This window comes from Nonomuraea sp. NPDC050394 (assembly GCF_044459065.1).
GTDB lineage: Bacteria > Actinomycetota > Actinomycetes > Streptosporangiales > Streptosporangiaceae > Nonomuraea.
The window spans coordinates 55238-111614 of record NZ_JBITIO010000009.1; the positions used below are offsets into that span (position 1 = coordinate 55238).

The window sequence follows — 56377 nt, forward strand, 5'->3', positions numbered from 1 at the left end:
GGTTCGGGCCGGACGACGCCTGGGGGTCCGGCTGGCCGTACTGGCTCTGGCCCTGCGTGGGCTGGCCGAACTGCAGGGTGGGGTTGGCCGGGTGGGCCGACCAGTCCGTGCCGCCCTCGACAAGGGTCGGGGGAGCCTGCTCCTGCGCGTGTGTGGCATCGGTCCACTGGTTGCCGTCCCACCAGCGGAGTTGGGGCGATCCGTAGGGGTCGGGGTACCAGCCCGCCGGGGTCTGCGAGGTCATGTCGCCAGAGTAGTAAGAACTGCTATGAGATGCATTGTCAGCACTTGTAGGTGAAGCTCGCCTTGTCCTGCAGGCGCTGCGGCGAGACCACCGTCAGCGTCGCCGTGAGCTTGGCCGTGCTCTTGCCCGACACCTTCCACTTCAGCGGCACCGTGTAGGACGACTTGTCGGAGGTGATGCGCTGCGTCTGGCGGATCTTCTCCTTCCTGTCGCTCTGCGTCCACTCGTAGACGATCTCCCCCGAGGAGCCGTTCGTGACGATCTTGCCGCTGATCAGCACGTCCGCGTCGCAGCCCTGGGCCTTCTTCGGAGCCGTCACGTCGACCGAGGTCACCGCCAGCGGCGTCGAGGGCCCGCTCAGCCGGAACCACGCCAGCAACGCCCCCGCCACGATCACCGCGAACACCGCGGCCGCCAGGATCGTCCGCCGCCGCCGGGCCCGCGCGACCCGCCCGCGCCGCTTGCCCGGTGTCCCGGCGGCGCCGGCTCTGCCCTCCCGCCAGATCCGCTCCGCCGTGGTGCCGATGGACGACGACACTCCCGGCCCGAAGTGCTGCTGCTCCACAGCGGGAACGTGCAGCAGCGTGACGATCTCGCCCTCGTCGCGGTCCGGGATCGGGTTGACGCCGATCTCCAAGGTCGTCCGGTTACGCACCTCCTGGGCCAGCCGGTCGCGGGTGATCTGCCCGCCGGGCAGTACCTCGCGCTGGCCGAGCAGCACGTCCCTGGCCGCCGCCAGCCCGTGGAGCGTGGCCGTGGCCGCCGCCCGGTCGAGCAGCTGCGCGGACGGCGCCGGGCAGTCCGCGCCCAGCGCCCTCGCCAGCGACGCCCACGCCGCCACGTCGCGGTCCGGCTCGGCGCGCAGCCCTCTGATCGCGTCGGCCAGGCCGCGCTCGATCAGCACCGCGGAGCCGTCGTCCCCGATCACGACCGTGCCCGGGTGCAGGGCGCCGTGCGCCAGTCCCGACGCGTGCAGGGCCTGCAGCGTCTGCGCCGTCTCCACGAGTACGGCCGCCGCCCCCGGCGGGTCCACGGCCCGCGCCGCCATGAGATCGCCCAGCGACGGGCTGGCCGGTCCGGCCGTGAGCAGCCACACCTCCTCGCCCGCCGCCACCACGTCGGCCACCTGCACCAGGCCGGTCAGCCCGTTCTGCGTCAGCGGCCGATCGGCCACCACCGTGGCCACGACGCGCTCGCGCATGCCGGGCAGGCCGACCACGCCGCTGTCGAACCGCAGCGCGCCCGCCCTGCGGCCGGACGGCGTGATCGCGTCGAACCAGGTGCCGAGCTCGGTGATGCGGGTGTGGTCCGTGAGCCGGTAACCGGCGATGGACTCGCTCGCGTTGCTCATCGCCGTCGTAACCCCCGGGGTCTCCTAGCGCCTCCTACGGTGCCTGCCAGACATGCGGCGCTTCACCGCAAGTGTGACGGGAACCGCGCCGGACGTCACCAGCCCGAAGGCCAGCACCGCCGCCACGCCCCCTCCGTCGAACCCATCGGAGGCGACCCCTTCGAGTGCCGCGCCACCCTCCCGCGACGTGCCGTCGTCCTGGGCGGCGGCCCGGGGCGCCTGCTGTGCCTGGGAGCCGGCCTGCCGGGAGCCTGTGTCCTGCTGGGCCCCGCCCCCTTCGCCCCCTTCGCCGCGGGTCGGTTCGCCCTCCGGCGGCTGGGTCGTGGCCGGTGGGGTGGTGGACGGGCGGCCGGTGGGTGGCCGGGTCGTGGGAGGCAGGATGGTCGGCGGGGCCGAGGTGGGCGGGGGCGAAGAGCTGGGCGGCGGCGAGGTCTCGTCGGCGCTGGAGCGTCCCGTGATGCCCTCGTCCGGCGTCTCGCTCGGCGACGGCTTCTTGGTCGGCTTCTTCGTCTTGGTCGGCGTCGGCTTGGGAGTGGGCGTGGGCTTCGGGGTGGGTGTCCTGGTGGGCGGCTTCGTCGTCACCGCCACGGGCGGTGGCGCCGCTGTCACCGTGTCGGACGGCTCCGGTGTCGGCTCGGGCGTGGTCACCTCGGGTGCCGGCTCCTCGGTGGTCTCCTCGGGGAGCGGCACTTCGAGCGATGACGCGCTGGCGGTGGGCGTACTGCGTGCCGCCTGGAGCGTGGGCTCGTCGTCGGAGGAGTTGACCACCACGATCGCGACGGCCACGAGGACACCGGTGCAGACCGCGCCGATCGCGACCTTCGCCCCCAGCTTGCTCATCAGCCTGGCCGCCGGTGTCGCGAGGTCGGTGCGCGCCATCGACGTCGCGACCTCCGCCACCTCCTCGGGCGGGGTCGGGAACATGAGCAGCAGCAGCCCGGCCAGCCTGGCCAGGCGCCGGTGCCCGCGCTCCTCCCAGCCCGGCCCGTACGCCTCGACCGCCACCGCCTCCAGCTCGGCCAGCAGCGCGTCGGCCGTCTCGGGACGCTCGGCGGGATGCTTGGCCAGCCCCCGCTCGACCAGCCCCCGGAGCGGCTCGGGAACCTCCTCGACCGGCGGCGGCGTGCTGTGGTGCTGGCGGGCCAGCGCGGCCAGGTTGGTCGCCCGGTAGGGCCGGGCGCCGGTCAGGCATTCGAAGAAGACGATCGTGGCCGCGTACACGTCGGTCGTGGGCGAAGCGGGCCCGCCCGACCACTGTTCCGGCGCCATGTACGGCGGCGTGCCCGACGTGTTCGCCCCTTGCCCGGCCCGTACGGCGATGCCGAAGTCGACCAGTTTGCTGGTGCCGTCGCCCTGGACGATCACGTTCTCGGGCTTGAAGTCCCGGTGGACCACGCCGACCGCGTGGGCCTCGGACAGGCCGAGCAGCGAGCCCTTCAGCACCGTCAGCGCGGCCTCCGGCCCCGTGGGACCCTCCGAGCTGAGGACCTCGCGCAGGGAGACGCCGTTGACCAGGTCCATGATGATGGCGGCGCCCTCGCCGGTCTCGACGTAGTCGATCAACCGGGCGTTGTACGGGCTGCGCATGGTGCCCAGCAGCCGGGCCTCATGACGGAACCGCGCGACGAACGTGACGTCGGCGCGCAGCTCGTCGGACAGGTACTTGATGGCGACCTGCTCGCCGTCGTGGTCCCGTGTGGCCAGGACTACGCGTCCCGACGCACCGGCCCCGAGTTCGCGTACCTCGGTGTAGCCGGGAACCCCCCAATGCCCATACATAACGCCTCTTCTCTGGAGTCGTCAGGGCCCCCACCCACAGCAGACGCTCGGCAGTGTAACCCGTCTTACTCCAGAGAAGTCGTATATTTCACCGTTCCGGTTTGGGGGTTTCCGACGTCTTCTCGGAGGGTTTCTGTTCTGTTGGCGTCTCCGACGGGCTTTCGGAGGGTTCGGAGGGGCAGGCGGGGGTTTGTCCGCTCGCGCTGTCCGCCTTGCCTCCGGCCGACGCCGTCACCGACCACCGGGACCCGCAGGGCGTCTTCCCGGCCGCGAACGAGACGGTTCTGGTGTAGGCGGTCTCCCCGGCCAGGTCCATGGCGTCGCCGCCGATGGTCCGTCCGGCCACGGTGAACGTGACGCTGAGCCGTACCGCCTGCTCGTTGAGGGTGGTGACGGCCACCGTCGCGCTCGCCAGGCCACGCGCGCCGAGCGCGGCGCGCAGCACGCTGATGCGCTGCACGCCCGCGGGACAGCCGACCGTCGCCCGTGACGAGGCCTGCCGGTCGCCCGCAGTCACGGTGACGGTCAGCGTGCCGCCGCAGGGGCGCTTGGCGAAGCTGTGGCTGTAGGCCCGGGTGTAGGACGTATCGCCGGACAGGGTGGACTCCCGGGTCAGGACCGGCTCGCCGTTCAGGGAGAGGCTGGCGCGCATCGGGATCGCGGCCGTTCCGCTGGCCGCGGCCGAGATCCGCATGCTCACCGACCGGCCGGGGGACTCGGCCACCGACAGCGCCACGCGCAGGCGGGTGACGTCCGTGGGGCAGTCGGGGACGTTCGCGCTCGCGCTCTTCGCGCCGCCCGTCGCGGCGGGCGAGGTGGAGACGGTCAGCGTGACCGTCTCGCCGCACGCGCTGTCGTCCAGGGTGTGGCTGAAGGAGCGGGTGTAGCTGAGCGCGCCGCTGAGGCGGGCCGTCGTGGTCTTGACGACCGTGCCGCCCACGGTGAAGCGGGCCGTCAGCGTGACCGGGCCCTTGCTCGTGGCCCGTACGGTGGCCGTTCCCGCGGCCGCGCTCCCGTTCGAGGAGGAGAGCGTCAGCTTGCCCAGGCCGATGCCCGAGACCGTCGCCGGGGGAGTGGGCGTCTTCGTGGGCTTCGGAGTCGGCGTCTTGGTGGTCGGCTTGGTCGTTGGCTTGGTGGTGGTGGGGGTGTTCGTGGTGGGTTCGGTGGTCTCGGCGGGTTCGGTGGCTTCCGGGCTGGACGGGCCGGACGCCGACGGGATCACGGCTATCGGGACGGAGGCCACCGCGCTCGGATCGACCACCTCGGGTGTTTCCGGGAGAGTGGTCGTCGGCGGCGTGCCCAGCTGCGCCGGGCTGAGCGGCGCCGGAGTCTGCGAGGCCGCGACCACGTCCACCGGAGTGGTCGACGGGCCGCGCGAGCTCAGGATCACCACCGCGGCGACCGCCACCGCGACCGCCAGGCCCGTGCCGACGCCCATCCTGACCGCGTTGTGCCGCATCGCCTTGAAGACCGTCCGCGTCACGGACGTGCCCACCTGGGGTGCCGCCACCGGTTGCGGGACCGGCCAGAGCGCCGCCAGCAGGACCACCAGTGCGCCCAGGCGGCGCTTGCCGCGTTCCTCCCAGTCCTCGCCGTAGCCTGCCCTGGCGGCCTCCTCCAGTTCGGCCACGAAGTCCGCCGCGCTGGCCGGGCGCTGGTCGGGGTGCTTGGCCATGCCTCGGGTCACGAGGTCGCGTACGGGCTCCGGCGCGTCGTGGACCGGGATCGGCGCGTGCAGATGCTGATAGCCCAGGACGCTCGGCTCGGTCGAGCGGTAGGGCCGGTGCCCGGTCAGGCACTCGAAGAAGACCGCCGTCGCCGCGTAGACGTCGGTGGCCGGGGAGGCGGGCCCGCCGGCCCACATCTCCGGCGCCATGTAGGGCGGCGTGCCCTCGGGATGGGCGGCCGTCCCCTCCCGTACGGCGATGCCGAAGTCGACCAGCTTGCTGATCCCGTCGTCGCGGACGATCACGTTCTCCGGCTTGTAGTCCCGGTGCACCAGCCCGATCGTGTGCGCGCGGGCCAGCCCCAGCAGTGAACCCTTCAGCACGACCAGGGCCGCCTCGGGGCTCGTGGTGCCGTTCTCGCGGAGCAGGGCGCGCAGTGACACGCCGTTGACCAGCTCCATCACGATGGCGGCGCCGCTGGGCTCCTGGATGTACTCCCACATGGTCGCGATGTGCTGATCGCGCAACGTGGTGAGCAGCCGCGCCTCCGACTGGAACCTGGCCAGCGCGGCCGGATCCCGTCTGAGCCGTTCGGCCAAATACTTGATCGCGACTTTGACACCGGTGTCGTCATGCTCGGCCAAGACGACCCGGCCACTTCCGCCCGTACCGAGCTGTCGGATCTCGGTGTACCCGGGGGCACTCCACTCCATCGCCAACTCCCATCAGGAGGCGGCCCACCAGATTGGACGTGCGATCCAGCGGTCAGGTTTTCATGAAACTACTGCCATCTCCGGATGTGAACGGCTTTACCGATACCTTCTCTAACCGGTCCGCCCACCCACCCCCCTGACCAGCCCCAATTTCACCCCGTCACGTTCACCCTCCCCGGCCCACGGGCACCCAAGGCCCACGGGCACCCAAGGCCCAGGGCACCCAAGGCCCAGGGCACCCAAGGCCCAGGGCACCCAAGGCCCAGGGCACCCAAGGCCCAGGGCACCCAAGGTCCCGGGCGCCCGAGCTTCCGGGCAGTCCGGGCTTCTGTGACGCCCCCGCTCGGCCACCCTGTTCCTCGTGCCCGGCCCCCGAGGCGTGGGCGCCCCACGGCTCCGGGTTGGGGTTCCTGGCACCACGGCCTTCCCGGGCGCCACGGCTTCCGGGCAGCGGGCACCTCCGCCTCCGGGGTTCTCCATAGTTCCCGGGTCCGTCAGCCGCGAAGCGAGGGCCTCAGGGGGTGGTGAGCGGGGTGGGTGGGCGTTCGCCGCCCGCCGGGCCCGGGACGCCGGAGAACCGGTAAGGGACAGGGGCGCGTCCCGGCTGGACGACCAGGATGGTGCCGGGCTCCTCGGAGTAGAAGGCCGTCTCCACCGCCGCCGCCACGTCCTCCGCGTCCAGCAGCGGGAACCCGGCCCCCAGGAACACGTCCCGCATCCCGGCCACCAACGGCGTGTCGGTGAAGCCGGGGCACACCGCCCCGATCCGCACCCCGGAGGCGGCAAGAGGCTTGGCCAGCCCTCTGACCAGCCCCACCACCGCGTGCTTGGTCATCGTGTACACCGGGTCCCCGTCGTAGGCGACGAGCCCGGCCAGCGACGAGGTGACCACGATCGCGCCGCCGCCCCCGCGGGCGAGGGCGGGCAGGGACTCGGCCACGCCGTACACGACGCCGTCGACGTTGACGCCGACGGCCTTGCGGTACTGGTCAGGGTCGAACGCGGTCAGGTCCACGCCGCTGGAGATGCCGGCGTTGAGGTGGACGAGGTCGAGCCGGCCATACGCGCGCTCGGCCGTGGCGACGGCCCGCGCGGAGGTCTCGCGGTCGGCGACGTCGCCCGCCACCGCGGTGCCGCCCAGCTCTTTGGCCAGCCGCTCCGCCCCGTCCGCGTCGACGTCGACGAGCACGCAGCGGGCGCCGCCGCGGGCCAGCCGCCTGGCGACGGCCGCGCCGATCCCGCCGGCGGCTCCGGTGATCAACGCGACCGTACTCATGGGGCCTCCTGGTCGAGCATGCGGTGGGCGCGGGCGATCAGCGTGGGTACGGCGGCGCCGATGCCGTCGAAGCCCTCTCCCACGGTCTTACCCTGCCGGAACCGGGCATGGATACCCTCGACGATGACGGCCAGCTTGAAGTTGCCGAAAGCCACGTAGTAATTGATGTCGGAGATATCGCGCCCAGACACCTTGGCGTAGCACGCGGCGAACTCGGCCGCGTTCAGAAACCCCGGCGCCAGCGTGACATCCCCCGCCACCGGCACGCTCGCGCGTTCCGCGTCGCCCGGATCCTGCCAGTACGTGAGCGTCAGCCCCAGATCGGCCAGCGGATCGCCGAGCGTGGACATCTCCCAGTCGACCACCGCCAGGATCTCCGGCGGATCCCGCCTGACCAGCGTGTTGTCCAGCCGGTAGTCGCCGTGCACGAGCGTGCTCTCCGAGCGCGACGGCATCCGCTCGCGCAGCCGCCCCACCAGCCGGTCGTACTCGGGCAGGTCGGCCGCCTTCGACCGCTCCCACTGCTGTTCCCACCGGTTCAGCTGCCTGGCCAGGTAGCCCTCCGGCCGCCCGAAGTCGCCCAGACCCACCTGCCGGTAGTCGACGTCGTGGATGGCGGCGAGGATCTCCGCGAGCCGTTCCGACAGCCGCCGCGCCTGCCCGGGCGGCGGGTCGCCGAGCTCCGCCCGCGTGCGTACGGCGGCGCCGTCCACCTGCCCCATCACGTAGAAGGGCGCCCCGATGACCGCCTCGTCGGCGCAGAAGGCGAGCGCCTCCGGCACCGGAACCGGCGTGCCGTTAAGCGCGGAGATCACCCGCCACTCGCGGCGCATGTCGTGGGCGGTCGGAAGTACGTGCCCGAGCGGCGGGCGGCGCAGCACGACCGGCCGCTCGCGGCATTCGACGAGATAGGTGAGGTTCGACTTGCCGCCGGAGATCAGCGACGCCGACAGCGCCTCACCCGCGCCGGGCACGTGGGTGGCGATCCAGTCGGCCAGTCGGGGCCAGTCCAAGCCGGGAACGGTCATGGGACCACATTAGAACCTTGCTCTGGTCGGCGGCGCAATGAGGTCCGCGACAATCGCGCAGCCCTTGCGGACGTCGGCCAGCGACGCGGAGCCGTACCCGATGACCAGTCCGTGCACCCGTGGCGCGCCGTGATGGTGGCGTTCCACCGAGTCCAGGCGCACGCCGCGCGCGGCGGCCTCGCGCACGATCTCCGGCACCACGTCCTCGGGCAGTTCGGCCAGGACGTGCAGGCCCGCGGTGTCGCCGTGCAGGCGGCACACCGGGCCCAGGATCTCGACCACGGCGGCCCGGCGGCGCGCGTACTCCAGGCGCATCCGCCGCAGGTGCCGGTCGAGGTCGCCGTGCTCCAGCAGCGTCCCGACCGCCTGCTGCACCGGCCCGCTGGTACGGTCGCCCAGATCCTTCCTGATGCCCGCGATCCTGGCCAGAAGGTCCCGCGGCCCGACCAGCCAGCCGACGCCGACGTCCGGGGCGAGCGACTTCGACAACGTCCCCAGCAGCACGACCCGCGACGGATCGAGCCCGTAGAGCGCGGGCAGCGGCGCCACGTCGTAGCGGAACTCGGCGTCGTAGTCGTCCTCCACGATCATCGCGCCGGTCCGCCTGGCCCATGCCAGCAGCCGCTCCCTGCGCGGGATCGGCAGCCGCCCGCCCATCGGGTACTGGTGCGCCGGGGTCGTGTACAGCACGCTCAGATCCTCGGGCAGCCCCTCCACGATCACGCCGTCGCTGTCCACCGGGCACGGCACCACCTCGACGCCACGCCCGGCGAAGACGTTCCGCGTGACCCGATAGCCCGGATCCTCCACCCCCGCCCGTCCGCCCGGCTTGAGCAGCGCGAGCGTGACGAGGTCCAGGCCGTTGGCGGTGCCGCGGGTGACAAGGACGTTCTCGGGCCCGACCGCCACGGCCCTGGTCCGTCTGAGGTGCGCGGCGAGCAGTTCTCGCAGGTACGGCAGGCCGTACGGGTCGGGGGCGTCGCCCGGCGGCAGGTCGGCCGCCTTGCGCCAGGCCCGCTTCCACGCGGCACGGTCGAAGTCCCGCACCCAGGGCTCGCCCGGCGCCAGGTCGATCACCGGTTTCGCGGCGGCGGCGGGCGGCGGGGGCACGGTGGTCATGGGGGCGTCGACGGCCGGCGGAGGCGCGTACAACTGCGCCACGAACGTCCCCGACCCGTGCCGCCCGTCGAGCCACCCCTCCGCGTAAAGCTGCTGGTAGGCCTCCGTCACCACGGTACGGCTCACGCCCAGCTGCGCCGCCAGCCCCCGGCTGGACGGCAGCCGCTCACCCGGAGCCAGCGTCCCGCCCCGCATGGCCTCCCGCAGCCAGGCGGTCAGCTGGGCGGCGAGAGGCTCCGCCGAATCCCGGGAAAGAGCGACGGGCAGGTCAACTAGGCTGCGCACAGGAAGTGGTCTCCATGAATCGGCATTTAGTGGCCCTAATCTACAAGTCCACTTCTGAGCAGGATGGACCGCATGCTCTCCACCACACCCCGCACCACGCTCGGCCGCGAGAAGCACCGCGCCAGCACCGACCGCGCCGACCTGTACGAGGTGCTCGACACCGGGCTGATCTGCCACCTGGGGGTGGTGCACAACGGGCACCCGATGGTCGTCCCGACCGGCTACGGCCGCGTCGACGACACCCTGTACCTCCACGGCTCCACGGGCGCCAAGTCGCTGCGCTCCGGCCAGGACACGGAGATCTGCGTGACCGTGACGCACGTGGACGGCATAGTCCTGGCGCGCTCGGTCTTCAACCACTCGTTCAACTACCGCAGCGCCATGATCTACGGCACCGCCCGCCTGGTCACCGACCCCGACGAACGCATGACCGGCCTCCGCGCCCTCACCGACCACCTGGCCCCCGGCCAGTGGGACTACGCCCGCCAGCCCAGCCGCAAGGAACTGGCCGCCACGTCAGTCCTGGCACTGAGCCTGACCGAAGCCTCGGTAAAGCTCCGCACCGGCCCCCCGAGCGATGAGGACTACGACTACGCCCTCCCGATCTGGGCCGGCGTCCTCCCCTTGGTCACGACCTACGGCACCCCCATCCCCGACCCGGTCCTGGACCCCGCCACCCAGCCCCCCACCCACATCCACTCCCGCCGCTGACCACGGGCAGCCCGGAGCACCGGGTCCGAGGGAGCGCGGGTTCAGAGGGTTCCCGAAGGCCCGAACGCCCGGGGGATCTCCCGGAACCCGAAAGCCCGGGGGACCGATGGCTTTGGGAGCAGCGCTCAGCAGGAGCAGGGCGCCCAAAGGGCGAAGCCACAGGTGGGGTGAGGGCGGGGGACGTCGGGACCGAGCGGTTGAGGGCGGGACATCGGGACCGAGCGGTTGAGGGGCTTTCCCTGGCTTGTCCCCGCGCCGAGACGGCGGGAGGGGGGACGGTCGTGACCGGCGCGTTGTCGCGGCGGGCGGCATGGGCCACGGGCAGTGGTCAAACATGCGGCGTTACGGCGAGAACCCCGTCCGACTGCCGGCCGGCCTCGCACGGATGCGAGCCCACGACGGCGGGAGGCGCCCACCTGGCTTGCCGTAACGGATAGGAGCGGCAGAACCCGGCTTGCCGTAACGGATATGAGCGGCAGAACCCGGCTTGCCGTAACGGATAAAAGAGCAGCAGTAGAAACGCAGGACGGTCACAACCGACGGCGGATGGTGCCCTCGTGGGGGGCGCGGGTGCGGGAGGTGGTGACGAGGGCGGCGAGGGCGGCGGCGGAGGTGATGGCGGCGAGGGTGATCAGGGCGCGGTCCATGGTGAACGTCGAGGTGAGGAAGTACGCCTCGCTGACCAGCATCCCCAGCCCCACACTGATCGCGAACGCCAGCGCCCCACTCTCCATCGCGTCACCGGTGTGGTCCCGCCGGCCCAGCAGCGGCCGCACCAGCCCCAGCACCGCCGCCCCCGGGCACAGCACCAGGAACATGATCGTCACCACCACCCGCACGGCCGACCCCGCCGCCAGATGTCCGACCAGGACGGCGAGCCACCCCGACAGTCCGAGCAGCAACAACGACACCCGCGAGAACGTCATGATTTCTCCGGCAGCAGTTCGTAGACGTCCCCACCGGGGTTGCTCAGCACCTTCTTGAACCGCTTCGACGCCTCCACCTCCCGTTTGAGCCGGTCGATGGTGCCCTTGGGCAGGATGCCGGGCGTCTCGGTGGCCGGGCGCTGGGTGCGGTTGAGCACCAGGTAGCCCTTGGCGCCGGGCGGGAGCTTGGACATGAGGTTGATCAGCGACGGCGCCGGCTTCTCGACGAACTCGGCGAGCGTCGGCACGTACGCGGGCAGGTTGGGCAGGGCCTCGCGCGAGGGCGGAAGTTCGTCGAGCCAGCTCTGGTCGAAGCGTTCGTACTGGTCGTAGGCCCCGGGCAGGAAGAAGGTGGGCGCGACGATGAGCGAGTTGACGGGCGCGATCCGGTGGAGCTCCTTGACCAGTTCGACCTCGTCGAGGGTGAAGTAGTTGCCTTGTTCCTTGCCGTAGTTGCCGAAGAAGAAGCCGGAGACCATCAGCAGCAGGACGACGGGCAGGACGGCCAGCCGTACGAAGGCGCGCTTGCTGGGCAGGAAGACGGCGGCGGCCAGGAACGCGGTCATCGGCAGCGTGAACAGGTAGACGCGGAAGAGGATCTCGCCGCCGTAGCTTCCCGCGGCGAAGAAGACCAGCGGCGCCAGCCCGATCATCAGCAGCGGCAGGCCGGGACGGCGCAGCCACTGGCGGCGCAGGATGGCGCCGCCGATGGCCAGCAGCCACAGGCCGACGGACAGGGCGCGGTCGGCGTAGGCGACGATCACCTGGCCGGGGGCGACGTCGCCGAGGGCCACGAGTCCGGCGTCGAGGTTGCCGCCGGCGTCGCCGAGCGAGCCGACGATGAAGTTGATCTTGCTTTCGAGCACCTGCCAGGCGATGCCCACCGCCCAGCCGGCGGCCAGCGCCGCGCTCACCATGAGGATGCCGAAGTTGCGGTAACGGCGCAGGATGAACAGCAAGCCGAGCGTGGCCACCAGCATGAGCGGCGTGAGCTGGTGGGAGGAGGCGATCGCGGCGATCGGGATGACCAGCAGCAGCGTCCAGGTGAGCCGCGCGTACGTCGTGGTCATCGGCGGCGGCTCCGCGGCCAGCCCATGCGGGTCGTCACCGGCTCTGATGGGCCCGCGTCTGAACCTCCGCACGACCACGGCCAGCACGATGAGGTAGAGCACCAGCGTGGTGGCCTGGGGCGAGAAGTAGTCCTGCCCGACCCACGAGCAGGAAAAGTACACCCAGATGCCGCCCCAGATGAGCTGCCTGTTGCGGGTCACGGTCCTGAACAGCAGCAGCAGCGGCAGCAGCGTGGCCACGTTGAAGACCAGGGGGCCCCACTTGGCGATGTCGAGCGCGTTCTCCAGCCCCGCCGCCTCGGTCATGAGCGCGAAGAAGGAGAAGAACCCGGGCCACTGGTGGTAGGCCGACAGCGAACCCGCGGCGGGGTCGGTGGCGCCGTGCCTGATCAGGTAGTCGATGACCGAGACGTGCTTCCACGCCCATGGGTAGCGCAGCGTGGGATAGAGCAGGCTGGGCGTGGCGTGCAGGACCGCGATGAGGATGAGCGCGTACCCGGCGTGCCACAGCTCCAGCGCGTGCCGGTCGTTGAGCAGCGCCACGAACCCGATGATCATGACCACGATCGCGATCCAGAACGTCGCGGGCAGGACCGTGAGCAACCCGAGGTCGGTCATCTGGTCAAGGTTGACCCGCCGCAGCGACAGCCCCCACAGGATGGTGGAGACCGGCAGCGCGGTGCGGGCCACGAACCAGGTCAGATTCCCCGCGGCGGGGATCAGGTCGGCGCGCGTGGAGTCCATGCGGCCGCTCATGTAGCCGATGACGGTGGCGAGCATCGCCAGCAGCCGGGTGATCAGCGCCTGTCCCGGCCGGACGTTGCCCGGCCCGGTGACGGTGATCGCCTGGAAGGTCGTGCGCGGCAGCGAGGACTTCACCTGCGCCAGGTGCACGCTGAGCGCCCGCCGCCCCCGCCCGCGGTGGGGGACCGCCGCCAGCGACTTGCCCTCGGCGACACAGCGGGAGATCACGTACGCGCGCGTGGCCCGCCGTGCGGAGATGCCGGCGCGCAGGTGCGCGGAGGGTTCGAAGAGGACCCTGCCGTTGGGGTTGAGCTCCTTGAGCAGGTGGAACAGCTCGGCCTTCACGCCCCCCGGCGGCTCGGCGAGCGTGTCGCCCGCCTGGTGGTCGAGGTCGGCGGGGAAGCCGCCCGCCTCGGCCAGCGCGGTGCGGCGGAAGGCCACCCCGGCGCCGTAGAGGTCGTCGATCGGCCCGGCCTCCTCGGGCGAGCCTGTGCACGAGGCGCCCATGATCCAGGCGAGCTCCTCGGGGAACCATCTCGGCCGCCCCGCCACCCACCGCAGCGTCACGTTGCTCCGCACGGCCAGCACCTGGCGCTCGTCGAAGGCGCGCAGCAGGCAGGTGGACCAGTCGGGCTCGGCGGCGGTCTCGTCGTCGTGGAAGGCCACGACGTCGCCGGTCGCGACCGTCAGGCCGAGGTTGCGGGCGGCGGCCACGCCGCGCTGCCCCTCGTTGTGCAGGACGACGACGTCGTCCAGCCCGCCGCGGGCCAGGTCGGCCAGCTCCGGGCAGTGGTCGACGACCACGATGATCTGCTCGGGCGGCTCAAGCTGGGCGCGCAGGGAGGCGATCGTGACGCGTAGCTGGTGCCAGGCGCCGACCTCGCCGGTGACGACGACCACCGAGAGCGTGGGCACCGCCTTCTCGTCGACCGGGGGCGGTGGCTCGGCCGTGATCTTCGGGATCGGACGGGTGCTGGTGGCGTCGTCCTCATCCTCGTCCTGCTCCGGTCCGAGCAGTTTGCGCGCGTCCCAGACCAGCACGCCGGTGGGCGCGTCGTCCTCGTCGTCCGTACGCGGCCTGGGCAGCCGGGCGACCTTCGTCGCGTCGTCGTCAGGTAAGGCCGCCGTGTCGGCGGCAGGCCGTTTCAGCTGACGTGTCGTCTCGTCATCGAGCGCCTCGTCGGCTTGCCTGCCCTCCACCGTGTGTACCTTTCCCGACCCAGAGCTGAACGACGGCTACCCGTGACTTTACTCGGTCCGAATCGCCTGATCGTCGTCTCGATCAGAGTGTTCCGAACAGTTCGGAACGTTGTTCGATCTTGGCAGCGGGTGGCCGGGTGGGCGAGCTTCTGGATGGTCCTTGAAACCTTCCCGACGGAGGTCGCCCGATGCGCATCCCACGTCCGTGTCCGCTCCGGGGCGGTCAGGAAGCACGAAGCCGGAAACAGGGGCATCGGCTTCGGCTCCGGCCGAAGCGGGAGCCGCGCGGCAAGGCTCTACGTGGAGCCGACATCTGCTGCTGACGGGCCCGATCGGGCATCCCCCTGCCTCCACTTCCCTCGCCAGGGCAGGGGGATGACCCGCGTAAAGATCCTTTGTTAACATGACCGCCCGAGCCGGAGTGGGCTCCGAGCGGAAGAAGCAGCGTTGGACGAGGACGGTCCCCCCGACCCGGCGCAAGCCACCACTGCCGCCGAGTACGTCGCCGCGCTGGCCCGATTACGCCGCTGGAGCGGCCTCACCTACCGGCGGCTGGCGAGCGCGTCGGGCGGCGCGCTCCCCGTGAGCACGGTGGCGGGCGTCCTGGGCAGGACGACTCTGCCCAGGGAGGACTTCGTGGCGGCCTTCACCGCCGCCTGCGGCCTGGACGAGGCGGAGACCGACCGCTGGATCCGCGCCCGGAGAAACCTGGCAGCCGGCACGGGCGAGCAGCACCCCACAGGCGAACAGACCATCACGGGCCAGGCGGGCACGGGCCAGGCGGACACAGGCCAGGCGGGCACGGGCCAGGCGGGCACGGGCCAGGCCGACACGGTCCAGACCGACACGGGCCAGGCGGGCCTGGCTGACACGGGCCGGGCCGGTTCGGGGCAGGCCGGCGTGGGTGGGCAGGCGGGTTCGGGCGAGATCGGGCCTGACCCGGAGACACCCGTGAGCCCGTCACCGGACCCGGCGGAGCCCGCCGCGCCGCGCCGGTCCCTTGCACACCGGTCCCTGGCGCGCAGGTGGTGGCCGGTGATCGCCGTGGCCGCAGGACTCGCGGTCGCGCTCCTGTTCGCCCCGACGCTCATCAGAGGCGTGGGCGACATGCTGGAAGGCCGCGCCGCTGCCAGCCAGAGCGCCACCGCGCAGTCCCCGCGGGACGGCTGGTACCAGATCGTCCCCTCACACGTCGCCGACCGCGGCCTGTGCGTGGGCGAGGGCCGCGAACGCTCGGGCAGGACCGACCGCCCGCTGGCCGTCCAGACCTCCTGCGCGGCCGAGGGCCCGGCCACCCTTCTCAAGACCCTCGGCCCCGGCGTCTACGAGATCCAGTGGCACCATCCCAAGCAGGGCGTCGGCTGCCTGGGCGTGGACGGCGCCTACCTGGGAGACGAGGCCCTGCTCGCCCCCAGCGGCTGCATCGCCGCCGCCCACCAGCGCTTCCTGCTGGAGCGCGATCGCAACGGGTTCAGGCTGCGTCCCGTCCACAGCGGCAAATGCCTCGGTGCCCTGTACGGCGAAGCCGACATCCACCCCGGCGCCGAGATCGCCCAGCTCGCCTGCTCCGGCAAACGCGACCAGATCTTCCGCTTCGAGCCCGTGGAACGCCCGACCTGGGCGGAGTCCGGCTAGACGACCCCGGGGCCCGGTTAGGACCCGGGCCGGGTGACGGCGGTGGGCAGGCTCTGCCGTACGTAGGCCGCCTTCCCCGCCTGCCCGAACTCGGTCAGCGTGCCGGGCCCGGTGAGCGTGAAGTCGCAGCCGTCGGCGTCCACGGCGTTCCACTGGACGACCGCCTTGATGTTGGGCAGGTCTTCCAGCACACCGGGCACGTCGGCGTACCAGCGCCCGCGGGCCCGGTCGTCGCGCACGTTGTGCTCGCTGCCGTACTCGCTCAGGATGAACGGCTTCTTGCCGAACCCGTTGCTCACGAACCAGTCGTAGGTCGGCTTGATCGTCGTCCTGAAGTCCTGCCAATCGGCGTTACGGCAGCGGGCGAAGTTGTAGGGGTCGTAGCTGACCCAGTCGACGTAGTCGTCGCCCGGGTAGAAGGCCTTCCAGCGGTGACGGAACGGGTAGTAGCCGGTGACGCCCCACACCCAGGCCACGTTGGTGACGCCGAGGGTGCGGAAGCGGTCGACGATGTGCCGGTACGCGGCCACGTAGTCGGCGGGAGCTCCCGCGTTCTTGCGCATCTCCATCTCGCCGTCGAAGCCCAGCAGGACGGGCTTGCCGTACTCCTTGATGCGCCGCGCCTGGGGGTCGATGACGCTGTGGTCGGCCTCGCCGCGGGCGATGTTGGCCCAGGGGATGTTGTCGGAGGTGTTCCAGCGTTCGGACTCCCAGCCGAGCAGCAGGAGCCGGTCGCGGCCGAGCTGGGGCTCGTCGTCGCGCAGCATCTGGCCGTTGGGCGTCTCGGACATGTCGTGGTAGGCGAACACGACGTCGAACTTCCTGCCCACCTGGCGCTCCAGCGTGGTGACCGAGTTGAGCAGGCCACCGCTGGCCGGCGGGGTGTAGATGCCCCACCAGGCGCCGCACGCGGGGCCCTGCTTGAGCGTGGCGGGGGAGCTACACGGGCGGCCGCCGTCGGCGCCCGCCTCCGGATCGGAGTAGGACGTGACGTACACGATGGTCCCGGTGGCGAGGACGGCGAGGCCGACGACCAGACTCCACAGGACCCGGCGGCTCTTGCGGGGCACGGCGTGCTTTCCCGCCGATTCCTGAGGCATGGGTGCTCCGTACGGATGATGCGTGAATCGGCCTCCAGTGTAGGGAGGGCCGCCTTCAATCGGCTGTACTGACGGCCGGCCGTACCGGCGCGGCGAGGGTGCGCAGCACGGGCAGCGCGCGGGCCGCCTGGAGCGGGTCGACGGGCAGCACGTGGCGGGTCCACCAGGAGGCCACCTCGGGGGTGGGGCCGGGCTCGGTCAGTGGCGCGCCGAAGTCCTCGTCCAGCGGCGGCGTGTACAGCGCGGTGGTGATCACGCCGCGCCGTTCCAGCGCGCGTATCGCCTCGTCACGCTCCTCCACCAGCAGCGGTACGCGGAAGAGCGGCTGGTCGGCCAGTTCCCGCACCGGCGGGGCGGTCACGGGCAGCCCTGCCAGCATCCGCACGCCCGCCACGCGCCCGGCCCGCTCGCGCTCGGCGGTGCGCTGGCGGGCGGCGGCGAACCGGCGCTGCACGGCTCCGTGGGCGTTGCGGTAGCCGCCGGAGCCGACGGACATCCACCGGTCGAAGGCGGGCAGGTCCTCGGCGCCCACGGCGGCCAGGTCGCGGGCGCGCGAGTCGTCGCTGACGTAGGTGGCCTCGATGCCGAGCGCGCGGGCCAGCCGCCAGGCCGGGGTGCTCAGGCGCAACGCGTAGACGGCGTCGCGCAGGAGAGGGGCGGCGATGGTCCGCAGCTCACCCGCGGTGGAGGGAGCGAGCAGCAGCCGGTCGCGCAGGTCCGCGGCCCGCCGGGCGGCCTCGGCCTCGCGCAGCAGCAGAACGCCGCCGGAGCCCGCCCGCGCGTGCTTGGACAGGCTGAAGGCCGCCGCCGCGCCGAACGTGCCCACGTGCCGTTCGCCGAGCCGGGTCTGGAAGGCGTGGGCGCAGTCCTCGACCAGGACCACGCCCCTGGCCGCGCACTCGGCGGCCAGGCGGTCGATCTGGCCTGGCAGGCCGTACATGTGCGTGGCGACGACCGCGCCGATCCCGGTCCAGTCGACGCGCTCGGCGTCGATGGTCGCGTCGTCCGGCGAGACGGGCGCCATGACCGGGCGCAGCCCGGCGGCGACCGCCGCGAAGAGCACGGTCTCGCAGTTGACCGGGGACATCAGCACCCGCTGCCCGCGCTCCACGAGAGCACGAAACGCGAGGTAGAGCCCGAGCCTGGCGGAGGGCAGGTATACGCCGTGCAGACCGGTCCGCTGAACCAGCGGCGCGATCAGGACATCGTCCCGTTTTCCCTGGTTCTTCGGCACTCATGGAACGATACGCTGTAACTTCAGCGATCGCAGGTCTTGTCTCTCAAGGCGGTCTATCCATGGAGTCTGGCACGTGGCCCGAAGTGGGCGTCGTGGTGTGTACGCGCGGTGACCGGCCGGAGATGATCAGAGACACACTCAAGGGCATCACCTCCCAGGACTATCCGGGCCAGGTCACCACCGTCGTCGTGTTCGACGGCGGCGATCCCGATCCCGAGCTCGCCTCCGACGACCCCGCCCGCCCGGTCCGGCTGGTCAGGAACGAGCGCTCGCGCGGCCTGCCCGCCGCCCGCAACAGCGGCATCCTCGCCCACGCCGGGAGCGTCGAGTGGGTCGCCTTCTGCGACGACGACGACACCTGGCTGCCCACGAAGATCACCGCGCAGGTGCGCGCGGTCCAGAAGCATCCCGACGCCGTCTTCGCCACCTGCGGCTCGCTCATCGTCCACGACGACTGGACCCGCCACATCCACCTGGAGAAGGAGCGGGTCCCCTTCGCCGACCTGCTCGACGGGCGCCAGCCCGCCATGCACCCCTCCGGGTTCCTCGCCCGCCGCTCCGCCCTGACCGGCGAGGCCGTCGGCCTGTTCTCCGAGACGATCCCCAGCGGCTACGGCGAGGACTACGAGATGCTCCTGCGCGCCGCCAGGTGCGCTCCCATCGTGCACGTGCCGGAGGAGCACCTCCACGTCCGCATGCACGCCCAGTCGCACTTCGCCGGACGCTGGGACGTCATCGCCGAAGCCCTGCAGTGGCTGCTGGAGCGCTACCCGGAGATCAAGACCTCCCGCAAGGGCTACTCCCGCCTGGCCGGGCAGGTCGCCTTCACCCGCGTCGCGGTGGGCCGCCGCTCGGAAGCGCTGCGCTGGTCGATGCGGGCCTTCACCACCGACCCGCGCGAGATCAGGTCGTACGGCGTCGCCGCCATCGCCCTGCTACGCCTGAGCCCCACCTGGGTCGTCCGGCGGATGGAGGCGCGCGGCCTGGGCGCGCCCTGAGGCGATCCGCCACAGCCCCGGCAGCACCGCCAGCGCGGTGATCGTCTGGCTGGCCAGAATCGCGAGGCCCACCCCGGTGATCCCGTGGACGGGCAGGAGCAGCTGCGCCCCGCCGATCGCCATCACGGCCATCCCGAACTGCACGAACACGATCATCCCCGCCCGCCGCAGCGCCCGCAGCGCGCCCAGGTAGAGCTCGACCACGGCGCGGGGCAGCGCCGCCAGCGCGATCAGCCGCATGAGGTCGGTGGCGTGCTGCGCGTACCCCTCGCCGAACAGCAGCAGCGCCACCGGCGCCAGCAGCGTCGCCACGACGACCAGCGGCGTCAGAATGAGGAACGTGCGCCGCAGCGCCCTGCGGCAGTTGTCGGCCAGCGCCGCCTTGTCGAAGGCGCCCTCCACGGTCAGCGAGGAGGCCATCGTGTAGCTGAGCATCTCCAGCATGGCGCCGAGGGTGATGGTCAGCCCGTAGTAGGCGTTCATCTCCTTGGAGACCTGGGCCGCGACCAGCACGGGCACGCCGTAGTTGAACAGCAGCGTGAAGATCGAGCCGGCGTAGTCGCCGGCCAGGAAGCGGCCGATCTGGCGCGGGGGCGGCAGCCTCTTGTCCGCGGTGAGCCGGGCGTGCTGGGGGATCAGCTTGCGGAAGACGGCCGTGTTGAGGCACAGGGAGACGATGAGGCCGGGAGCGATCCAGGCCAGGAAGACCGCCCAGGAGACCGAGACGCCGGCCGAGTTGCCCAGCAGTACGGCGCACACGGCCAGAACGCCGAAGCGGACCACCCAGAAGACCAGGTTGGCCACCGGCACCCAGGGGGCCTTGCGCAGGCCGGTCAGCACCACGTCCTGCAGCGTGCAGATGCTCCAGACGATCACCATGACCGTGAAGACCAGCCCGGCGGTCCAGCCGGACAGCAGGCTGTAGGTCTCGCCCCAGCTGGTCAGCGTGAGCAGGAAGACCGCGCAGCCGGCGACGGCCAGGCCGGTGGCGGCGCCGTAGACGGTGCCGACGAAGCGGGCGGTGTTCCGGCCGGCCTCGGGGACGAAGCGGGCGACCGTACCGACGAAGCCGAAGGAGGTGATCGCGGCCAGGAACCTCATCGCGGCCAGGATGGCCATGCCGACACCGACGTCCTTCTCGTCGAAGACGCGCGCGGTCACGGTCCAGTAGGCCAGCCCGATGACGGCGCCCGCGCCGGCGTTGAGCATGAGGGAGTAGGCGCTGCGCAGCAGCGGGTCGTTGAGGTCGGCGGGCAGGAACCTCTTCAGGCCGCGCTCAGCCACCGGGGGACACCTGCCGCATCGCGTAACGCGCGCGGCGGACGATCGCGTAGCCCTTGGTCAGCGTACGTTCCCTCAGGTAGATGAGCGGCACGCCGCGGCCCTCGACGGCGCGGCGGAAGCGGTCCATGCTGGTGCGCCTGGCCACGGTCAGCCGCGGTACGGCCAGCACGTCGTGCCGGTCGGCGGCGATGGCGTTGCTGACCGCGCAGGCGGCGAAGTATCCGGCCTTGCGCACCTCGCGGCGCACCCGCGCGCTGGAGTAGCCGTAGGGGTATGCCATGGTCACGACGGGCGTGCCCACCTTGTCCTCCAGCAGGCCCTTGTTCCTGCGCAGCTCCTGGCGGAGCTCGGCGTCGGCCAGCTGGTCGAGCTGCGGATGGCTGTGGCTGTGGCCGCCGATCTCGATGCCGCTGGCGGCGGCCTCGCGGGCCTGGCCCCAGGTGAGCATGTCGTCCAGCGGGCGGCCCGCCGCGTCCTTGCCGGCGTCGGCCAGCCAGCCGCTGGTGACGAAGATCGTGGCGGGCATCCGGCGCCGCTCCAGGACGGGCAGCGCGTGGGAGTGGAAGTCGGCGTACCCGTCGTCGAAGGTGATCACGACCGCCTTCTGGGGCACCTGGTTGTGGTTGAGCGCCGCGACGAGGTCGGCGAAGGTCATCGGGGTGTACCCGCCGTCGGCCAGGTACGCCACCTGCTCGGCGAAGTCACCGGGTCGTACGGCCAGCGGCCTGGTCGCCTCGTTGGGCCGGTCGGTGACCGAGTGGTACATCAGGATCGGCACCCGGATCATCGCAGCCTCCAGGAGCCGACGGCGTAGCCCCACGCGGTCCAGGCCAGCCCGATGACGATCGCCCCGGCCCGGCCGAGCCCGCCCGGGTCGCCGCGCAGCGCCTCGCCCAGGCCGCGCAGGGCGCCCTTGGGCAGTGCCTTGAGCGCGTGGGCGCGCTCGCTGGACAGGCCGTCCTGCGTGCCCACCTCGCGGGTGACCAGCGCCTTGGACAGCCCTTCCGCGTAGCAGCGGGAGCGGAAGTAGGAGAACGTCTCGCGCTGCCTGGGCACCTTGTGGCCGATCAGCGCCCGCGGCTCGAACAACATGACCGACCCGGGCCTGCGCTGGGTCAGCCGGATGCAGAACTCGGTCTCCTCGCAGCCCAGCGGCCTGCTCTTGCGCCCCTGGACGCTTCGGCCGATGCCGCTGTGGAAGCCGCCGACTCCGGTGACGGCCTCGCGTAGGAAGGCGGCGTTGCCGCCCATGACGTTGCGGACCGGAGCCCGGACCGCCGGCATGCCCCGGTAGCTGCAGCCGACGGTCCAGTCGAACTCGTGCGGGAACCACCGCGGACGTCGCTCCGACGCCCACAGCGGATCCGTACGCCCGCCGACGCCGACCACCCCCGGTTCCTGGAAGCCCTCCTCCAAAGCCTCCAGCCAGCCGGGATCGGCCACCGCGTCGTCGTCGAGGTAGGCGACGATGTCACCGCCGGCGACATCGGCACCGGTGTTCTTGCCGCCCGACAGGCCCTGCTCGTGGGAGTTCTCCACGACGACGGCCTTCGGGTAGGCCCGGGTGAGCTTGAGGTGCAGGCCGGGGTTGTGGTCGACGACGAGGATCAGCTCGTGTGCCTTGCGGCGCTGGTTCTCGATCGACTCCACTGCCTGCCTGATGTCCTCCCAGCGCTCCTCGGTGTAGACGCAGATGACGACGGATGTAAGCACGGGTGGGCCTTCGTGGCTAAGCGACGCCCCGGTCGGCGGCGGGTGTGGCGGTGGGTTCGGGCAGTTGGAGGCCGGGTGGCCGCCGCCATTCCCGCAGGATGGTGCTGAGCACCCGGAACCCGTCGCGGAAGGTGCGCAGGTTGCTCTGCCCGTGGATGCGGTGCCGTTCGTGGCTGGGCACCTCGTGGATCGTCAGCCCGGCCTTGGCGGCGCGCACGTTCATCAGGGTCTCCACCTCGAACCCGTCGCAGTCCAGGTCGAGCACGTCGAGGTGGTGGGCCCAGAAGGCGTTGTAGCCATAGCACAGGTCGGTATAGCGGGTGCCGTACATGAGGTTGACCAGCGCGGTGAGGGCCTTGTTGCCGACGCTGCGGCCGAAGGTCAGGTCGTCGCTGCCGCCGCCGGTGGCGTAGCGCGAGCCCTTGACGAAGTCGGCTCCGGTCACCAGCGCGCCCACGAACGTGATGATCTCCCTCCCGTCCATGGAGCCGTCGGCGTCGATCATCACGATGATGTCGCCCGTGCAGGCGGCGAAACCGGCGGCCAGGGCGTTGCCCTTGCCCTTGCCGGTCTGCGTGATGATCCTCAGGTTGGGGCGCAGGCGTCTGGCAACGGCGACGGTCTCGTCAACGGAGTTGCCGTCGACGAGCACGACCTCGTCGATCCATTGGGGCAAGGTGGCGAACAGATGCGGCAGGTTCTCCGCCTCGTTCATCGCCGGCACCACCACGCTGACTCTGGGCGATATCGCCAGGTGGGGTGTCACAGGGGTGAAACGCTCAAGCGGCGGCATGGACCGCAGTGAGGTCACCTGCGCCTTGCCGTTGTGCCTGATGTTCTCGGGACTCATTTCGGGAACAATCCTTCCGGGACCACCCGCCGCAGGCCACGCTCGGCCATACCCGGGTGCTGTGGGGGTGCCGAAAGCGGTAAACGATGCATTGCCGGTCCAGTGGGAGTGAGGGTGCTGGTGTTGTGCTGCCGAGGGGATGGGAGCGCTTAGAGCGCTCCCGATGGTTCTTTGACGTCTGACTCTTGGCCTCGAGTACCACGGATACGCCCAAAGCCCTTCAACACACGATCCGCCGCTCTATAGAGAGACGGCGAATCGGTGACAATTGTTCGCGCCTTGTTGAAGGGAACTCTGCCGATCCAGTGCGCGGCGGCCGCCGCGGACGGCCGCGAGATGCGGCCCTCCGAGACGTGGAGCGTGCCGCTCTTCAGCCAGTGTTTGTAATCCTTGCCACCCTTGCCCATGTCGACCGTGTGCAGTCCCGCGCCGGCGGCCGCCTCCGCCATGCGGAGGTGGTGGACGATGCCGGGCGAGTACTTCCCGAATTCGGAGTCGTAGGCGGGGAACCAGCCCACCAGGGTCGTGGCGGTGCGCAGGCCGAAGTGCCCGGCCACGGGGACGTCGCCGGCGTAGAGCATGGTGAGCACTCCGGCGAAGCCGGGGGAGCGCTCGGCGTGCATCTGCTCGGTCAGCTCGACGATCCACGGCTGCGCGAACCGGTCGACCCGGCCCGTCCTGCGGTACTGGTCGGATTTCCAGGCGAGCAGCTGGCGCAACTCGCCGTGGTCGGTGGACGCCCAGGACAGGCGGAGCTCGCCGTGTTCCCTGGCGAGCTTGCGTTCCTTGTAGCGCCAGGTCTTCAGGTTCTTGGCGGAGTTCTCCCTCACTTGGGCGAGCCAGGCGTCGTAGCCCGCGGTGAAGTCCATGACCGCGGCCGGGCGCACGTCGCTCTCGTACGGGGCGAACGTCGGCTGGCCGGCGACCATGTGGTCGAAGGCGAAGACGTTGAGCCCGCACGCGCGCAGCAGCGCCCTGGCCTCGACCTTGACCTCCCGCACGCCGATGAGGCCGTGGCAGGTGGTGAGGAAGCCGCCGAGAGGCTTGCCGATGCCGAAGTGGTGGCGTTCGTAGGGGAAGAATCCGATGATCTCGCCGGAGTCCTCCACGACCGCCGTCCTGACGTAGTCACGCAGACGGTCCATCGCCAGGGCGAACTCCACCGAGAGGAAGGGGTTGTCCAGGCTCGGGTCGGCCTTCTGCAACTCCCGCCAGCGCGACCTTTCGGTCTCGCCGAGGTCTCCCGGGCGAACGACGGTGATGTTCACCTGGCCCCCACTTCGGTCAGCACGGTCTTCCCCCGACAGTTGCCCCGGCTCCTCCTGATAGAGCGGCGAATAGATCACGATCACGCAACAGACCGACGGTAGCCGCAACGGGATGGCTTGTCAGCCGCGTCCCAGAGGCGTGATCGGGCATCTTGGCTCGTCTCTCCTGGCTCTAAAAACGGTGATGGCACGATTGATCGCCCATTCATGGGACCAATCGTGCTGTGGGCGCGTCAATGGCGACGCCTGGCGGCGCGTGCCGGTTTACCCTGGTCACCAGGTTTCTCGCATGCGACAGAGAGTGCGAGAAATGTGAGCCTTGGTCCCGATACGCGCCCCCAAGCCTCCCAGGATGCCCTATCACGGAGGGGAAGTTCGACCTAGGGCCGGATATATCCCTGAATATCACCCAAGTGTCACTCTGGGGCCTCTCCGGGTGTTTCGGTGGGTTCGCCGGTCGGGGTCGGCTCCTCGGACGGGGTGGGCTCCTGGGTGGGCGCCTGCCGTCCTCGCCAGGACAGGGCGCAGGTGGCGGCGCCGCCGTTCGAGCTGAAGGTGACCGTGCCCGAGCCGGCGGCCTCGGGGTCGTCCACCGTCACCCAGATGGACGCCGACGCGCCCGCCTTGATCGTCCCGCTCGCGGGGAAGACGCCCAGCCCCTCCGACGGCCCGGACGTCCAGGACACGCTCGCGTTCCGCGCCGTCAGCCCGACCTTCGCGGCGCCGCTGATCGAACTGGGGCAGCCCACCGACAGCCGGGCGCCGGGTGCGGGCCTGCGGGTCCTGGTCGGGTTGCTCGCGGGCTTGGTGGCCGGCGGCCCCGGCCGGTCGGTGGGCGTCACCCGGGGCGCCGGTCCTGAGCGCGTGGGCTCCGGGTCCGGCGTGGTCGGGTCCGGGGCCGGCTCCTCGGTCAGCTCCTCGTCCACCGGCTCGTCGGTCGGCACCGACATCGGCGCCCGCGACTCCGAGGGGGAGGACGTCGGCATGGCCGCCGCGGGGCCGCCGCTCTCGCCGTTCATCAGCGCCATCGCGCCCGTGCCCGCCAGCACCGCGACCCCGGCCAGCACCACCGGGGCGAGCCTGCGCGGGCGCCGCCGCCGCGAACCGCGCCCGCCGCGCTGCTCGACCGGGAACCCGGTGCGGTCGAAGTTGTCGCCCCGCTCCATGATCAGCGTGCGCGCGTGGTCGAGTTCTGGGTTGACGCAGGTGTCGACGACCCGGCGGCGCAGCGAGATCGGCGGGTAGGCGACCGGCACCATGTCCAGCAACTTCGCCGCGGCCACCTGCCGATGGCGGCCCTCGGTGCAGACCTCGCAGCCGCCGATGTGTCCCGACAGCCTGCGGCGCAGCATGAGCGTGAGCGGACCCTCCCACGAGTCCACCATCGCCGACAGGTCGGGGCAGTGCGCCCGGCCCGTCCTGGCCAGCAGTACGGCGGCCGCCGCGTTCTCCAGATGGTCGCGTGCCCGCCCCAGCCGCGTCGCCGACTGCCGCGAGGTCAGCCCCAGCACCGAGCCGACCTCCGCGGGCGTCAGCCCGTGCCGCAACGACAGCTCCAGGACCTCCCGCTCGTTCTTGCTGAGCTCGCCCAGCACCTCATACACCAGCGCCGCCAGTTCGGGGTCCTCCGGCTCTTCGAGCACCGGCGGCGGCGGGCCCGCGGGCGCGCCGTCCTTGCGCGCCATCCTGGCCGCCGCCTGGAAGCGGGTCAGCGCGTAGAGCCAGGCGCGCAGCTTGGCGGCCTCCTGCAGCCGTCCCGCGCCGCCCTGGGCGGTGACCAGCGCGTCGTGCACCGAGTCCGCCGCGCTGTCGCGGTCGCCGGTCAGGGAACAGGCGTAGTCGTGCAGCCGTTCGGCGTAGGCGTCGTAGAGCTTCGCGGGAGCGTCGGTGTCGCCGCGACGCAACCCCTGCGCCAGCTCATGGTCGTCGGCGCGATCGACATTAGGCCATCCAGCCACAAACCCTCCCCGCAGGTGCAAGTCCCGGGTGGAGGACGCGGCCTTTCAGGGAGGGGTTGCCACCTCATGCCGATCCGGCATGAGGTGGGAAAGGTGTGACGGGCGAGGTCAGCCGTCGCAGCGCGGCGCGCACAGGCGCCGGGCCATCCCCTGGGCGAAGAAGTCGCGCACCTGGAGGATGTTCTTGGCGATGTACGCCTCGCCGCCGGTGGCCTTGGCGAGCGTGTCCATCTCGGCCCTGCCCTTGGGGGCGTCGGGGCCGAAGGCGATCAGCAGGATGCTCACGGGGCGCTTGGGGTTGTAGGTCTTCTTCAGGTAGCTCAGGATCTCGGCGTTGCTGATGCCGCCCTCGGGGTCGTCGTTGCCGGCTCCGTCCGTCAGGATGAGGACGGTGTTGATCTTGTCGTCGGCGTATTCCTTGGTCATCTGGGCGTAGGCGGCCTTCAGGGTGTCGTTCAGGCCGGTGTTGCCCGTCGGCTTGGCCTGGATGCTGCCGAGCTGGGTGGAGAAGGCGTCCTTGCGCAGCACGCCGTTGACCGACTCGCTCAGGGGGCCGACCGAGATCAGCTCGCGCCAGTCCTGCGTGCCCTGCAGGTGTGTGGAGAAGGCCCACACGCCGATCTCCGAGTCGGCCTCGAACAGGCCGAGGCCCTCACTGGCGATCTTGGTGATGGCCTGCATACGGGTCATGCCGGCGCCGGCCACCGGGTAGGCCATGGTGCCGGAGACGTCCAGCAGGGCCAGCATCCGGGTGCCGAGACTGAGCCGGGACCACGACTGCGCCATGGCGGCGATGGTCTTGGCGTCCGGGGGCTTGAGCGCCTCCGGGGTCTTGGGGTCGAAGCCCTTGTCCTTGGTCAGGACGTCGCCGGCCTTGCCATCGGGGCTGCGGAAGCCGTGCTCGCGCAGAGTCTTCTGGGCCGTCTGCCCGGCCAGCTCGGTCTTGAAGGCGTCGGCGGCCTTGCGGGTGTCCGGGCTCTTGGTGGTGATCACGATCGGGTAGTCGAGGCTGAGCGTGCCCTCTTCCGGATAGAGCGGGACGATGAGCGAGTCCGGCTTCTTCTGGTTGTGGGCGTAGATGGCCTGCTCGGGGGCGACGCCGACCGGCACCTTGCTGCCCGACTTCACCGCGAGGCTGGCCAGCAGCGCGTCGGCGCTGGGGACCACCTGGTCCGACAGCTCCTTGAGCGCGCCGACCATGGCCTTGTCGTCGAGCTCGGCCTCCTTGGCGGCGCCCGAGGCGGCCAGCAGCGCGCCCAGCCCGGCGGAGTTCTTCTTCGGGTCCAGGGCCAGCACGCGGACCTTGCGGCCGGGGCCGTCGGGGTTGGCCACGTTCGCGGCCGAGATCATCCCGGCCCAGCTCGGCTGCAGGCTGCCGGAGAGCTTGCCGGCCATCGACTTGGCCGCCGCCAGCACGATCGGGGACCTGGCCACGGATCCCGACGGCTCCGGCATCGCCGCGCCCGCCGTGGTGGCGCGTACCTCGGAGACCATCAGGCTGGAGTCGGCGATCCACACGTCGGGGGTCAGCTTGCCGGAGGCCATGTTGTTGGCCGCCTTGAACGGGTTCTCCTTGGTGACCTTCACCTCGACGCATTTGCTGTCGATCGACTGCAGCGACTTGTTGTACTCGCCGGCGATCTTCTGCAGCGCGGGCTGGATGTCGGGGGCGGCCACCACGTTCAGCGGCAGTTTGCCGCCGGAGCAGTCGTGGTCGCGGTTGAAGATGACGAACGCGGCCACGCCCAGGAGCACCGCGAGCGCCACCGCACCTGCCAGCGGGACCAGTACCTTGCCACGCCCGCTGCCACGGCTGCGCCGGCGCGGGCCCGGATCCTGGCCTCGATACCCGTCATCGAGTTCGTCTGTGCGATGTCGCCCCACGATGTCCTCTTCGGTGTGTCGAGACCTTTCGGAGATCCTGGCGGTAGATGCTCCTTTAATACTCCGGGAACGATACTCGGTGGGCTTGGCGCAACAAAACAGGTCTTTTGGTGTGATGATGACCCAGCGTGTGCGTCAGTGGCAGCATGCGTGACCGCGCCACGCGCGCACTCCTTCGCGTACGGCGACCGCCGCCAGCACCAGAGCGACGGCCGGATCCACCCACCACCAGCCCAGCGTGTTGGCCCAGAGCCCGAGCAGAACCCCCGCGGCCATCACCGCGCAGATGAGGTTCTGCGCCGCCTCGCCCGCGGTCGCGCCGGAGCCCAGCCGCCGGGCCAGGCGCCGTTTGAGCGCCGCCAGAACCGGCATCGTGACCAGGCTCACCGCGGTCACCGCGATGCCGAGGACGCTGGGCGCGGCCCGGTGGCCGGCGTCGAGGTCGTGGGCCACGTGCACCACCAGGTAGGGGGCGAGCACCCAGAAGCTCACCGCGATCGCGCGGCGCGCGGTGTGCTCGGCCGAGGGCGACAGCGTGCGCGAGCCGGTGAAGCGCCACAGCACGATCAGGCTGGCGCCCGCCTCGACCAGGGCCGACAGCCCCCAGCCGATCAGCGCCACCGAGTGCGCGGAGAACCCCGCCGCCAGTCCGAGCGAGCTCTCCGCCGCCAGCCATGCCAGTGTGACCAGGCTGAGCAGGCGGGCCCTGCGCGCGTCGCGCAACCAGTCGACTGACGCGGCCGGATGCGCATGAACCAGCTGGTCAGGCACCTTAACCCCCGAGATCCCACGTCCGGCCGCCGACAGCGATCCGTAACATACCCACTACTCAAAGTCACCTTAGGGGATTTCCGCAAAGAAAGGTCAAGATTCGCCGGGTAGGGTGTCCCGGTGCCGTTCACCCCCGCTCACGTGGCCGCCGTGCTGCCGCTGATCTCAAGCGCCCGGCTGCGCGCCTGGCTGGACCCGTGGGCGCTGGCCCTCGGGGCGATGGTGCCCGACCTGCCGATCTTCCTGCCGTTTCTGCCGGACTACGCGGACTGGCACTCCTGGCAGGGCATCCTCACCCTCGACCTGCTCTCCGTGGTCGTGCTCGTGTTCGTCTTCCACCGGGTGTTCAGGGAGCCGCTGATCGCGCTGCTGCCCCCGGCGCTGAGCGGGCGGGCCGCGACACTCAAGCCGTCCTACCGCCTGCCGCCCATCGTCTTTGGAGCGCTCCTCGGCGCGGCCACGCACGTGTTCTGGGACTCCTTCACCCACTCCTACAGCGTGGACGTGTGGGGCTGGAGCTTCTTCGACGCGCGGGTGCTCGGCGTGACCACCGTCTTCCGCGTGCTGCAGTACCTGTCCTCGGCCGCCGGGCTGGCCATCGTCGCGTGGTGGGCGGTGCGCGGGCTGTCCAGGATGGCGGCGGTCGCCGTACCGGACCATCTGCACACCCCCCAGCCGGTACGGCGGGCCGTCCTGTGGGCCTGCGCCGCGGGCGTCGTGGCGGGCGGGGCGCTCTGGCCGTTCCTCGACCACCCCGACCACGGCAGCCTGGCCAGCCTGTTCACCAGGATCGGCGCGGGCACACTGATCGGGCTCGGTCTCGTGCTCACCGGCTACTCGATCGTCTGGCAGGTCAGGCGGCGCGGGGTGCGTACCATCTGAAGGTGCTTGAGTACGTGAGCGACGCGGCCGACCCCCGGCTGGCCGACTACACCGGTCTGCGTGACGTCGGGCTGCGCAAGAGCCTGGAGGCCGAGCGCGGGTTGTTCCTGGCCGAGGGCGAGAAGGTGATCAGGCGGGCGGTCGGCGCCGGGTATCCGGTGCGGTCGGTGCTGACCACCGAGCGGTGGCTGCCGTCGCTGGCCGACGTGCTCGGCGACGCGCTGGTCTACGTCGTGAGCGACGAGATCATGACGGGTGTCGCCGGTTTCCCCGTGCACCGGGGCGCGCTGGCCTCCATGGAGCGCCTGCCGCTGCCGCCGGTGGAGGAGGTGCTCGCCGGCGCCTCGCGCGTCGTGGTGCTGGAGGATCTGGTCGACCACTCCAACATCGGCGCGATCTTCCGGTGCGCGGCGGCGCTCGGGGTGGACGCGATCGTGCTGTCACCCCGGTGCGCCGATCCGCTCTACCGTCGTTCGGTCAAGGTCTCGATGGGGTCGGTGTTCTCGATCCCGTACGCGCGGATGGGCAACTGGTTCGACGGGCTGGCCAGGCTCCGTGAGCTGGGGTTCCGGTCGCTGGCGCTGACGCCCGACCAGTCGGCGGTCCCGCTGGACGCGGTGAAGATGGGCGATCGGGTGGCGCTGCTGCTCGGCTCGGAGGGCGACGGCCTGTCCTCGCGCTGGCTGCGCGAGGCCGACGAGGCGGTCTGCATCCCGATGAGCGCGCAGGCGATGGCGGCCGGGGTCGACTCTCTGAACGTGGTCGCGGCGGCGGCCATCGCCTGCCATGGTCTGATGCGCAGGACGCCTAACCCGCGCTGATCTGCTCCCCGGCGTAGTCGAGCAGTTCCTCCGCCTGCGTGAACCGGCGCTCGTTCGTGTCGCCGAGCAGCACGCCGACCACCTGCCTGCCGTCGCGCTCCGCGGCGAAGACCAGGCAGAACCCGGCCGCGCGGGTGTAGCCGGTCTTGACGCCGAGCACGCCGTCGGTGCGCTCCAGCAGCTTGTTGGTGTTGCGCCAGGTGTGGGCGCGGTGCGCGCCGGACTTGGCGACCTTGTGCACCTTGGCGGAGGCGACCTGGGTGAAGACGGGGTTCTTCAGCGCGATCTGGGCGAGCTTGACCTGGTCGGCGGCGGTGGAGTAGCCGCCGTTCGCCGGAGCCGGCAGGCCGTCGGCGTTGGTGTAGCGGGTGTCGGCCAGGCCCAGGCCGCGCGCGGTGGCGTTCATCTTGGCGATGAAGGCCTTCTTGCCCGGCCCGTAGATCCTGGCCAGCGCGTTGGACGCGTCGGCGCCGGAGGGCAGCATGAGGCCATAGAGCAGGTCGCGGACCGTCAGCCGCTCGCCCTTGCGCAGGGCGGCCGTGGTGGCGCCGTTCACGGCGGCGTGCCGTACGTCGGCGGCGGTGATCGTGACGGTGTCGGTCAGCTTGGCCTCGCGCAGCACCACGTAGGCGGTCATCACCTTGACCAGGCTGGCCACCGGGACCCGCTTGGTCTGGCGCTTGCCGTAGTGGATCGTTCCGGCCGAGTCGACGACGTAGGCCTGCTTGGCGCCGACGTCGGGCTTCGCGCTCGCGTGCGCGGAAGCCGACGTCAGACCCACCAGTACGGCCACCGCGGCAGAAGCGAAGATTCCCCCAATATGCATGTCAGCCATGGTGACAGGTGATCTAAGTTCCGTTTGCCGAACTTGACTCCATGGCGGGAAAACAACAGCTAGATGGGGGTAAATGATCGTTACATCGGGCAATCCGGGGGGTTCATCATGGCTGGGAAATTCGTCATTTCCAAGGACAAGCGGGACGAATACCGCTTCAAGCTGGTCGCCGGCAATGGCCAGACGATCGCCGTCAGCGAGGGCTACACGACCAAGGCGGCCTGCGTGAACGGCATCGAGTCCGTCCGCAGGAACGCGGCCACGGCCGAGATCGACGACCAGTCGCTCGCCGCCGTCTGAAAGCCCGGGGCCGTCAGGCGGCCAGGGCCTTGTCCGCCTTGCGCCGCCTGCGCCTGACGACCAGGAACACGATCACCGCCACCGCCACCACCGCCACGACCACCGCCGTGATCGGGGAGTGGGTGGCGAGCTGGAACCAGCCCCAGATCACCCCGTACAGCGCGAACGACGTCACCGGCACCCAGGTGAGACACCCCAGCGCGCTGGCCACGACGTACCAGGGGTAGGAGATGCGCAGCACGCCCGCGACCCACGGCAGCGTGTGGCGCAGCACGGGCACCCAGAAGCACCCGTAGACGGCCAGCGCCCCCCACTTCTCCACGACCCTCTCGACCCGGGCGATCTGCGCGCGCGGCAGCCGCCGGCCGATCCGGGAGTCGTAGAGCTTCTCGCCGAGCTTGTGCCCGATCCAGTAGTAGGCCTGGAAGGCGCCGAAGAGCGCGATCGCCCCCACCAGCACGATGACCCAGTACGGCAGGCCGAAGAACGACGCTCTCGTGGGATCAGGGATGCCAGCAAGGTACCGCATTCCAGACATCACCCCACCAAGCGAATATAAGGCCAGGCTTACCTTATTTGATCCCCCGAGCCCGTGTCACCTCGCCAGTCTTCCCCGATTGCAAGTGCGCGACAAGCAACCCTCAACCCCCCGCGCGTACACCTGAGGGTGAGAACGAAGGAGTGGTGACCATGAGCAAGGCAACCACAGCGGCGCTCACCGCCGGATCGGCCAACGCCGTCAAGCTGTTCGTCGCCGCCTTGGCCGCCACGGGCGCGTACGCGGGCGTCACCGCCTACGACGCGGCCAGGTCGGCCCCGCGGCCCCAGCAGGCGATCACGCTGCAGGCCCGCGAGGTGCCGATCACCTCACAGCCCGCCGCCGTCGCGCCCGGCGCCATCTCCGTCTCCGCCAGGTCCGGCGGGCAGGGCTGCGACCGCGTCTACCTGGCCAGGACCGTCGTGATCAACCCCGATCCCGCGCAGACCGTGCTCTACCGCTGGCAGCTGTCACGCTGGAGCCCGTACACCAAGCGGTGGAGCGTCTACCTGGTCGACCACTCCGGGTTCGGCGCCGCCCGGCGCACGGTCTCCTGGCAGGCCAGGGTCGCCGACAACCCCGGCTGGTACCGGGTCGAGTTCGCCGTGCAGGGCCAGAAGACGATCAAGAGCGACCGTTTCCAAGTGAGTTGCTGACCGAACGCCGCGCCGCCTCCACCCAGCGTGCCACGCCGACCCGCTCGGCCACCTCCAGCGCCTTGCGGTAGTGGTCGAGGGCGGCGTCGGGCTGGCCGAGCCGTACCGCGAGATCTCCCAGCGTCAGCGCGACGGGCCAGAGCGCCACGACGCCCGTGCCCGCGCCGGCGACGCGGTCGGCGAACGGCTTGAGCTTGTCGTAGCAGTCGACCATCCGCGCGCGGTCGTCGAGCAGCATCCCGGCCAGGGCCCGCCAGGTCATCGCCAGCTCGTACAGGAAGTCGGGCCGCACCGGCGGGCGCGTGGCCGCCACCGCCTTGGCGTCGGAGATGTGCCCGGCCGAGGCCAGCGCGAGCGCGTAGGGGTCGAGCGTCCACTTGGAGCCGCCCAGGTGCTTCTCGCTCAGCAGCTCGACCGTCTCGGCCGCCCGCCCGTCGACCAGGCGCAGGCAGAACGTGGTGATCAGCGGCAGGTCCTGGCGGCCTTCGAGCATGCCGACCCGCGCGGTCATCCTGGCCGCGTCGCGGTAGGCGCGCTCGGCGCCCGCGTAGTCGCCGGCGATCATCAGCCGCTGCCCGGAGTACCAGGCGCAGACGGCGGCGGGGGCCGACAGGTCGTACTGCTTCGACAGCTTCTCGGCCGCCGCCGCGTGCTGGTCGGCCGCCGCGAACTCGCCGCGCGCCGCCGCGCACTCCAGCAGCACCAGGTGGGCCAGCGCCTGCGTGGCCATCTGGCCGGAGCGCTGCGCCACCTCCAGCAGCTCACGGCCGATGCTCTCGCGCGTGTCGACGGCGGGGATGTCGTAGGACTGGCGCAGCCGCCCGCTCAGCGCCGCCGCGATCAGGGCCGGGTCGCCGCTCTGCCGGGCCAGTTCGAGCGCCTCCAGCGACGCCTGACGGCCCCGCTCGGGCGAGGAGGAGCCCTCCAGCTCCAGCGCCAGCGTGGTCAGCAGGCTCGCCCGCAGCGTCTGCTCACCCTCGGGCAGCTCTATGAGCGCCTTCTCGGTGACGTCGACGATCTCCCACGCGGTGCGGGTGAAGTCGCGCGCCATGCCCTTGTGCGGCACCGCCAGCGACGCCGCCACCCGTGCGGTGATCTCCAGGTCCTGCAGCGGCAGCGCCAGGTCCATCGCCTGGCGGCGCAGCAGCCTGGCCGCGGTCATGTCGCCGCAGACCGCGAGGGCCTTGATCTGGCGCAGCATCAGCTGCAGACGTTCTTTGGTGTCGCCGCCGGTGCGCTCGAAGGCCGCGATCGCCTGCTCCCACAGCCGCGCCGCCTCGCGGTGCGCGAAGCGCCGCTCGGCCTGCTCGGCCGCCAGCCCGGCGTAGTGGACCGCCTTCTCCGCGGCGTCGGCGAGGAAGTAGTGGTGGGCCAGCGCCGCCACGTCCGCCGGGTTGCGCTCCTCGATCTCCTTCGCGACGGCCGCGTGCAACCGGGTACGGCGCAGCCGCGAGGCGTCGGAGTAGATCGTGTCGCGCACCAGGTCGTGGTCGAAGCGCAGCATGCCGGGGCCCGGCTCGGTGACGAGCCCGGCCAGCAGCGCCGCCTCGACCGCCTCGACCACCGGCTCCTCGGCCCCGGCCACGCCGATGAGCACGTCGATGTCCACGTCGCGGCCGATCGCCGCCGCCTGCAGCAGGATCTGCTGCGCCTCGGCCGGCAGCCGCGAGATGCGCCGCCGCAGCACGTCCCGCACGCCGGACGGCACCCTCGACAGCACCGCGGTGGTCGTCGTCTCACCGGCCGCCGCGGCCTCGGAGTCGAGCAGGCGCACGGTCTCGCGCACGAAGAACGGGTTGCCGCCGGTGCGTTCGACGATCGACTCGACCGCGTCCTCGTCGATCTCGCGTACGCAGGTGGCCCGCACCAGCTCGGCCACCGCCTTCGGGTCGAGCCCGGACAGCCCCACCCGGACCGGGCCGAGCCTGGCCAGCGCGGCCAGCACGTCGGACTGCCCGTCGTCCAGCTCACTCTCCCTGCAGGTGACCACGAGCATGACCCGGCTGGTGGCCAGCAGGCTCGGCAGCGCGCGCAGCAGCGCCAGCGTCTGGTCGTCGGCCCAGTGGAGGTCTTCCAGGGTGAGCAGCACGGGGGAGCGGCGGGCCACTCCGGCCAGGTAGCCGCCGACCGCGCGGTGCAGGCGGAAGCCGCCGGACAGCTCGTCGTCGTCGGGATCGGGGTCGGCGTCGTCGAGCAGGGGCGCGAGCAACTGCGCGTACTCGCCGGCGCCGGTCACGCCGACCAGCGTGCGCAGGATCTCCACCCAGGCCCAGCCGGGCGGGGTGGCGGTGGAGTCGGGGCAGGCGCCGGAGGAGGTGATCCAGCCGTCGGTGGCGAGCTTGCTCTCCAGCTGGCTCAGCAGCGTGGTCTTGCCGGCCCCCGCCACACCGGTGACGATCGCCACCTGGAAGCGGCCCGTGCGGGCGGCGGCCTGCGTCAGCCTGGTCAGCTCGGCGTCGCGGCCGACGAACGGCTCCGGCTCCAGCGGCGGCGGCTCCACGGGCGCGGCGGGACGCGGCGGCCAGGTGTCGTTGACCGGCTGCGCCGGGCGGGACGGGCGGGCCGACGGGACCAGCTCCAGGCCGGGCGCCTGGGCGAGGATGTCGGACTCCAGCTTGCGCAGCGCGGGACCGGGGTCGATGCCGAGCTCGTCGGCCAGGATGCCGCGGGCACGGCGCAGCGCGGCCAGCGCGTCGCCCTGCCGGCCGCTGCGGTAAAGGCCCAGCGACAGCAGCCGCCACCCCTCCTCGCGCAGCGGGTGCTCGGTGGTCATCGCCTCCAGGTCGGGCACGGTCTCGGCGTTGAGCCCGAGGCGCAGCCCGGTGTCGGCGTGGCGCTCGCGCGCCACCAGCCGCAGCTCGGTCAGCCGGTTCACCTCGGCCTCCGCCCACGTCTGGTCGGCGAAGTCGGAGTACGGCGTGCCGCGCCACAGCCCGAGCGCCTTCTCCAGGAAGGTCCTGGCCGACTGGGGGTCATCGCCCTCCAGGCGCTCTCCGGCGCTGCGTACCAGCTGCTCGAAGCGGAGCGCGTCGACCTGGTCGGGCGCGACGCGCAGCGCGTACCCGGAGGCGACCGTCACCAGCAGCCGGTTGGGACCCCCGCGCGGACGGCCGGGTTCCAGCACGCGGCGCAGGCGGGAGATGTAGACCTGCAGGCCCGACTGGGCGCCCTTGGCGGTGTCGTCCGCCCACAGGTCGTAGAGCAGGGTGTCGACCGGAACGACCTGACCCCTGGCCACGAGCAATCGGGCGAGGACGGCTCGCTGCCGCAACCCGCCGAGGTCGAGTTCGTCGTTTTCGTACGCCTCGACTGGCCCCAGAACTCGAAACGCCACCATGTCAGCCGCCACGCTATGCGCGCTTCCGAATCACGCACAAGGTCTTTGAGGGGTTTGGAAGGGTCACTGCGGGGCCTTCATGCTCTCGGACGGGGATTTCGCGGCACCGTTGCGGCTGTCGCGCCGGCGCAGGAGCGCCCACGCGCCCAGGGCCAGGCCGCCGAACGGGATCTCGATAGTGTAAGTCCAGAAGCCGAACAACAGTGCGGTCGCGGTCGCGGGAGCCGTGGGGATGCCGAAGGAGACGAGCAGGAGCACCACCCCGCCTTCCATGATCCCGGCGCCGCTCGGCGTGATCAGCGCGGCGGTGAGCACCCGCGACAGCGCGAAGACCGCGATCGACTGCGCCAGCCCGGGATACGCGCCGGTGGCCTGCATGCAGACCACCATGATCCCCCACTGGAGCGCCAGGAACGCGATCATCGCGAGCGACAGCCCGGGCCAGCGCGTCCTGACGATCCCCGCGGTGTCGGCCCGCAGCTTGTGGAACGACGGCGCGATCTCCTTCTTGAACGGCCTGCCCAGCCCGTCGAGCACCTTGCCCAGGAGCACCGCCGCGCGGTCCCAGTACAGCGCCGCCGCCACCACGACCACGAGCACCAGGATCGAGATCGCGCCCGCCCATCCCGCCCGTTCCACGGTCGTGTTGACCACCTCGCCCGCCATCAGCAGCGCGATGATCCCGACCGCGGGCAGGATGAACCGGAACAGCGTGTTCCACACGCCGCTGACCAGCGTCATCACCACGATCGACCGGTAGCCGAACCCCCAGCCCTTGCACATGGCGAACGTCAGCGCCACGCCCGCGGCGCCGCCGAACGGCAGCAGGTTGCTGACCGCGCTGCCCGCGGCGTTGAGCGTGAGGCCCTGCAGGTTGCTGAGGCCGGGCTGCGAGTTGGTCAGCACGAACGTGTAGGCCAGCAGGCTCAGCAGCCACAGCCCGGCCATCAGCGCGATCGTGCCGGGGCCGAGCTGGCCGAACTCCGCGCCGATCTCCCGCCACGAGACCGGCTTGCCGGTCAGCGCCTGCACGATCTGCGGCAGGTAGACCACCAGCAGGACCGCCAGAGCAAGGGAGAGCACGGACAGAGTGACCTGCAGCCACTTGTTCTTCATCACACCTGCTCGAAGGGGTGGGTGAGCCGGGTGCCCGGAGGGACGTCCCTGCGGACGAACCACTCGGTCCCGAACACCAGGCGGTAGAGGGGGCCGGGGATCTTCAGCATCACTGCCAGAGTACGGTCGCTGTCGCCGCCGCTGGCCTGTGAGACGTGCGCCTCCATCGACGCCCGCTTCTGCTTGGTGTACTTCCTGACGTTCACCCGATGGGTGATCTGATCGCCCGCAGTGTAGGCGCTCTCGAACGTCCGGGGATCGAACTCCGGCGGAAACCGGTAGACCTTCCCCGCCAGCTTGAGCGCCTTGAGCAACGGATCGCGGTTCACCGTCGCCTCCAGGACGATCTCCGTTCCCGCCATCTCCGCCGCGCGCCTGCCCACCCGGTGCACCTGGACGTGGTCCGGATGCCCGTACCCGCCGGCCGGATCGTAGATCGCCAGCAGGTCGGCGGCCTCGTCCTTGAGGATCTCGGCCAGCTGCCTGGCCGCCTGGTCGGTGTCGGCGTCGATGAAGGCGTTGTCCGGCCGCTCCTCCGCGACGCCGCCCTTGGGGCTCAGCCCCGAGTCGCCGTAGCCCAGACACTCCACCCGGGCGCAGCCCAGCAGCGCGGCCGAGGTGTAGAGCTCCTGGAGCCGCGTCTCGCCCAGCTCGTCGCCAGGATCCATCTCCGCCAGGCCGCGCTCGCCCGCCGTGGCCACCACCAGCACCACCCGGTGCCCCTCGGCCGCGAGCATCGCCATGGTGCCCGCCGTCAGCAGGGCCTCGTCATCGGGGTGGGCGTGGAAGAACACAGCTGTGCGTGGCTTTGTTGGCACAGGGCCCAGATTAGTCTGGGAGAGGTGCGGATCTTTCACGTGAGTGACTGTTACCTGCCGCGGCTCGGAGGGATCGAGGTCCAGGTGGCCGACCTCGTACGCCAGCAGCGGGAGGCGGGCCACGAGGTCGAGGTGGCCACGGCCACCCGCGGCGAACCCCTCGACGGCGTGCGCAGGATCGTCGCCAGAATGCCCTTCGACCTGCCCGTACACCCGCGCGGCGTGGGACATGTCACCCGCCTGCTCACCTCCTCCCGTCCCGATGTCGTGCACGTGCACACGGGGGCGGTCTCGCCGTTCGCCTGGATGGGGGTACGCGCGGCCGTACGGGCCGGACTGCCCGTGGTGGTGACCGTCCACAGCATGTGGGACCCGGGCACCCGCGCCGTCTACCGCCTGCTCCGCCTCGTGTACGAGTGGCACCGCTGGGGCGTGGTCGCCACCACCGTGAGCAGTGCGGCCGCCGTCCCGATCCGCCGGGTCGCCGGCCGGGGGGTACCGGTCCACGTGGTCTCCAACGGCCTGGACCTGACCGGCTGGCGCCCGTCGGAGCTGCCCTCTGACGAGGGGGGCAGGGACGGCGTCCACATCGTGGCGGTGGGCAGGCTGGCACCACGCAAACACCCGGTGCGGCTCCTGAAGGCCCTGAACACGGCCCGCGCCCGAGTCCCGTCCGGCATCGCGATGCGCGCCACGATCGTCGGCGACGGCCCGGCGAGAGGCTCGATGGACCGCTACCTCACCCAGCACGACATGACGAGCTGGGTGACGCTTCCCGGCCGCCAGAGCCGCGAAGAGATCGCCAGGCTGCTGGCCTCGGCCGACATGTTCGTGGCGCCCGCGCCCTTGGAGTCCTTCGGCATCGCCGCCCTGGAGGCGAGGGCCGCGGGGCTGCCGGTGATCGCCCGTGAACGCAGCGGGGTCGCCGACTTCGTCCGGCACGGCGAGGAGGGCCTGCTGGCCCGCGACGAACCGGACCTGGCCCGCTGCGTCGCCCGCCTGACCACCGACACGAAGCTCCGCGAGTCGATCGCCGCCCACAATCGCGCGACGGAGCCCGCGGCCGGCTCCTGGAAGTCGGTCCTGGAGGGCTTCGACCAGGCGTACAAGCAGGCCATCGGCTGACTCGTGATCTGCCGCCCGCCCGACGAGGCGCTGCTCTCCGCCAGCGCGATCGAGGTCCCGGTCCAGCCGGCCGCATGCCTCCAGTGAGTGGGTTACCGCAGGTGGGGGAGGGTGTAGGCGGGCGCGGCGAACGAACCGCCCTGGGGCATGTCGTCAACGAAGAAGGCGTCGGCGCCGGGGAAGCGGGCGGCGAAGGCTTCGGCGTTGTCCAGCGGGGTGTAGCCGAGGCCGGGAAGTTCCCAGAAGCGGCGGGCGTTGGCCGAGACCGCGTAGCCGGCCACGAAGCCGGTGACCGGGGTGGTGAGGGCGGCGGCGAAGTAGCCGGCGCAGTCGCGCGGGCTGAGCCAGGTGGCCAGGTGGCGGGCGTCCTCGGGTTCGGGTTCGAGGCTGCCGATCCGCAGGCTGACGATCTGGAGGCCGAACTTGTCCGCGTAAAGGTGGGCCAGGGCCTCGACCGCGGCCTTGGAGACGCCGTAGAGGCCGTCGGGGCGGGGCACGAGATCGGGGGTGAGCGTCCGCGTGGCGGGATAGTGGCCGGTCAGGCGGTTGCTGCCGGCCAGCACGACCCGCGGGACCCCGGTCAGCCTGGCGGCTTCGAAGACGTGGTGGGTGCCGAGCACGTTCGCTTGGAGCAGGTCCGGCAGGGGCGCCTCGTCGGGGATGCCGGACAGGTGGACGACCACGTCGGCGCCTCTGACCACCTCCAGGACCGTGCCGAGGCCGTCGAGCTCGGTGGTGACGACCTCCTCGTTGCCCGCCCGCGCGTCCAGGGGCACCCGGTCGACCAGCACCAGCCGCTCGGCCCGCGCCCGCAGCGCGTCCCGGATCGCCGCTCCCACCTGCCCGGCGGCACCGGTCAGCACGATCTTTCCCAGCCTCATGGGCAGGAGTGTGCCGGACACCACCGACAGTTTCCGCACGGGTGCCGTGACGGCGGGGACCACGTCCGGCGTGAGAAGCGACCCCCACGATCGGCGCCCGCCGTCGTCGGCGGGTGGCGTGGGGGCGGCTTGCCGTAACCGCAAAAGAGGCGCACGTCGCGAGAGACCACCCGCCAGAAGATCAGCGGCGGAGAACGACAACGCCGTCGCGGGCGAAGACGCTTGTGTAGCCACGGGAGAGGAGGGCGTCGACCTGGGCGCGTTGGTCGTCGGCCGAGCCGAAGGGGAACTCCCAGCGGGTCGTGTCCGCGATCACCCAAGGCGCGTCGTGCGATTCGGCCGTCCACAGCAGCACCGTCGTACGCCCGGTCAACGCCGGCCCGAAGCTGTTGGCCGCCTCGACCACCACCCCGTCCGGGATCTTCGCCACCGCCTCCCGAGCCGCCACGATCTTGGTCTGGTCGCCCTTGTAGAAGTCGGGGTGGTAGAGCTGGTCGAGGGCGAACCGGGGCACGAGGGTGACCGCGACCACCAGCACCGCCGCCGACCACACCAGCGCGAGGTCCTTGCGCCCCAGCCACCGCTGCAGCCGGGCGAGACCATCCACCCCCGCGCAGAACAGGATGATCACCGTGAACGCGCTGTACTGGAAGTCGGCCTGCCACCACAGCTCCCGGTCCGACAGCATCCGCTCCAGCACGTGCGGCAGCGCGATCAGCGACAACGGCGACAGCAGGCACAGCAGCAGCGTCGGCCAGACCAGCAGGAACAGCGTGTCGACCTTGGCCTCGGCGCTGAAGGGCAGCAGCAGCGTCCCGAGCGGGTCGCGCAGGATGCCGAGCAGCGCGCCGGGCAGGTCGGGCCCCAGGTGGTTGTAGGCCCAGAAGTCGGAGGTGTCGCCGCCGAGCATGGGGATGATCGCGCCGCGGGTGAGCATGACCCCGGCCGCGCCGATCACCGCGCAGCAGATGCCGCGGAAGCGGTCGCCGGTGACGAACAGGTAGAGGCCGAACCCCATCACCATCAGCCCCATGTCCTCCTTGACCAGGAGGAGCCCGAACATCGCCAGGAAAGCGGGCAGGAACCGTCCCGCCTGGTAGCGCTCGATCATGATGGCGGTCAGCACCGGCACGAACATGACCTCGTGCGCGTCGAACGCGATCGCCTGGGCCACGGGCCACGACAGCGCGTACGCGATGGAGACCAGGTACGCGGGCCCGATCCCGAGCACGCGCCGGGTGTACAGCCACAGGAAAGGGATCGCCGCGGCGAACAGCAGCGCCTGCGCGACGATCAGCGAGCCGGGCCCGTCGTGGATCCAGTAGAACGGCGCCAGCAGCGCGTAGATCGGCGAGAAGTGGTCGACGATCTGGAGGTAGTCCATGCCCCGGTCGTGCCAGCCGCCCACGACGGGGATGTACGGCGGGCGGAAACGCGAGTAGTTGCGCACCGCCTAGTCGACGATGACCAGATCGTAGGTACTCGCCCTGAACGTGACCAGCTTCACCAGCCCGATCACGGAGTACGCCGCCGCTGCCACCAGGGCGATCAGCCCGATCCGGTAGCGGTGCCGCGGAAGGCGGCGGCCGGGTGTCGTCACGGTTTCCGCCGTCATGGTCTCCGCCGTCACGGACAGCAAGAGTAGTGCTTGTGCGGCACGGCCGCCGCGCCGCGCTGCCCCCCACAGGCGGAGCGGCGGCCGTGGGCTCAAAGGTCAGCCGCAGGCCTTCTGGACCTTCGCCTGAATGTCGGGGATCTTGCCCAGGGCCTCGGTGGCGGAGGCCGGGTTCTTCTCGTCGACCTTGATGCCCTCGAAGACGGCGGCCAGGTCGTTCAGCGCGCTGGCGAGGTCGCCGTCGTGCTTGCCGGCCAGGGTCTTGATCTTGCCGGCCGCGTCGGAACTCGCGGTCTCGATCGCCTTGATGTCCGTGCCCGCGCTGGTCATCGAGGTGGTGAACTCCTGGGTGATCTTGTTGAGGTCGGCGCTCATGCTGGCGCAGTCGACCGCGTTGCCCAGGCCACCGCAGGCGGTGGTCAGTCCGGCAAGAGTCAGCGTCGCGATCGTGATGGCGATGCGACGGCGGGAGGAAGTCATGGTTGTGCCCTTCGTAGGTGTAGAGACGAAGGGACATTATGGACCATTCCTTGAATCTCGCTTGCACATTGCCAACATCAGCGGTGACAGACCTGGGTAGTCCAAGGTCATGAGCACTGGTCAGGTAGAACAACACTCGCTGAAGCGGGTCATCGGCCGCCGGGTCCTGCTGCTGTTCGTCGTCGGCGACATTCTCGGCGCGGGCATATACGCGCTGGTCGGGAAGGTCGCCGGGCATGTCGGAGGGGCGCTGTGGCTGCCGTTCCTGGTGGCGTTCGTCCTCGCCGCGCTGACCGCGACGGCCTACGCCGAACTGGTCGGTAAGTACCCGCAGGCGGCCGGAGCGGCGCTGTATGTCAACAAGGCATTCGGCATCCCGTTCGTCACCTTCATCGTGGCGTTCACCGTGATGATGAGCGGCATCACCTCGGCGAGCGCGGCGGCCAGGGCCTTCGGCGGCCGCTACCTGGCCGAGTTCGTGACGCTGCCGGTGCTCGTCGGCGCGTTCATCTTCCTGGGCCTGGTGGCTCTGGTGAACTTCGCCGGAATTTCGGAATCCGTCAAGGTGAACGTGGCCCTGACCATCATCGAGGCGTTCGGCCTGCTGGTAATCGTGGCCATCGGCATCTTCGCCCTCTTCACCGGGGACGGCGAACCCGCCAGGGCGATCGAGTTCCACCCGGCCAACGGCGCCTTCCTCGGCATTCTCGGCGGCACCGCGCTGGCCTTCTACGCCCTGCTCGGCTTCGAGGACTCGGTCAACCTGGCCGAGGAGGCCAAGAACCCGCAGAAGGACTTCCCCCGCGCCCTGTTCGGGGGCCTGATCGTGGCCGCGGTGATCTACATGGCGGTGGCGTTCACGGCGACCATGCTCGTCGACACCAAGACGCTGATGGAGTCCTCGGGCCCGCTGCTGGAGGTGGTGAAGGTCGCGGGACTGGCCTTCCCGCCCAAGCTCTTCGCGCTGATCGCGCTGCTCGCCGTCGGCAACACCGCGCTGATCAACATGCTGATGGCCTCCAGGCTCGTGTACGGCATGGCCCGCCAGCGCATCATCCCCCCGTTCTTCGGCACGGTTCACCCGACCCGGTCCACTCCGTGGATCGCCATCGTGTTCACGATCGCCATCGCGGCGATCCTGGTCTCGACGGGCGACGTGGCGCCGCTGGCCGACACCACCGTGCTGTTGTTGCTGCTGGTGTTCGCGCTGGTCAACATCTGCGTGCTGATCCTGCGCAAGGAGAACGTCGGCCACGACCACTACCGGGCCCCGACCTGGGCGCCGGTGCTCGGGGCCGTGGTCTGCCTGTTCCTGGCGCTGCCGCTGACCGGCAGGTCGGTGGACATCTACGTGCGCGCGGCGGCCCTCATCGTGCTGGGCGCCATCCTCTGGGGCATCAACTGGATCTTCGTGGGCCGGGTCACCAAGGTGGATCCGACGAAGATCACTCCGGAGGACTGAATCCCTGACGCGGGGGCGGGCCGTACAACAGGTGCGGCTGTCCACGCGATGGAGGGATGATGACCGCCATACCGATGTCCACGGGCCTGACCGGCACGCTCAACGGTCCCCGTCACCGGACCGCGCTGAACGTGTTCCTGCTGGTCGTGCTCGCGCACTGGGCCGAGCACATCGTGCAGGCGGTGCAGATCTGGGTGCTGGGCTGGCCCGTGCCCGAGGCCAGGGGAGTGCTGGGGCAGTTCTTCCCCTGGCTCGTCACCTCGGAGGCGCTGCACTACGGCTACGCGCTGATCATGCTCGTGGCGCTCTGGGTGCTGCGCAGGGGCTTCACCGGGCGCGCCCGGCTGTGGTGGAACATCGCCCTCGGCATCCAGATCTGGCACCACGTCGAGCACCTGCTGCTGCTCATCCAGGTGCAGTCGGGCTGGTTCCTGGCGGGCCGGCCGGTGCAGACGAGCGTGGCGCAGCTCCTATTCCCCCGCGTGGAGCTGCACCTGTTCTACAACACGGTGGTCTTCGCCCCGATGGTGATCGCCATGATCCTGCACGCCCGGCCGAACAAGGAGGAGCGGGCGCGCATGTCCTGCTCGTGCGCGCGGGCGTGAACAGCCGTTTCACCGTCGTCGTGGCGACGGTGACCGCCGTGCTGCTGCTGGCGCTCGCCGTCCCCAACCTCGGGCCCGTCGTGCGCGCCGCGCGGGCCGAGGGAACCTGGGGCACGTTCACGGCGAGCCGTCTGTCGTGCGTGACGCATCCGGGCGGCCACGAGGCCTGCGCGTGGTACGGGCGGTTCGCCACCGCCTCGGGCGCGCGCGAGGTCTCCCTGTACGGCAGCGCCCGCGACACCATGGCCAGGGGCCAGGCCCTCAGAGCCGTCGACGTGGGCCGCCCCGCGCAGGTCTACACCGAGGGCGGCTCCAACGAGTGGATCCTGACCTTCGCGCTGGTCCTGATCGGCCTCGGCCTGCTCTATCCGCTGCTCTCCCGCCTGCGCCGGCGGATCACCTATTGACAGGCTCGCGAACCCGACCCGACGATGTCGCATATAGAGCAACTCGTCGCGTAATACGCAACAAGCGGGTGAACATGTCGAGTCTGGTCTCCACCCTTCCCGGCCGCTCCTACACCGACCCCGAGATCTTCCGCGAGGAACAAGAGAAGATCTTCGAACACCTCTGGTTCTGCGCGGTCAGGACCGACGAACTCCCGCGACCCGGCGCCTTCAGGACCGTCAGGATCGGCAGGGAGAGCGTGATCGTCCTACGCAGCCGCGACGGCGTCTTACGCGCCTTCCTCAACGTCTGCCGGCACCGGGGCGCGCAGCTGTGCGCCGAGCCGGAAGGCGAGGTCAAGCGGACCATCCGCTGCGTCTACCACGCCTGGTCCTACGACCTCGACGGCCGGCTCGTGGCCGCGCCCAACCTGGTCAAGATGCCGGACATCGACCGGGTCGAGTACGGCCTGATCCCCGTCCACCTGCGCGAATGGCTCGGCTACGCCTGGCTCTGCCTGGCCGATGACCCGCCCTCCTTCGAGGAGACGGTCACCGGCGCCGCCACGGAACGGCTCGGCGACCCCGCCGCGATCGAGCACTACCACGTCGACAAGCTGGCACTCGGCCGCCGCATCGTCTACGACGTACAGGCGAACTGGAAGCTCATCGTCGAGAACTTCATGGAGTGCTACCACTGCGCCACCATCCACCCGGAGCTGACCGCGGTGCTGCCCGAGTTCGCCGGGGGTTACGCGGCCCAGTACTACGTCGGCCACGGCGCGGAGTTCGCCGAGCGCGTCGAGGGGTTCACCGTCGACGGCAGGGCGGGCTTCGGCAAGCTGCCCGGCGTCTCCGACGAGCAGGACCGGCGCTACTACGCGATCACCGTCAAGCCGCAGGTCTTCATCAACCTCGTGCCGGACCACGTGATCATGCACAGGATGTTCCCGCTGGCCGCCGACCGCACGGTCGTGGAGTGCGACTGGCTCTACCATCCCGACGTGGTGGCCGCGGGCGCCGACCTGACGCACTCCGTCGAGCTCTTCCACCGGGTCAACGCGCAGGACTTCGACGCCTGCGAACGGACCCAGCCCGGCATGTCCTCACGCGCCTACCGCGCGGGCGGCGTGCTGGTGCCCAGCGAGCACCACATCTCCGCCTTCCATCAGTGGGTGAACCATCGCTTGCGCGGATAGCGCACGCGCAGCGCGCCGTACTTGCTCTCGCCGCTGATCCTGATGTGCGGTACGCCGGGACGCGGCCGGCTGGGGACGTCGGAGGAGGTCGAGCCCCACTGGTTGGTGAACTCGTCCACGTTGGCCGAGGCGCCGGGCGGCAGCACGACGCCGGCGGAGCCGTACGTGAGATCGAACACGATGTCCACCACCGGATGCGACAGGACCGCCTCGGAGAAGTCGAGGTCGACGCTGCCGTACTTGGACGTGACGCGCAGGTGGCGCGGCACGTCCCAGTCACCGGAGCGCTTCACGTGGCCGTTCTTCGTCTCCAGGTGGACGGTCTCCTCGGCGATGTGCGGCGCGGGCAGATCCGAGACGACCGCGAGCAGGTCGCCGTAGGTCCGGCCGGAGAAGACAAGACTCAGGCGTTCGTCCAGCTCGGCGGGGGTGAGGCGGCCCTCGGCGAAGGCGTGTTGCAACTGCTGGGCGGTGCGATCCCGATCCTCGTCGGCGACGCGCACGTGCAATTCCGACATGGTTCGAGCATAGGTTCGCAGTCCTCAGAACGGGAGCTTCCTTCCCGAGGGCGTGCGCAGATCGAGGGGAAGCGGCCGGCGCGGGAGGTGGGGGCGCCGCACGATCTGGATTCTCTTCACACCGGAGAGATACCCATCGGGAGGCCTTGAAGTCATCAGCTCGGAGTAACGTGTGCCTTGATGCTGGCGGACCCGTTCGCGCACCCGGCCCTCTTCTATCGGGGCGACCGGGAGTACGTCGCTGCCATCACCTCGTTCGTGCGCGAAGGGCTGGCGAGCATGGAGCCGGTGGCGGTCGCCGTCCCCGCGGAACGGCTGGCCGTCCTCGTCCCCGCCCTGGCCGCGGACGCCGAGCGGATCATGCTCGTGGACATGGCCGACGCCGGCCGCAACCCCGGCCGGATCATCCCCGCGGTGCTGACCGACTTCGCCGACCGTCACCAGGGCGAGCGGGTGCGGATCGTCGGCGAGCCCATCTGGCCGGGACGCTCCTCCGTCGAGTACCCCGCCTGCGCCCAGCACGAGGCGCTGATCAACTACGCCTTCGTCGGCCGCCAGGCCACGATCCTGTGCCCCTACGACGCGGAACGGCTCGCGCCCGACGTCTTGAGCGAGGCCGAGCGCACCCACCCGGTGGTGCGCGAGACCGGCGGCGAGCGCCACAGCGACGCCTACGCGCCCGAGCTGGTCATCACCTGGCACAACCGGCCCTTCCCCGAGCCGATCGAGCCGATCTCGCTCCGCTTCGACAGCACCAACCTGGGCGCCGCCCGCGCGCTGGCCGCCTCCCAGGCCGCGCTGGCCGGCTTCACCGGAACCCGCCTCGACGACGTGCGGCTGGTGATCGCCGAGCTCGGCGCCAACAGTCTCGACCACGGCGGCGGCTCCGGCCTGGTCCGCATCTGGACCGAGAACGGCCACCTGGTGTGCGAGGTCAGCGACGCCGGCCACATCACCGACCCGCTGGCCGGCCGCCGCCCGGTCGACCCGCGCATGGCGGGCTCGCGCGGGCTGCTCATCGTCAACCTGCTCAGCGATCTGGTCAGGGTCCACACGTGGGCGGGCGGCACTGTGGTGCGCGCATACTTCGCCGTGACCTGATCCTGTCCTGGCCTGGGTAGACCCGACTCATGAACGGCCTGCGCCCGATGCGCCCGCGCGACACCGGCGAGTCGCACCGCGTGGCGACCCCGCTGGAGCTCCTCTTCGACCTGTGCTTCGTGGTCGCCGTCTCCTTCGCCGGGAGCCAGCTGCACCACGCGCTGTCCGAGGGGCACCTGGCTCAGGGGCTGAGCGGCTACCTGACGTGCTTCTTCGCCGTCTGGTGGGCGTGGATGAACTACACCTGGTTCGCCTCGGCGTACGACGTGGACGACTGGTGGTACCGGATCACCACGCTCGTGCAGATGTCGGGCGTGCTGGTGCTGGCCGCGGGCGTGCCGAGGGCCTTCCAGGACGGCGACCTCAGCCTGTTCGTGCTCGGGTACGTGATCATGCGGCTCGCCATGGCCTCGCAGTGGCTGCGCGCCGCGGCCGGGCACCCGGAGGGACGGCGCACCGCGTTGCGGTACGCGTCGGGGATCTGCGCGGCGCAGGTGGCGTGGATCGTGCTGCTGTTCGTGCCGCAGGAGTGGCGCCTGGCCGGGTTCGTCGTGTGCGCCCTGGCCGAGCTGGCGGTGCCGGTGTGGGCGGAGGCGGCCGGCCGTACACCTTGGCACCCTCACCACATCGCCGAGCGCTACGGGCTCTTCACGCTGATCATGATGGGCGAGAACGTGCTCGCCGCGACCATCGCGGTACAGGAGGCCGGCAGCGAGCACGGGATCCAGGCCGGGCTGATCGTGCTGGCGGTCTCCGCGCTGGTGATCGTCTTCTCGCTGTGGTGGATCTACTTCGCCCCGCCGACCGCCGACCTGCTCACCTCCAACCGGCGCGCCATCCCGTGGGGCTACGGCCACTACCTGATCTTCGCCGGCATCGGCGCGCTGAGCTCGGGCATCGAGGTCAGCCTGGACCATCTGACCGGCAAGGCCCACATCCCGGCCGTCGCCGCCGGATACGCGGTCGCGGTGCCGGTCGCCCTGTTCCTGTTCATGGTCTGGCTGCTGCACCTGCGCCCGCACCGCTACGGCGGAGCCGACACGGCCGCCTTCCTGGCCGCGGCCGCGCTGGTCCTGCTGGCGCCGCTGACCCCGCAGCCGGTTCCGGTGATGGCCGTGGTGTGCGCGGCGCTGGTGGTCCTCACCGAGGCCGGCCGGTGGCGCAGACGGGCCCGACCCTGAGGAGGCAGGCCCTACCAGGGTCTGTCTCCGCCCAGGTCAGAGGGGTCCTTCGGGGGGAGCCCCGACCAAGGTAGTAGGGGGCCGATCAGGGCTCCTTAGGGTCGATCTCGGATACTCGCGAAAGCCGTATTCCACGAACTTTGAGGCATGAAGGGATTGCTCGTCAGCGGATTCGCGGCCATCGGCACCGGAAGCGGCGCCATGCTCACCTTGCACGCCGAGGCTGGGCTCGACCCGTTCCACAGCGTGATCAGCGAATACGCCTGGGCATCGGGCGGCTGGCTGTTGCCCGCCTCGCTGACCCTGTTCGCGCTCGGCTCGGCGCTCATCGCCGAGGCGCTGCGCCGTTCCGGCACCGACCGGCGGGTCGTCTGGCTGCTGGTGGCCTGGGGGACCTGCATGTTCCTCATCGGCGCCTTCCCGACCGACCGTCCCGGGGTCCCGCTGTCGCTGTCGGGCGGCATCCACAGGTACGCCGCTTTCGCCGCCTTCCTGGCCATGCCGCTCGCGGGCATGCTGCTGGTCAGGGCCCGCATCCGGTACGCCCCGGCCATGAAGGTCCTGTGCGGCGTCGCGCTTGGCGCCCTGCTTCTGGTGGTCGTGCCCTACGTGGTGCGCATGTTCGGCATCCCGCTGGACAACGCCGACATCCCCGCCGGGCTCACCCAGCGGGTGGTCGTGGTGTCGGAGCTGGCGGTGCTGGCCCTGATCGGGTTCTCGATGCTGGCCAAGGGACGCCGCCGTCAGCGCTCCCAGGGCGCGCGCTCGTCCATCTTGGCGTAGTACTTGGCGAGGTGGTCGCGCACCCGGCCGATCTCGTCCCGGGGGAGCTTCACACCGCCTCTCGCGCCGTCGAGTATCCCTCCGGCGGACATCACCGCCCGCGGCACCGCCTTCAGCTCACCGTTGACGACGTCGGCGATCGGCAGCTTGTACGCGCCGAACTCGCCGGCGTCGTCGCCGTCGTACCAGACGAAGGCGCGTTTGTAGGCGTCGTTGGGCTTGTCGTCGATCCCCGCCCACTCGCGTACGCGCTTGTCGGCGGCGGCGGAGTCCCACTCCCTGCCGCGGTCGGCCAGGGGCAGGTCCTGGAATCTGGTCACTGTCATACCGGAAGGGCTACCCGATTCCCGGGCATGAATCGGGGCAGGAGGAGATCAGTGACTCCTACTTTGGGATGGCCGAAATGACGATTCTGATCGCGTACGACGGTTCGGACGACGCCAAGGAGGCGATCTCCTTCGCCGGCCGGTTGCTCAAGAGTGAGAGCGCCGTCGTGCTCACCGTCTGGGAACGCCTCGCCATGAGCGCCGCCCGCGCCTCCGTGGGCATGGTCATGGCCCCCGAGTTCTCCGCCGCCGAGGACCAGGCGGTCGGTGACGCCATGCGGAAGCTGTCCGAGCAGGGGGCCGAGCTGGCCAGGAAGGCCGGGTTCGAGGCCACGGCCAGGTGTGAGCTGGACGGCGTGGCCGTGTGGTCGACGATCGTGGACGTGGCCGACGAACTCGACGCCACCCTCATCGTCACCGGCACCCGGGGGCTCGGCGGGGTGAAGTCCCTTCTGCTCGGCAGCACCTCCGACCGGGTGCTGCACCACGCGAGCCGGCCCGTGCTGGTCGTCCCGGCGCCGGAGCGGGAGGAGTAGCCCGGCCGGTTCACCGTCCGTTCACCGAAGTGTCGGTCCGATGGTGCAGAGTCTCCTTCTCGGACAGATCTAGGGGGAGCGGTGGCCGAACGGCTCGCGCGCAGGCTCGGCACCACCGACGCGGTGGTGATCGGGCTGAGCGCGATGATCGGCGCGGGCGTGTTCGTGGCGTTCTCGCCCGCGGTCCAGGCGGCCGGCTCGTGGCTGTTCGCGGCCCTCGCCCTCGCCGCGGTCGTCGCCTACTGCAACGCGACCTCCTCGGCCCGGCTGGCCGCCCTCTACCCCGAGTCCGGCGGCACCTACGTCTATGGCAGGCGCCGGCTGAGCCCCTTCTGGGGCTATCTGGCCGGCTGGGGCTTCACCGTCGGCAAGACCGCCTCCTGCGCCGCGATGGCGCTGACGTTCGGCGCCTACGTGGCCCCGGCCCTGGCCCAGCCGCTGGCGATCGGCGCGGTCGTGGGCGTGACCGCGCTCAACCTGCTCGGTGTGCGGCGCTCGGCGGGTGCCGCCCGGCTCATGATCGCCTTCGTGCTGGCGGTGCTGGCCATGGTCATCGCCGCCGGGCTGCTGTCTGGTCCGGCGCCGCCGTTCTCGCTGACAGACCCGACGGCGAACGGCATGCCGGATCCGCTCGCGACACCCGGCTGGCTCGGACTCCCGCCCGAGCCGGAGCCGGAGATCAGCATGGTCGCCGTGGCCGTCTCCGGTGAGGGCTCCTGGAGCTTCCTGGGCGTGCTGCAGGGGGCAGGGCTGCTCTTCTTCGCCTTCGCCGGCTACGCGCGCGTCGCCACGCTGGGGGAGGAGGTGCGCGACCCGGCCCGCACGATCCCGCGCGCCGTCGGGGTCGCCCTGGCCATCACGCTCGCCGTCTACGCGCTGGTGGCGCTGGCCGCCCTCCACGCGCTCGGTCCGGAGCGCCTCGGGCTGTCGCGGGCCCCGCTGGCCGACGTTGCCAGGACCGCGGACGTCGCCTGGCTGGTCCCCGTCGTCTCGGCCGGCGCCGCCGTGGCCACGCTGGGCGCCCTGCTGGCGCTGGTGCTGGGCGTCTCGCGCACCGTCCTGGCGATGGCACGCAACCGTGACCTGCCGGCGTTCCTCGACGCGATCCACCCGGCCCGGCAGGTGCCCCACCGCGCCGAGCTGGCCGTGGGCGTGACGGTGATCATCCTGTTGCTGCTGGCGGACCTGCGCGGCGCCATCGCGTTCTCCTCCTTCGGCGTCCTGGTCTACTACGCGATCGCCAACGCCGCCGCCCTGACCCTCACCAGAGACGAGGGTGCCCCGCGCCGGGCGGTTCCGGTCGCGGGCCTCGGGCTCTGCCTGGTCCTCGCGTTCACGCTGCCCTGGCCGGCCGTGGTCACCGGTCTGGCCGTGTTCGCCTTCGGCGCCGTGCTGTGGTTCCTGCGGCACCGCCCGGCCGCGGGGCGTTGACCACGCCACGCGGGCGACTTACGGTGGCGCGATCAGACCAGCCGGTATGGAGGTTCGGGATGCCCACCGTCAGCACCGTCCGCGGTCCCGTCGACGTCGAGGAACTCGGCCAGACACTCATGCACGAGCACGTGTTCGTCGTCTCCACGGAACACCTGGACAACTACGGCAAGGGTGGCTGGTGGGACGAGGAGTTCCGGGTCGAGGACGCGGTGCGGAAACTCGGCGCGCTGGCCGCCAAGGGGGTCCGGACCATCGTCGATCCCACGGTGTGGGGGCTCGGGCGTTACATCCCACGGATCCAGCGGATCGCGGCAGCCCTACCGGAGCTGAACATCATCGCCGCGACCGGGATCTACAGCTACCACGAGCTGCCGCACCAGTACGAGCACCGGGGTCCCGGGCTGGTGCTCGACATGCCGGACCCGATGATCGACGACTTCGTGCGCGACCTGACCGTGGGCATCTCCGACACCGGGGTCAAGGCGGCGTTCCTCAAGTGCGTGGTCGAGCAGGACGGGCTCACGCCCGGCGTCGAGCGGATCTGCCGGGCGGTCGCGCGGGCGCACACGCGGACCGGGGCGCCGATCACCGTGCACACCAACTCGTTCACGCAGTCGGGGCCGGTCGCGCTCGACATGTTCGCCAAGGAGGGCGTGGACCTGACCAAGGTGGTCGTGGGACACGCCGGGGACACCAACGATCTCGACTACCTGATGCGGCTGGCCGACACCGGGGCGACGCTGGGGATGGACCGGTTCGGCCTGGAGCTCTACAACCCCACGGCCCAGCGGGTGGCCACGATCGCGACGCTGTGCGAGAGGGGCTACTCCGATCGGATGGTGCTGAGCCATGACGCGGCCTGCTTCATGGACTATTTCGGGGGGATGTGGGACGAGGCCCTCGCGACGGCGGCGCCCAAGTGGCGCTACGATCACATCCACGACGACGTGCTGCCCGCCCTGCGCGCCTCGGGTGTGACCGATGAGCAGATCGAGCAGATGCTGGTGCTCAACCCGAGACGCCACTTCTCGTAAAGTGGTGGGACCGGAAGACCGACGCAGGTAGGTGGAGCTGGGTGACTTCGGAGCAAGCCCTGTCGATCAGCCTGGGCCTTCAGGGGCCCTGTGTCATCGCAAGGCTCACGGGGGACTTCGACTTCGGCTCCGCGGCCGAGGTGCGCGACCGCGTCACCAAGGCCCTCGACCTCACCCAGCCACCCATGCTCGTCATCGACATGCAGGCGGTGAGCGTCTGCGACTCCTCGGGTCTGTCCGTCCTGGTCTACCTGCACAAGGCCGTCACGGCCTCCGGCGGGCGGCTGCTGCTCGCCGGGCTCAACGGCCGCTGCAAGCACCTGTTCGCGATCACCGCGCTCGACAAGTTCTTCGACATCCGCACCACGGCGGAGCTGGCCATCGCCGAACTCAGCGACGACGGGAATTCGCCGCCGTTTACCGGGTAGTCGCCGGTGCATGTCATCGGAAGAGCCCGACCTGCTGGGCATGTACCTGCGCCAGATCGGCAGGACGCCGCTGCTGTCGGCCGCGGACGAGGTCGATCTGGCCAAACGCATCGAAGCCGGCCTGTACGCCGGCCATCTGCTCGCGGGCGGCGCCGACTGCGCTGACCTGCGGCAGCTCCGCGCGGACGGCGAGGACGCCAAGGACCGGCTGATCCGGGCGAATCTGCGGCTGGTGGTGTCGACGGCCAAGAAGTACGCGCACCGCGGGCTGCCGCTGCTCGACATCATCCAGGAGGGCAGCCTCGGGCTGATCAGGGCGGTGGAGAAGTTCGACTACCGGCGCGGGTACAAGTTCTCCACCTATGGGATGTGGTGGATCCGGCAGGCGATCGAGCGTGGCATTCACGACAAGAGCCGTACCGTCCGTTTGCCGATTCACGTGGCCGAGAACGTTTCCCGATTTTTCCGGATAGAGCGGCGGTTGGCGATCGACCTGGGCCGCCCGCCGTACGACACGGAACTGGCGGAGGCGTCGGGACGCTCACTCGACGAGATCACCGGACTGCGCCGGCTCGCCCGGGAAACGGTCAGCCTCGACCTGCCCGTGGGGGAGGGCGGCGACACGAGCATGGGCGACCTCATCCTCGACGAGGACGGGTTCAACGCGGCGGAGCTCATGGAGTGGCGGGCGTTGAGCGAGGAGTTCGAGGTCGTGTTCACGACTCTCCCGCCGCGCGAGGCGTTCATCCTGAGATTCCGGTACGGCCTGGCCGGCGCCCGCAAACAGACTTATACCGAAATAGGATCCCGGCTCGGGCTGACCAGGGAGCGCATTCGGCAACTGGAGAAACAAGCCCTGAAACGACTCCGCCAGTGCGAGCCGTTACTCGCGTGGGCGTCATAACACGCCCGCTATGTGTGGATTGACTGTCCAGAACGCCTGATGGTTAATCAAGGTAACTGAGGCCGCTTCAAACAGGGGGAAGCGGCCATCCAGATAGTTCTGGGGGCAGAATGCTCAGACGTCTCGCCGGAGCCTTAGCGATCACCACGGCCGCCACGGCCTTGGTGATCGCCGCACCCTCCGCCGCGAACGCCTCGTCCACCACCACCATCGCCACCATGGAAGCCGCAAGGAAACAGCTCATCCGCACCAAGATCTACTGGGGACGGTGCAAGGACACCTGCCGGATCCGGGTGCGCATCAAGAACATTTCCTCCAAGCGCCTCTACGACGTGAACCTGCGCGCCAAGCTGCGCGTGAACGGCCGCTACATGGGCCTGTGCCGTGACCACGTGGGCCAGATCCGGCCACGCGGCGTCCGCTGGGCGTCCTGCACGGTCCGCGGCGCGAAGCTCAACCGCATGTGGGACCGGTACCTGGACGGCCGGATCCGCTGGGACACCCGCGTCAACACCGTCGTCCACTACGAGTGGTACGGCTGACCTGCTGTAGCACTGGACCGTGCCATCAGCACGCGAAAAAGGGGTCGAACCCGGTTCGACCCCTCACCGTGGTTCGTGGACCTAGGCGGTGATCATCAGAGCGAGACCGATCAGCACGACGATCGGGACAACCCAGACCACGGCCTCAGCAGCGAACTCCTTGTACATCGTGTAGATCTCCCTCTGGTCGCCCGCATCCGGGCCGTGGAAACGTCAACGTGCAGCATAGCCGTACGACATGAGAACTCCGTCCACACGACCTTGTGTGAGACGTCACTCCTCCGGCTGTCGCTGCTGCGCCAGCGTCTTGCGCAGGCCGGCCAGCGACTCGTCGGCCATCCGCGCCGGGAGCCCGGGGGCGTCCGCGTCGATCCGCGCATGGATCGCCGGTTCGTCGGCGACCCGTCGCGTCCATGCCCGCACCACCGCGGGCATCGCGTCCGTCGCCTCCCGGCTGAGAGTCGCCTCCCTGGGCAGCCACACCGTCAGGAAGGCCGATACCCGCGCCGGACTCCACCACAAGCCCCGATCCCCCACGAACTCCACCAGCACCCGATACGCCTCCGCCGCCCCGGGCACGCCGGCCAGCTCGGAGAACTCCGCCAGATCAGGCACCTCGAAACCACCGCCCACCGGTGCTGCGGCCGGCCCGGCGGGCTGTGCCAGGCCGGCGGGCCGGGACGGCGCGTGGCCCGGTTGCGCCGGGGCTTCTGCCGGCGGCGTTTGGGGTGCGGTCGGCCGCGTGTGGGGTGGGTTGCCAGCCGCTTGGGTCTCGGCCGCTTGGGACGGGTTGCCGGTCGGCTGGGGTCGGGTGTGGTGTGGCCGCGCCGGGTCTTCGGTTGACCCGGTGTGGGTGTGGTCTGGTTGGGCCGGGGCGTGGGTTGGCCGGGTCTGGGTGTTGGCCGCTTGGGTTGTGGTGGGGTGGGCCGGGATGGTGCGGGTGCGGGCGAGGGTGAAGGCGCGCAGCGGGGGGAGGGTGTCGGCCACCGGGGCGCCGAGCAGCATGTCCAGCAACGAGAAGGACTCCAGGACGCGTCCCGCGACCAGCGCCGGGTCGGCCGGGCTCAGGCCCAGGTCGTCCAGGAACTTGGGCTCCTCGACTGCGGCGTCCACCGCGATGCCGCCGCTGACCTGGTCGATGGCGACCACGACGGTGTGGGGCTCCTTGCCGTTCCGGTACCGGAATGTGAGCGCCGCCAGGACCTGCTCGCCGTAGGGGTCGGCCTTGCCGTACCAGGCGGACTCGCACGTGACCTCACCCATCCGGCCCAGCCACTCCGGCCCCGGGTCGGCAGCCCGCACAGGAGTACCCACCGCACTGAGCGCCGCGGCCACAAGAGCCGCCTCCGCCCCGGAAACACCTTCCAGCAGCTCGCCGAACGCCTCCTCGTCACCGCCGTCCTCATCGAACTCGGCGACCAACCGGCTGGCCCACAACTCGGCCCGCAGCGGCGACCGCCACCTCAGCAGATCGCCCGCCTGCGCGATGGCCACCCCATACCGGTCACTCGTCGTCATCCCTCGACCGTATCGCCTGCCCACCCACCCCACGCACCCACAGGACCACCCCCCGGCCCCTGCGCGCGGTGGCGCTGCGCACCGTCCCTGCCTCGGCGACCTGCCGCGCCGGACCGATGCGCTTGACCCACGGCACTGTGGGCGAGGCGCCCAGGTAGGCGGGAAGGCCCGGAGGGCTGAGCGGGCCAGCTGAGCGGGCGGGGCG

At 70.9% G+C, this 56377-nt stretch carries 52 protein-coding genes (1 of these 52 only partly in view); 21 read left to right on the forward strand and 31 right to left on the reverse strand.

Annotation, left to right across the window (positions count from 1 at the left end):
* The 7 genes from ACIBKY_RS31565 to ACIBKY_RS31595 all read right to left on the reverse strand — a co-directional run.
* Positions 1–244: the beginning of a DUF2510 domain-containing protein gene (locus ACIBKY_RS31565; protein ID WP_397102270.1), read on the reverse strand. The gene continues 1130 nt to the left of window position 1, outside the view; only the first 244 of its 1374 coding nucleotides appear in the window; its start codon is at positions 242–244; its stop codon lies off the left edge, out of view.
* Between the two features lie 37 nt (positions 245–281).
* Positions 282–1595 (reverse strand): hypothetical protein, encoded by a 1314-nt coding sequence (locus ACIBKY_RS31570; RefSeq protein WP_397102272.1) that lies wholly within the window; start codon positions 1593–1595, stop codon positions 282–284.
* 24 nt (positions 1596–1619) lie between these two features.
* Positions 1620–3374, reverse strand: a complete 1755-nt coding sequence (locus ACIBKY_RS31575; RefSeq protein ID WP_397102274.1) for a serine/threonine-protein kinase — start codon at positions 3372–3374, stop codon at positions 1620–1622.
* Between the two features lie 88 nt (positions 3375–3462).
* Complete coding sequence (locus tag ACIBKY_RS31580) at positions 3463–5754, reverse strand: serine/threonine-protein kinase (protein WP_397102276.1); 2292 nt, start codon at positions 5752–5754, stop codon at positions 3463–3465.
* 514 nt (positions 5755–6268) lie between these two features.
* Positions 6269–7030: an SDR family oxidoreductase gene (locus ACIBKY_RS31585; RefSeq protein ID WP_397102278.1), complete on the reverse strand. Its 762-nt coding sequence runs from the start codon at positions 7028–7030 to the stop codon at positions 6269–6271.
* Entirely contained in the window at positions 7027–8058 is a 1032-nt protein-coding gene (locus ACIBKY_RS31590) for a phosphotransferase family protein (protein WP_397102280.1), read from the reverse strand. The genes ACIBKY_RS31585 and ACIBKY_RS31590 overlap by 4 nt, the downstream gene beginning before the upstream one ends.
* 9 nt (positions 8059–8067) lie before the next feature.
* Positions 8068–9462 carry a PLP-dependent aminotransferase family protein gene (locus ACIBKY_RS31595; RefSeq protein WP_397102282.1) on the reverse strand — a complete coding sequence of 465 codons (1395 nt, stop codon included), beginning with the start codon at positions 9460–9462 and terminating at the stop codon, positions 8068–8070.
* A 72-nt stretch (positions 9463–9534) separates the two neighbouring features.
* On the opposite strand from ACIBKY_RS31595, the gene ACIBKY_RS31600 reads away from it, so the two are divergent.
* Positions 9535–10173 carry a pyridoxamine 5'-phosphate oxidase family protein gene (locus ACIBKY_RS31600; protein ID WP_397102284.1) on the forward strand — a complete coding sequence of 213 codons (639 nt, stop codon included), beginning with the start codon at positions 9535–9537 and terminating at the stop codon, positions 10171–10173.
* Between the two features lie 530 nt (positions 10174–10703).
* Here ACIBKY_RS31600 and ACIBKY_RS31605 read toward each other — a convergent pair.
* Positions 10704–11099, reverse strand: coding sequence for a hypothetical protein (locus ACIBKY_RS31605; protein ID WP_397102286.1), 396 nt, complete (start codon positions 11097–11099; stop codon positions 10704–10706).
* Positions 11096–14113, reverse strand: a complete 3018-nt coding sequence (locus ACIBKY_RS31610; RefSeq protein ID WP_397102288.1) for a glycosyltransferase family 2 protein — start codon at positions 14111–14113, stop codon at positions 11096–11098. The genes ACIBKY_RS31605 and ACIBKY_RS31610 overlap by 4 nt, the downstream gene beginning before the upstream one ends.
* Before the next feature lie 447 nt (positions 14114–14560).
* On the opposite strand from ACIBKY_RS31610, the gene ACIBKY_RS31615 reads away from it, so the two are divergent.
* On the forward strand, positions 14561–15748 hold the full coding sequence (locus ACIBKY_RS31615) for a helix-turn-helix domain-containing protein (protein ID WP_397102290.1): 1188 nt from the start codon (positions 14561–14563) through the stop codon (positions 15746–15748).
* 17 nt (positions 15749–15765) lie between these two features.
* Here ACIBKY_RS31615 and ACIBKY_RS31620 read toward each other — a convergent pair whose 3' ends face one another.
* Positions 15766–16848: a glycoside hydrolase family 26 protein gene (locus tag ACIBKY_RS31620; RefSeq protein WP_397102292.1), complete on the reverse strand. Its 1083-nt coding sequence runs from the start codon at positions 16846–16848 to the stop codon at positions 15766–15768.
* Between the two features lie 55 nt (positions 16849–16903).
* Positions 16904–18082, reverse strand: a complete 1179-nt coding sequence (locus ACIBKY_RS31625) for a DegT/DnrJ/EryC1/StrS family aminotransferase (RefSeq protein WP_397102294.1) — start codon at positions 18080–18082, stop codon at positions 16904–16906.
* 62 nt (positions 18083–18144) lie between these two features.
* On the opposite strand from ACIBKY_RS31625, the gene ACIBKY_RS31630 reads away from it, so the two are divergent.
* Positions 18145–19083: a glycosyltransferase family 2 protein gene (locus ACIBKY_RS31630; protein ID WP_397102296.1), complete on the forward strand. Its 939-nt coding sequence runs from the start codon at positions 18145–18147 to the stop codon at positions 19081–19083.
* Here ACIBKY_RS31630 and ACIBKY_RS31635 read toward each other — a convergent pair.
* From ACIBKY_RS31635 to ACIBKY_RS31670, 8 genes are all read right to left on the reverse strand, one after another.
* Positions 19021–20367, reverse strand: a complete 1347-nt coding sequence (locus tag ACIBKY_RS31635; RefSeq protein ID WP_397102298.1) for a lipopolysaccharide biosynthesis protein — start codon at positions 20365–20367, stop codon at positions 19021–19023. The genes ACIBKY_RS31630 and ACIBKY_RS31635 overlap by 63 nt on opposite strands.
* On the reverse strand, positions 20360–21154 hold the full coding sequence (locus ACIBKY_RS31640; RefSeq protein WP_397102299.1) for a polysaccharide deacetylase family protein: 795 nt from the start codon (positions 21152–21154) through the stop codon (positions 20360–20362). Before ACIBKY_RS31640 ends, ACIBKY_RS31635 begins: the two co-directional genes overlap by 8 nt.
* The gene (locus tag ACIBKY_RS31645) at positions 21151–22080 is read right to left on the reverse strand and encodes a glycosyltransferase family 2 protein (protein WP_397102301.1); all 930 of its coding nucleotides are present in this window, start codon (positions 22078–22080) and stop codon (positions 21151–21153) included. The genes ACIBKY_RS31640 and ACIBKY_RS31645 overlap by 4 nt, the downstream gene beginning before the upstream one ends.
* Positions 22081–22096: 16 nt before the next feature.
* On the reverse strand, positions 22097–22930 hold the full coding sequence (locus ACIBKY_RS31650; protein ID WP_397102303.1) for a glycosyltransferase family 2 protein: 834 nt from the start codon (positions 22928–22930) through the stop codon (positions 22097–22099).
* 149 nt (positions 22931–23079) lie between these two features.
* Positions 23080–24198: a GNAT family N-acetyltransferase gene (locus ACIBKY_RS31655; RefSeq protein ID WP_397102304.1), complete on the reverse strand. Its 1119-nt coding sequence runs from the start codon at positions 24196–24198 to the stop codon at positions 23080–23082.
* A 416-nt stretch (positions 24199–24614) separates the two neighbouring features.
* Complete coding sequence (locus ACIBKY_RS31660) at positions 24615–26156, reverse strand: RNA polymerase sigma factor (protein WP_397102306.1); 1542 nt, start codon at positions 26154–26156, stop codon at positions 24615–24617.
* A 108-nt stretch (positions 26157–26264) separates the two neighbouring features.
* Positions 26265–28040: a substrate-binding and VWA domain-containing protein gene (locus ACIBKY_RS31665; protein ID WP_397102308.1), complete on the reverse strand. Its 1776-nt coding sequence runs from the start codon at positions 28038–28040 to the stop codon at positions 26265–26267.
* Positions 28041–28175: 135 nt separating this feature from the next.
* Positions 28176–28811, reverse strand: a complete 636-nt coding sequence (locus ACIBKY_RS31670) for a cation transporter (RefSeq protein ID WP_397102309.1) — start codon at positions 28809–28811, stop codon at positions 28176–28178.
* 120 nt (positions 28812–28931) lie between these two features.
* Between ACIBKY_RS31670 and ACIBKY_RS31675 the strand changes: the two genes are divergently transcribed.
* Both ACIBKY_RS31675 and ACIBKY_RS31680 read left to right on the forward strand, forming a co-directional pair.
* Entirely contained in the window at positions 28932–29693 is a 762-nt protein-coding gene (locus tag ACIBKY_RS31675; RefSeq protein WP_397102311.1) for a DUF4184 family protein, read from the forward strand.
* On the forward strand, positions 29690–30514 hold the full coding sequence (locus ACIBKY_RS31680; RefSeq protein ID WP_397102948.1) for a TrmH family RNA methyltransferase: 825 nt from the start codon (positions 29690–29692) through the stop codon (positions 30512–30514). Before ACIBKY_RS31675 ends, ACIBKY_RS31680 begins: the two co-directional genes overlap by 4 nt.
* On the opposite strand, the gene ACIBKY_RS31685 is transcribed toward ACIBKY_RS31680, so the two are convergent.
* Positions 30501–31340, reverse strand: a complete 840-nt coding sequence (locus ACIBKY_RS31685; RefSeq protein ID WP_397102313.1) for a D-alanyl-D-alanine carboxypeptidase family protein — start codon at positions 31338–31340, stop codon at positions 30501–30503. The two genes, ACIBKY_RS31680 and ACIBKY_RS31685, sit on opposite strands and share 14 nt — an antisense overlap.
* 117 nt (positions 31341–31457) lie before the next feature.
* Here ACIBKY_RS31685 and ACIBKY_RS31690 point away from each other — a divergent pair, with 117 nt between their 5' ends.
* Positions 31458–31649, forward strand: a complete 192-nt coding sequence (locus ACIBKY_RS31690) for a YegP family protein (protein WP_379610346.1) — start codon at positions 31458–31460, stop codon at positions 31647–31649.
* A gap of 13 nt (positions 31650–31662) precedes the next feature.
* Here the strand turns inward: ACIBKY_RS31690 and ACIBKY_RS31695 are convergent, their stop codons facing one another.
* Positions 31663–32178, reverse strand: coding sequence for a DedA family protein (locus ACIBKY_RS31695; RefSeq protein ID WP_397102314.1), 516 nt, complete (start codon positions 32176–32178; stop codon positions 31663–31665).
* 161 nt (positions 32179–32339) lie between these two features.
* Between ACIBKY_RS31695 and ACIBKY_RS31700 the strand changes: the two genes are divergently transcribed.
* Positions 32340–32843 (forward strand): hypothetical protein, encoded by a 504-nt coding sequence (locus ACIBKY_RS31700; RefSeq protein WP_397102316.1) that lies wholly within the window; start codon positions 32340–32342, stop codon positions 32841–32843.
* Here the strand turns inward: ACIBKY_RS31700 and ACIBKY_RS31705 are convergent.
* The 3 genes from ACIBKY_RS31705 to ACIBKY_RS31715 all read right to left on the reverse strand — a co-directional run bounded on the left by ACIBKY_RS31705 (position 32812) and on the right by ACIBKY_RS31715 (position 38114).
* A complete protein-coding gene (locus ACIBKY_RS31705) occupies positions 32812–36180 on the reverse strand; it encodes a BTAD domain-containing putative transcriptional regulator (protein ID WP_397102318.1) in 3369 nt (1122 codons plus the stop codon). The two genes, ACIBKY_RS31700 and ACIBKY_RS31705, sit on opposite strands and share 32 nt — an antisense overlap.
* 63 nt (positions 36181–36243) lie before the next feature.
* Positions 36244–37296, reverse strand: coding sequence for a YbhN family protein (locus ACIBKY_RS31710; RefSeq protein WP_397102320.1), 1053 nt, complete (start codon positions 37294–37296; stop codon positions 36244–36246).
* Positions 37296–38114, reverse strand: a complete 819-nt coding sequence (locus ACIBKY_RS31715; protein WP_397102322.1) for a PIG-L deacetylase family protein — start codon at positions 38112–38114, stop codon at positions 37296–37298. Before ACIBKY_RS31715 ends, ACIBKY_RS31710 begins: the two co-directional genes overlap by 1 nt.
* A 24-nt stretch (positions 38115–38138) precedes the next feature.
* Between ACIBKY_RS31715 and ACIBKY_RS31720 the strand changes: the two genes are divergently transcribed.
* On the forward strand, positions 38139–39239 hold the full coding sequence (locus tag ACIBKY_RS31720; protein ID WP_397102323.1) for a glycosyltransferase family 4 protein: 1101 nt from the start codon (positions 38139–38141) through the stop codon (positions 39237–39239).
* A gap of 92 nt (positions 39240–39331) precedes the next feature.
* Here ACIBKY_RS31720 and ACIBKY_RS31725 read toward each other — a convergent pair whose 3' ends face one another.
* The 4 genes from ACIBKY_RS31725 to ACIBKY_RS31740 form a co-directional block, all read right to left on the reverse strand.
* On the reverse strand, positions 39332–40120 hold the full coding sequence (locus ACIBKY_RS31725; RefSeq protein WP_397102325.1) for an NAD-dependent epimerase/dehydratase family protein: 789 nt from the start codon (positions 40118–40120) through the stop codon (positions 39332–39334).
* Between the two features lie 181 nt (positions 40121–40301).
* Positions 40302–41570 carry a DUF2079 domain-containing protein gene (locus ACIBKY_RS31730; protein ID WP_397102327.1) on the reverse strand — a complete coding sequence of 423 codons (1269 nt, stop codon included), beginning with the start codon at positions 41568–41570 and terminating at the stop codon, positions 40302–40304.
* 3 nt (positions 41571–41573) lie between these two features.
* Positions 41574–41750, reverse strand: a complete 177-nt coding sequence (locus ACIBKY_RS31735) for a hypothetical protein (RefSeq protein ID WP_397102329.1) — start codon at positions 41748–41750, stop codon at positions 41574–41576.
* A gap of 84 nt (positions 41751–41834) precedes the next feature.
* Complete coding sequence (locus ACIBKY_RS31740; RefSeq protein WP_397102331.1) at positions 41835–42215, reverse strand: hypothetical protein; 381 nt, start codon at positions 42213–42215, stop codon at positions 41835–41837.
* A gap of 109 nt (positions 42216–42324) precedes the next feature.
* Between ACIBKY_RS31740 and ACIBKY_RS31745 the strand changes: the two genes are divergently transcribed.
* The 4 genes from ACIBKY_RS31745 to ACIBKY_RS31760 all read left to right on the forward strand — a co-directional run bounded on the left by ACIBKY_RS31745 (position 42325) and on the right by ACIBKY_RS31760 (position 45867).
* A complete protein-coding gene (locus ACIBKY_RS31745; protein ID WP_397102333.1) occupies positions 42325–43677 on the forward strand; it encodes an APC family permease in 1353 nt (450 codons plus the stop codon).
* A gap of 56 nt (positions 43678–43733) precedes the next feature.
* The gene (locus ACIBKY_RS31750) at positions 43734–44282 is read left to right on the forward strand and encodes a hypothetical protein (protein ID WP_397102335.1); all 549 of its coding nucleotides are present in this window, start codon (positions 43734–43736) and stop codon (positions 44280–44282) included.
* On the forward strand, positions 44267–44689 hold the full coding sequence (locus tag ACIBKY_RS31755; RefSeq protein WP_397102337.1) for a hypothetical protein: 423 nt from the start codon (positions 44267–44269) through the stop codon (positions 44687–44689). Before ACIBKY_RS31750 ends, ACIBKY_RS31755 begins: the two co-directional genes overlap by 16 nt.
* A 74-nt stretch (positions 44690–44763) precedes the next feature.
* The gene (locus ACIBKY_RS31760) at positions 44764–45867 is read left to right on the forward strand and encodes an aromatic ring-hydroxylating dioxygenase subunit alpha (RefSeq protein WP_397102339.1); all 1104 of its coding nucleotides are present in this window, start codon (positions 44764–44766) and stop codon (positions 45865–45867) included.
* Here the strand turns inward: ACIBKY_RS31760 and ACIBKY_RS31765 are convergent.
* On the reverse strand, positions 45837–46385 hold the full coding sequence (locus ACIBKY_RS31765; protein WP_397102341.1) for a DUF1707 domain-containing protein: 549 nt from the start codon (positions 46383–46385) through the stop codon (positions 45837–45839). The genes ACIBKY_RS31760 and ACIBKY_RS31765 overlap by 31 nt on opposite strands.
* 180 nt (positions 46386–46565) lie before the next feature.
* Between ACIBKY_RS31765 and ACIBKY_RS31770 the strand changes: the two genes are divergently transcribed.
* The 3 genes from ACIBKY_RS31770 to ACIBKY_RS31780 all read left to right on the forward strand — a co-directional run bounded on the left by ACIBKY_RS31770 (position 46566) and on the right by ACIBKY_RS31780 (position 49450).
* Positions 46566–47486 (forward strand): anti-sigma factor RsbA family regulatory protein, encoded by a 921-nt coding sequence (locus ACIBKY_RS31770; protein WP_397102343.1) that lies wholly within the window; start codon positions 46566–46568, stop codon positions 47484–47486.
* A gap of 29 nt (positions 47487–47515) precedes the next feature.
* Entirely contained in the window at positions 47516–48667 is a 1152-nt protein-coding gene (locus tag ACIBKY_RS31775; RefSeq protein WP_397102345.1) for a low temperature requirement protein A, read from the forward strand.
* A gap of 147 nt (positions 48668–48814) precedes the next feature.
* The gene (locus tag ACIBKY_RS31780; protein WP_379610326.1) at positions 48815–49450 is read left to right on the forward strand and encodes a DUF998 domain-containing protein; all 636 of its coding nucleotides are present in this window, start codon (positions 48815–48817) and stop codon (positions 49448–49450) included.
* Here the strand turns inward: ACIBKY_RS31780 and ACIBKY_RS31785 are convergent.
* Positions 49411–49776, reverse strand: a complete 366-nt coding sequence (locus ACIBKY_RS31785; protein WP_397102347.1) for a hypothetical protein — start codon at positions 49774–49776, stop codon at positions 49411–49413. The two genes, ACIBKY_RS31780 and ACIBKY_RS31785, sit on opposite strands and share 40 nt — an antisense overlap.
* Positions 49777–49853: 77 nt before the next feature.
* Here ACIBKY_RS31785 and ACIBKY_RS31790 point away from each other — a divergent pair, with 77 nt between their 5' ends.
* The 6 genes from ACIBKY_RS31790 (at position 49854) to ACIBKY_RS31815 (ending at position 54654) form a co-directional block, all read left to right on the forward strand.
* Positions 49854–50312 carry a universal stress protein gene (locus ACIBKY_RS31790; protein WP_397102349.1) on the forward strand — a complete coding sequence of 153 codons (459 nt, stop codon included), beginning with the start codon at positions 49854–49856 and terminating at the stop codon, positions 50310–50312.
* 81 nt (positions 50313–50393) lie between these two features.
* The gene (locus ACIBKY_RS31795) at positions 50394–51743 is read left to right on the forward strand and encodes an APC family permease (protein WP_397102351.1); all 1350 of its coding nucleotides are present in this window, start codon (positions 50394–50396) and stop codon (positions 51741–51743) included.
* A gap of 59 nt (positions 51744–51802) precedes the next feature.
* Positions 51803–52780, forward strand: coding sequence for a phosphotriesterase (locus ACIBKY_RS31800; RefSeq protein ID WP_397102353.1), 978 nt, complete (start codon positions 51803–51805; stop codon positions 52778–52780).
* A 41-nt stretch (positions 52781–52821) separates the two neighbouring features.
* The gene (locus ACIBKY_RS31805; protein WP_379610321.1) at positions 52822–53208 is read left to right on the forward strand and encodes an STAS domain-containing protein; all 387 of its coding nucleotides are present in this window, start codon (positions 52822–52824) and stop codon (positions 53206–53208) included.
* Positions 53209–53218: 10 nt separating this feature from the next.
* On the forward strand, positions 53219–54112 hold the full coding sequence (locus ACIBKY_RS31810) for an RNA polymerase sigma factor RpoD/SigA (RefSeq protein ID WP_397102355.1): 894 nt from the start codon (positions 53219–53221) through the stop codon (positions 54110–54112).
* A gap of 110 nt (positions 54113–54222) precedes the next feature.
* Positions 54223–54654 (forward strand): hypothetical protein, encoded by a 432-nt coding sequence (locus tag ACIBKY_RS31815; RefSeq protein WP_397102357.1) that lies wholly within the window; start codon positions 54223–54225, stop codon positions 54652–54654.
* Positions 54655–54927: 273 nt separating this feature from the next.
* On the opposite strand, the gene ACIBKY_RS31820 is transcribed toward ACIBKY_RS31815, so the two are convergent.
* The gene (locus tag ACIBKY_RS31820) at positions 54928–56172 is read right to left on the reverse strand and encodes a hypothetical protein (RefSeq protein ID WP_397102359.1); all 1245 of its coding nucleotides are present in this window, start codon (positions 56170–56172) and stop codon (positions 54928–54930) included.
* Positions 56173–56377: the final 205 nt, after the last annotated feature.

Excerpts from the sequence above, each read along its gene's own strand:
- ACIBKY_RS31695 (WP_397102314.1), bottom strand. The coding sequence starts at position 32,178 with ATGCGGTACCTTGCTGGCATCCCTGATCCCACGAGAGCGTCGTTCTTC.
- ACIBKY_RS31820 (WP_397102359.1), bottom strand. The coding sequence starts at position 56,172 with ATGACGACGAGTGACCGGTATGGGGTGGCCATCGCGCAGGCGGGCGAT.
- ACIBKY_RS31765 (WP_397102341.1), bottom strand. The coding sequence starts at position 46,385 with ATGTCGGAATTGCACGTGCGCGTCGCCGACGAGGATCGGGATCGCACC.
- ACIBKY_RS31580 (WP_397102276.1), bottom strand. The coding sequence starts at position 5,754 with ATGGAGTGGAGTGCCCCCGGGTACACCGAGATCCGACAGCTCGGTACG.
- ACIBKY_RS31800 (WP_397102353.1), top strand. The coding sequence starts at position 51,803 with ATGCCCACCGTCAGCACCGTCCGCGGTCCCGTCGACGTCGAGGAACTC.
- ACIBKY_RS31700 (WP_397102316.1), top strand. The coding sequence starts at position 32,340 with ATGAGCAAGGCAACCACAGCGGCGCTCACCGCCGGATCGGCCAACGCC.
- ACIBKY_RS31570 (WP_397102272.1), bottom strand. The coding sequence starts at position 1,595 with ATGAGCAACGCGAGCGAGTCCATCGCCGGTTACCGGCTCACGGACCAC.
- ACIBKY_RS31710 (WP_397102320.1), bottom strand. The coding sequence starts at position 37,296 with ATGAAGAACAAGTGGCTGCAGGTCACTCTGTCCGTGCTCTCCCTTGCT.
- ACIBKY_RS31775 (WP_397102345.1), top strand. The coding sequence starts at position 47,516 with ATGAACGGCCTGCGCCCGATGCGCCCGCGCGACACCGGCGAGTCGCAC.
- ACIBKY_RS31780 (WP_379610326.1), top strand. The coding sequence starts at position 48,815 with ATGAAGGGATTGCTCGTCAGCGGATTCGCGGCCATCGGCACCGGAAGC.
- ACIBKY_RS31705 (WP_397102318.1), bottom strand. The coding sequence starts at position 36,180 with ATGGTGGCGTTTCGAGTTCTGGGGCCAGTCGAGGCGTACGAAAACGAC.
- ACIBKY_RS31640 (WP_397102299.1), bottom strand. The coding sequence starts at position 21,154 with ATGATCCGGGTGCCGATCCTGATGTACCACTCGGTCACCGACCGGCCC.
- ACIBKY_RS31810 (WP_397102355.1), top strand. The coding sequence starts at position 53,219 with ATGTCATCGGAAGAGCCCGACCTGCTGGGCATGTACCTGCGCCAGATC.
- ACIBKY_RS31790 (WP_397102349.1), top strand. The coding sequence starts at position 49,854 with ATGACGATTCTGATCGCGTACGACGGTTCGGACGACGCCAAGGAGGCG.
- ACIBKY_RS31685 (WP_397102313.1), bottom strand. The coding sequence starts at position 31,340 with ATGCATATTGGGGGAATCTTCGCTTCTGCCGCGGTGGCCGTACTGGTG.
- ACIBKY_RS31760 (WP_397102339.1), top strand. The coding sequence starts at position 44,764 with ATGTCGAGTCTGGTCTCCACCCTTCCCGGCCGCTCCTACACCGACCCC.
- ACIBKY_RS31690 (WP_379610346.1), top strand. The coding sequence starts at position 31,458 with ATGGCTGGGAAATTCGTCATTTCCAAGGACAAGCGGGACGAATACCGC.
- ACIBKY_RS31585 (WP_397102278.1), bottom strand. The coding sequence starts at position 7,030 with ATGAGTACGGTCGCGTTGATCACCGGAGCCGCCGGCGGGATCGGCGCG.
- ACIBKY_RS31740 (WP_397102331.1), bottom strand. The coding sequence starts at position 42,215 with ATGACTTCCTCCCGCCGTCGCATCGCCATCACGATCGCGACGCTGACT.
- ACIBKY_RS31785 (WP_397102347.1), bottom strand. The coding sequence starts at position 49,776 with ATGACAGTGACCAGATTCCAGGACCTGCCCCTGGCCGACCGCGGCAGG.
- ACIBKY_RS31770 (WP_397102343.1), top strand. The coding sequence starts at position 46,566 with ATGCTGGCGGACCCGTTCGCGCACCCGGCCCTCTTCTATCGGGGCGAC.
- ACIBKY_RS31605 (WP_397102286.1), bottom strand. The coding sequence starts at position 11,099 with ATGACGTTCTCGCGGGTGTCGTTGTTGCTGCTCGGACTGTCGGGGTGG.
- ACIBKY_RS31650 (WP_397102303.1), bottom strand. The coding sequence starts at position 22,930 with ATGAGTCCCGAGAACATCAGGCACAACGGCAAGGCGCAGGTGACCTCA.
- ACIBKY_RS31590 (WP_397102280.1), bottom strand. The coding sequence starts at position 8,058 with ATGACCGTTCCCGGCTTGGACTGGCCCCGACTGGCCGACTGGATCGCC.
- ACIBKY_RS31630 (WP_397102296.1), top strand. The coding sequence starts at position 18,145 with ATGGAGTCTGGCACGTGGCCCGAAGTGGGCGTCGTGGTGTGTACGCGC.
- ACIBKY_RS31575 (WP_397102274.1), bottom strand. The coding sequence starts at position 3,374 with ATGTATGGGCATTGGGGGGTTCCCGGCTACACCGAGGTACGCGAACTC.
- ACIBKY_RS31620 (WP_397102292.1), bottom strand. The coding sequence starts at position 16,848 with ATGCCTCAGGAATCGGCGGGAAAGCACGCCGTGCCCCGCAAGAGCCGC.
- ACIBKY_RS31600 (WP_397102284.1), top strand. The coding sequence starts at position 9,535 with ATGCTCTCCACCACACCCCGCACCACGCTCGGCCGCGAGAAGCACCGC.
- ACIBKY_RS31815 (WP_397102357.1), top strand. The coding sequence starts at position 54,223 with ATGCTCAGACGTCTCGCCGGAGCCTTAGCGATCACCACGGCCGCCACG.
- ACIBKY_RS31725 (WP_397102325.1), bottom strand. The coding sequence starts at position 40,120 with ATGAGGCTGGGAAAGATCGTGCTGACCGGTGCCGCCGGGCAGGTGGGA.
- ACIBKY_RS31750 (WP_397102335.1), top strand. The coding sequence starts at position 43,734 with ATGATGACCGCCATACCGATGTCCACGGGCCTGACCGGCACGCTCAAC.
- ACIBKY_RS31745 (WP_397102333.1), top strand. The coding sequence starts at position 42,325 with ATGAGCACTGGTCAGGTAGAACAACACTCGCTGAAGCGGGTCATCGGC.